The sequence below is a fragment of the Streptomyces albiflavescens genome, assembly GCF_014645835.1.
GTDB lineage: Bacteria > Actinomycetota > Actinomycetes > Streptomycetales > Streptomycetaceae > Streptomyces > Streptomyces albiflavescens.
This window is the reverse complement of sequence record NZ_BMMM01000006.1, coordinates 394,770-452,440: the sequence shown is the minus strand read 5'-3', so window position 1 is coordinate 452,440 and position 57,671 is coordinate 394,770. Positions and strand designations below refer to the sequence as shown.

At 69.2% G+C, this 57,671-nt stretch carries 48 protein-coding genes and 8 tRNA genes (1 of these 56 only partly in view); 31 read left to right on the top strand and 25 right to left on the bottom strand.

Going from position 1 to position 57,671, the window contains the following annotated elements; genetic code table 11:
• From IEY95_RS19655 to IEY95_RS19640, 4 genes are all read left to right on the top strand, one after another.
• On the top strand, positions 1–257 hold the end of the coding sequence (locus IEY95_RS19655; protein WP_189187324.1) for a conjugal transfer protein. It extends 976 nt beyond the left edge of the window; the window shows 257 of its 1,233 coding nt (coding positions 977–1,233); its start codon lies beyond the left edge, outside the window; its stop codon occupies positions 255–257.
• A gap of 166 nt (positions 258–423) precedes the next feature.
• Entirely contained in the window at positions 424–717 is a 294-nt protein-coding gene (locus IEY95_RS19650; RefSeq protein ID WP_189187323.1) for a TcpD family membrane protein, read from the top strand.
• Positions 718–790: 73 nt separating this feature from the next.
• Positions 791–1,342 carry a hypothetical protein gene (locus IEY95_RS19645; protein WP_189187322.1) on the top strand — a complete coding sequence of 184 codons (552 nt, stop codon included), beginning with the start codon at positions 791–793 and terminating at the stop codon, positions 1,340–1,342.
• A 3-nt stretch (positions 1,343–1,345) separates the two neighbouring features.
• Positions 1,346–4,045: an ATP-binding protein gene (locus tag IEY95_RS19640; protein ID WP_189187321.1), complete on the top strand. Its 2,700-nt coding sequence runs from the start codon at positions 1,346–1,348 to the stop codon at positions 4,043–4,045.
• Between the two features lie 287 nt (positions 4,046–4,332).
• Here IEY95_RS19640 and IEY95_RS19635 read toward each other — a convergent pair whose 3' ends face one another.
• Together IEY95_RS19635 and IEY95_RS19630 are read right to left on the bottom strand one after the other, a co-directional pair.
• Positions 4,333–4,920 (bottom strand): hypothetical protein, encoded by a 588-nt coding sequence (locus IEY95_RS19635; protein WP_189187320.1) that lies wholly within the window; start codon positions 4,918–4,920, stop codon positions 4,333–4,335.
• A gap of 48 nt (positions 4,921–4,968) precedes the next feature.
• Positions 4,969–5,658 (bottom strand): hypothetical protein, encoded by a 690-nt coding sequence (locus IEY95_RS19630; RefSeq protein ID WP_189187319.1) that lies wholly within the window; start codon positions 5,656–5,658, stop codon positions 4,969–4,971.
• A gap of 128 nt (positions 5,659–5,786) precedes the next feature.
• Here IEY95_RS19630 and IEY95_RS19625 point away from each other — a divergent pair, with 128 nt between their 5' ends.
• Genes IEY95_RS19625 through IEY95_RS19615 form a run of 3 tightly spaced genes read left to right on the top strand, consistent with a single transcriptional unit; the run spans position 5,787 to position 9,896 of the window.
• Positions 5,787–8,660: a hypothetical protein gene (locus tag IEY95_RS19625; RefSeq protein WP_189187318.1), complete on the top strand. Its 2,874-nt coding sequence runs from the start codon at positions 5,787–5,789 to the stop codon at positions 8,658–8,660.
• Positions 8,657–9,238, top strand: a complete 582-nt coding sequence (locus IEY95_RS19620; protein WP_189187317.1) for a hypothetical protein — start codon at positions 8,657–8,659, stop codon at positions 9,236–9,238. Before IEY95_RS19625 ends, IEY95_RS19620 begins: the two co-directional genes overlap by 4 nt.
• Positions 9,239–9,275: 37 nt before the next feature.
• Complete coding sequence (locus tag IEY95_RS19615; RefSeq protein ID WP_189187316.1) at positions 9,276–9,896, top strand: hypothetical protein; 621 nt, start codon at positions 9,276–9,278, stop codon at positions 9,894–9,896.
• 7 nt (positions 9,897–9,903) lie between these two features.
• Here IEY95_RS19615 and IEY95_RS19610 read toward each other — a convergent pair whose 3' ends face one another.
• On the bottom strand, positions 9,904–10,911 hold the full coding sequence (locus IEY95_RS19610; protein ID WP_189187315.1) for a hypothetical protein: 1,008 nt from the start codon (positions 10,909–10,911) through the stop codon (positions 9,904–9,906).
• A gap of 142 nt (positions 10,912–11,053) precedes the next feature.
• Between IEY95_RS19610 and IEY95_RS19605 the strand changes: the two genes are divergently transcribed.
• The 4 genes from IEY95_RS19605 to IEY95_RS19590 all read left to right on the top strand — a co-directional run bounded on the left by IEY95_RS19605 (position 11,054) and on the right by IEY95_RS19590 (position 14,719).
• Positions 11,054–11,917, top strand: a complete 864-nt coding sequence (locus tag IEY95_RS19605; RefSeq protein ID WP_189187314.1) for a hypothetical protein — start codon at positions 11,054–11,056, stop codon at positions 11,915–11,917.
• Between the two features lie 263 nt (positions 11,918–12,180).
• Positions 12,181–12,627 (top strand): hypothetical protein, encoded by a 447-nt coding sequence (locus tag IEY95_RS19600; protein WP_189187313.1) that lies wholly within the window; start codon positions 12,181–12,183, stop codon positions 12,625–12,627.
• A gap of 113 nt (positions 12,628–12,740) precedes the next feature.
• Entirely contained in the window at positions 12,741–13,208 is a 468-nt protein-coding gene (locus tag IEY95_RS19595; protein WP_189187312.1) for a hypothetical protein, read from the top strand.
• Between the two features lie 62 nt (positions 13,209–13,270).
• Positions 13,271–14,719: a MinD/ParA family ATP-binding protein gene (locus IEY95_RS19590; RefSeq protein ID WP_189187311.1), complete on the top strand. Its 1,449-nt coding sequence runs from the start codon at positions 13,271–13,273 to the stop codon at positions 14,717–14,719.
• Positions 14,720–14,766: 47 nt separating this feature from the next.
• Here the strand turns inward: IEY95_RS19590 and IEY95_RS19585 are convergent, their stop codons facing one another.
• Both IEY95_RS19585 and IEY95_RS19580 read right to left on the bottom strand, forming a co-directional pair.
• Positions 14,767–15,387, bottom strand: a complete 621-nt coding sequence (locus IEY95_RS19585; RefSeq protein ID WP_189187310.1) for a hypothetical protein — start codon at positions 15,385–15,387, stop codon at positions 14,767–14,769.
• A complete protein-coding gene (locus IEY95_RS19580) occupies positions 15,384–16,553 on the bottom strand; it encodes a C40 family peptidase (RefSeq protein ID WP_189187309.1) in 1,170 nt (389 codons plus the stop codon). The genes IEY95_RS19585 and IEY95_RS19580 overlap by 4 nt, the downstream gene beginning before the upstream one ends.
• Positions 16,554–16,670: 117 nt before the next feature.
• On the opposite strand from IEY95_RS19580, the gene IEY95_RS19575 reads away from it, so the two are divergent.
• A complete protein-coding gene (locus IEY95_RS19575; RefSeq protein WP_189187308.1) occupies positions 16,671–17,351 on the top strand; it encodes a hypothetical protein in 681 nt (226 codons plus the stop codon).
• 46 nt (positions 17,352–17,397) lie between these two features.
• On the opposite strand, the gene IEY95_RS19570 is transcribed toward IEY95_RS19575, so the two are convergent.
• The 7 genes from IEY95_RS19570 to IEY95_RS19540 all read right to left on the bottom strand — a co-directional run bounded on the left by IEY95_RS19570 (position 17,398) and on the right by IEY95_RS19540 (position 27,839).
• A tRNA-Lys gene (locus IEY95_RS19570) sits at positions 17,398–17,470 on the bottom strand.
• Positions 17,471–17,579: 109 nt separating this feature from the next.
• On the bottom strand, positions 17,580–19,115 hold the full coding sequence (locus IEY95_RS19565; RefSeq protein WP_189187307.1) for an amino acid permease: 1,536 nt from the start codon (positions 19,113–19,115) through the stop codon (positions 17,580–17,582).
• 49 nt (positions 19,116–19,164) lie between these two features.
• Positions 19,165–22,323, bottom strand: coding sequence for an FG-GAP-like repeat-containing protein (locus IEY95_RS19560; RefSeq protein ID WP_189187306.1), 3,159 nt, complete (start codon positions 22,321–22,323; stop codon positions 19,165–19,167).
• A complete protein-coding gene (locus tag IEY95_RS19555; protein ID WP_189187305.1) occupies positions 22,323–24,308 on the bottom strand; it encodes an FG-GAP repeat domain-containing protein in 1,986 nt (661 codons plus the stop codon). Before IEY95_RS19555 ends, IEY95_RS19560 begins: the two co-directional genes overlap by 1 nt.
• 92 nt (positions 24,309–24,400) lie before the next feature.
• Positions 24,401–26,575, bottom strand: coding sequence for a DEAD/DEAH box helicase (locus tag IEY95_RS19550; protein WP_189187304.1), 2,175 nt, complete (start codon positions 26,573–26,575; stop codon positions 24,401–24,403).
• Between the two features lie 296 nt (positions 26,576–26,871).
• A complete protein-coding gene (locus IEY95_RS19545; RefSeq protein WP_189187303.1) occupies positions 26,872–27,384 on the bottom strand; it encodes a hypothetical protein in 513 nt (170 codons plus the stop codon).
• 104 nt (positions 27,385–27,488) lie between these two features.
• On the bottom strand, positions 27,489–27,839 hold the full coding sequence (locus tag IEY95_RS19540) for a metallopeptidase family protein (protein ID WP_189187302.1): 351 nt from the start codon (positions 27,837–27,839) through the stop codon (positions 27,489–27,491).
• A 238-nt stretch (positions 27,840–28,077) separates the two neighbouring features.
• Here IEY95_RS19540 and IEY95_RS19535 point away from each other — a divergent pair, with 238 nt between their 5' ends.
• From IEY95_RS19535 to IEY95_RS19500, 8 genes are all read left to right on the top strand, one after another.
• Positions 28,078–29,661 (top strand): metallophosphoesterase family protein, encoded by a 1,584-nt coding sequence (locus tag IEY95_RS19535; protein ID WP_189187301.1) that lies wholly within the window; start codon positions 28,078–28,080, stop codon positions 29,659–29,661.
• Positions 29,662–29,741: 80 nt separating this feature from the next.
• Positions 29,742–29,814 (top strand) — tRNA-Glu (locus tag IEY95_RS19530).
• A gap of 49 nt (positions 29,815–29,863) precedes the next feature.
• Positions 29,864–29,938: transfer RNA gene (locus IEY95_RS19525), tRNA-Asp, on the top strand.
• Positions 29,939–29,961: 23 nt separating this feature from the next.
• Positions 29,962–30,035: transfer RNA gene (locus IEY95_RS19520), tRNA-Phe, on the top strand.
• Between the two features lie 153 nt (positions 30,036–30,188).
• Positions 30,189–30,542 carry a hypothetical protein gene (locus IEY95_RS19515; RefSeq protein ID WP_229703147.1) on the top strand — a complete coding sequence of 118 codons (354 nt, stop codon included), beginning with the start codon at positions 30,189–30,191 and terminating at the stop codon, positions 30,540–30,542.
• An 85-nt stretch (positions 30,543–30,627) separates the two neighbouring features.
• The gene (gene hrpA, locus IEY95_RS19510) at positions 30,628–34,596 is read left to right on the top strand and encodes an ATP-dependent RNA helicase HrpA (protein ID WP_189187300.1); all 3,969 of its coding nucleotides are present in this window, start codon (positions 30,628–30,630) and stop codon (positions 34,594–34,596) included.
• Positions 34,597–34,691: 95 nt separating this feature from the next.
• Positions 34,692–34,766 (top strand) — tRNA-Asp (locus IEY95_RS19505).
• Between the two features lie 370 nt (positions 34,767–35,136).
• On the top strand, positions 35,137–35,328 hold the full coding sequence (locus IEY95_RS19500) for a DUF6274 family protein (protein ID WP_189187299.1): 192 nt from the start codon (positions 35,137–35,139) through the stop codon (positions 35,326–35,328).
• A 468-nt stretch (positions 35,329–35,796) separates the two neighbouring features.
• On the opposite strand, the gene bldC is transcribed toward IEY95_RS19500, so the two are convergent.
• Complete coding sequence (gene bldC / locus IEY95_RS19495) at positions 35,797–36,003, bottom strand: developmental transcriptional regulator BldC (RefSeq protein ID WP_003949541.1); 207 nt, start codon at positions 36,001–36,003, stop codon at positions 35,797–35,799.
• A 557-nt stretch (positions 36,004–36,560) separates the two neighbouring features.
• On the bottom strand, positions 36,561–37,409 hold the full coding sequence (locus IEY95_RS19490) for a DUF8083 family protein (protein WP_189187298.1): 849 nt from the start codon (positions 37,407–37,409) through the stop codon (positions 36,561–36,563).
• A gap of 222 nt (positions 37,410–37,631) precedes the next feature.
• On the opposite strand from IEY95_RS19490, the gene IEY95_RS19485 reads away from it, so the two are divergent.
• Together IEY95_RS19485 and IEY95_RS19480 are read left to right on the top strand one after the other, a co-directional pair.
• Positions 37,632–38,717, top strand: a complete 1,086-nt coding sequence (locus IEY95_RS19485; RefSeq protein ID WP_189187297.1) for a Leu/Phe/Val dehydrogenase — start codon at positions 37,632–37,634, stop codon at positions 38,715–38,717.
• 281 nt (positions 38,718–38,998) lie between these two features.
• Positions 38,999–39,253, top strand: a complete 255-nt coding sequence (locus IEY95_RS19480) for a DUF3073 domain-containing protein (RefSeq protein WP_189187296.1) — start codon at positions 38,999–39,001, stop codon at positions 39,251–39,253.
• A gap of 114 nt (positions 39,254–39,367) precedes the next feature.
• On the opposite strand, the gene purM is transcribed toward IEY95_RS19480, so the two are convergent.
• From purM to IEY95_RS19455, 5 genes are all read right to left on the bottom strand, one after another.
• A complete protein-coding gene (gene purM, locus IEY95_RS19475) occupies positions 39,368–40,441 on the bottom strand; it encodes a phosphoribosylformylglycinamidine cyclo-ligase (protein ID WP_189187295.1) in 1,074 nt (357 codons plus the stop codon).
• A 43-nt stretch (positions 40,442–40,484) separates the two neighbouring features.
• A complete protein-coding gene (purF, locus tag IEY95_RS19470) occupies positions 40,485–42,011 on the bottom strand; it encodes an amidophosphoribosyltransferase (RefSeq protein ID WP_189187294.1) in 1,527 nt (508 codons plus the stop codon).
• 61 nt (positions 42,012–42,072) lie between these two features.
• Positions 42,073–42,867, bottom strand: a complete 795-nt coding sequence (locus IEY95_RS19465; protein ID WP_189187293.1) for an META domain-containing protein — start codon at positions 42,865–42,867, stop codon at positions 42,073–42,075.
• Between the two features lie 133 nt (positions 42,868–43,000).
• Positions 43,001–43,795 carry a maleylpyruvate isomerase family mycothiol-dependent enzyme gene (locus tag IEY95_RS19460; RefSeq protein ID WP_189187292.1) on the bottom strand — a complete coding sequence of 265 codons (795 nt, stop codon included), beginning with the start codon at positions 43,793–43,795 and terminating at the stop codon, positions 43,001–43,003.
• Between the two features lie 10 nt (positions 43,796–43,805).
• Complete coding sequence (locus IEY95_RS19455) at positions 43,806–44,444, bottom strand: TetR/AcrR family transcriptional regulator (RefSeq protein ID WP_189187291.1); 639 nt, start codon at positions 44,442–44,444, stop codon at positions 43,806–43,808.
• Between the two features lie 94 nt (positions 44,445–44,538).
• Here IEY95_RS19455 and IEY95_RS19450 point away from each other — a divergent pair, with 94 nt between their 5' ends.
• On the top strand, positions 44,539–46,029 hold the full coding sequence (locus IEY95_RS19450) for an MFS transporter (RefSeq protein ID WP_189187290.1): 1,491 nt from the start codon (positions 44,539–44,541) through the stop codon (positions 46,027–46,029).
• 86 nt (positions 46,030–46,115) lie between these two features.
• On the opposite strand, the gene purL is transcribed toward IEY95_RS19450, so the two are convergent.
• The 3 genes from purL to purS are packed head-to-tail and all read right to left on the bottom strand — an operon-like array spanning position 46,116 to position 49,311.
• On the bottom strand, positions 46,116–48,374 hold the full coding sequence (gene purL, locus IEY95_RS19445) for a phosphoribosylformylglycinamidine synthase subunit PurL (RefSeq protein WP_189187289.1): 2,259 nt from the start codon (positions 48,372–48,374) through the stop codon (positions 46,116–46,118).
• Entirely contained in the window at positions 48,371–49,051 is a 681-nt protein-coding gene (gene purQ / locus IEY95_RS19440) for a phosphoribosylformylglycinamidine synthase subunit PurQ (protein WP_189187288.1), read from the bottom strand. Before purQ ends, purL begins: the two co-directional genes overlap by 4 nt.
• Positions 49,048–49,311, bottom strand: coding sequence for a phosphoribosylformylglycinamidine synthase subunit PurS (gene purS / locus IEY95_RS19435; protein ID WP_005482678.1), 264 nt, complete (start codon positions 49,309–49,311; stop codon positions 49,048–49,050). The genes purQ and purS overlap by 4 nt, the downstream gene beginning before the upstream one ends.
• A 359-nt stretch (positions 49,312–49,670) precedes the next feature.
• Here purS and IEY95_RS19430 point away from each other — a divergent pair, with 359 nt between their 5' ends.
• The 3 genes from IEY95_RS19430 (at position 49,671) to IEY95_RS19420 (ending at position 50,358) form a co-directional block, all read left to right on the top strand.
• Positions 49,671–49,988, top strand: a complete 318-nt coding sequence (locus IEY95_RS19430) for a histone-like nucleoid-structuring protein Lsr2 (protein ID WP_189187287.1) — start codon at positions 49,671–49,673, stop codon at positions 49,986–49,988.
• A gap of 143 nt (positions 49,989–50,131) precedes the next feature.
• Positions 50,132–50,203, top strand: a tRNA-Gly gene (locus IEY95_RS19425).
• 79 nt (positions 50,204–50,282) lie between these two features.
• A tRNA-Gly gene (locus IEY95_RS19420) sits at positions 50,283–50,358 on the top strand.
• A 137-nt stretch (positions 50,359–50,495) separates the two neighbouring features.
• Here IEY95_RS19420 and IEY95_RS19415 read toward each other — a convergent pair.
• Complete coding sequence (locus IEY95_RS19415; protein WP_189187286.1) at positions 50,496–50,645, bottom strand: hypothetical protein; 150 nt, start codon at positions 50,643–50,645, stop codon at positions 50,496–50,498.
• An 80-nt stretch (positions 50,646–50,725) separates the two neighbouring features.
• Between IEY95_RS19415 and IEY95_RS19410 the strand changes: the two genes are divergently transcribed.
• The 5 genes from IEY95_RS19410 (at position 50,726) to IEY95_RS19390 (ending at position 54,685) form a co-directional block, all read left to right on the top strand.
• On the top strand, positions 50,726–51,694 hold the full coding sequence (locus IEY95_RS19410; RefSeq protein WP_189187285.1) for an ABC transporter ATP-binding protein: 969 nt from the start codon (positions 50,726–50,728) through the stop codon (positions 51,692–51,694).
• A complete protein-coding gene (locus IEY95_RS19405; RefSeq protein ID WP_189187284.1) occupies positions 51,691–52,506 on the top strand; it encodes an ABC transporter permease in 816 nt (271 codons plus the stop codon). Before IEY95_RS19410 ends, IEY95_RS19405 begins: the two co-directional genes overlap by 4 nt.
• Before the next feature lie 20 nt (positions 52,507–52,526).
• Entirely contained in the window at positions 52,527–53,927 is a 1,401-nt protein-coding gene (locus IEY95_RS19400) for a sensor histidine kinase (RefSeq protein ID WP_189187283.1), read from the top strand.
• Entirely contained in the window at positions 53,924–54,589 is a 666-nt protein-coding gene (locus IEY95_RS19395) for a response regulator transcription factor (protein WP_189187282.1), read from the top strand. Before IEY95_RS19400 ends, IEY95_RS19395 begins: the two co-directional genes overlap by 4 nt.
• A 23-nt stretch (positions 54,590–54,612) precedes the next feature.
• Positions 54,613–54,685, top strand: a tRNA-Gly gene (locus IEY95_RS19390).
• Positions 54,686–54,895: 210 nt separating this feature from the next.
• Here the strand turns inward: IEY95_RS19390 and IEY95_RS19385 are convergent.
• Together IEY95_RS19385 and IEY95_RS19380 are read right to left on the bottom strand one after the other, a co-directional pair.
• Positions 54,896–55,795 carry a phosphoribosylaminoimidazolesuccinocarboxamide synthase gene (locus IEY95_RS19385; protein ID WP_189187281.1) on the bottom strand — a complete coding sequence of 300 codons (900 nt, stop codon included), beginning with the start codon at positions 55,793–55,795 and terminating at the stop codon, positions 54,896–54,898.
• Positions 55,796–55,905: 110 nt separating this feature from the next.
• A complete protein-coding gene (locus IEY95_RS19380) occupies positions 55,906–57,456 on the bottom strand; it encodes a N,N-dimethylformamidase beta subunit family domain-containing protein (protein ID WP_189187280.1) in 1,551 nt (516 codons plus the stop codon).
• Positions 57,457–57,671: the final 215 nt, after the last annotated feature.

Sequence of the window (57,671 nt, the reverse complement as noted above, 5' to 3'; positions counted from 1 at the left end):
CCACGCTGCTGAGCACCGACGGCAAGGCCTCCCAGACGTCGATGTACCAAGTCGTCGTGGTGAAGAAGGACGGCCAGTGGTACTTCGCCTCGGACCCGACACCCGCGGTGGGCACCGTCGGCGGCGACCAACTGCCGGACGTCCAGCCCTCGAAGGGCACGGGCGGCATGTACTCGCAGAGTCCCGCTCCTTACCCCAGTGCAACAAGATCTACAGACGTGCAACAGCCGGGCTCCACAGCATCCGCTACCCCGTGATGACCGTCTATACATAGAGAGCGAGATCGCGGACGGCGGCCCACAGCAGGCCAACCGGCCCCAACTGGGCTTATTCGCATGCCGCATCCAGCTTGTGTATATACGATCAGTTCGCGCGAGTACGTCGACCCATACGCGCCCTGCAGACAGGAAACAGGACACTCACATGCTCAACCACGTGCTCCGGGCCATGCCCGCCGACGCTCACGTCTACCTCGCGGACGCCAACCAGATCACCACCAAGACGAGCACCATCGGCAAGTCCATCCTCGCCGCCACGGTCGTCTTCGCGGTCGTCGCCGCCTTCTTCACCCAGGCGCAGCGCAAGTGGATGGTCGTCGCCACCATCCTGCTGATAGGCAGCTTCACGTTCATGATCGTCGACAGCCCCGAGGCCCTGCTGACCCAGGGCGGCAAGTTCATCAAGGACAACGTCTGGAACCCGATCTTCAACTCGTGATCGGCCCACGTGTCACGACTCCTGATCCGGTCCACGGGGCCGGCTGAGCATCCGCCGGAGAGGGTGAGGGACGATGAGCGACGAGACCGTCACACTGCGGGACTACACCGAGGCGTTCAAGGTCAAGAAGGCGCTTCGCAAGATCGGCAAGGCGAACGTCCCACTGAAGGAAGGGCTGTTCGTCGATGACATCAAAGTCTTCGCCCTCACCCTCGTCCTGTGGATCACGGCCTACAACATGATCCTCGCCCCGCCCATCAAGGTGGTGGCGCACCTGTTCGGCACAAAGGCCCCGGTCGGTATCCCCTATCTCTTCATCCTGTTCGTGCCGCCGATCTTCGCGGTCGCTCTGTCCCGCCGCCCGGTGCGCCACAACCTCGGCATCTTCGGCCTGATCCGGGCGCTGATACGGGACTGGATGGACGATCCCGTGCACCGCAAGGGGGTTCCGGTCCGCAAGGGGCACGGGGCGGCGGCGTACCGCATCGTGGTGTGGCGGGCCCGTACCGACCTGCTGCCCGGACTGGCCCCCACGACACCCCTGCCCAACGGATTCGCTGCCGTGCCCGTACCGCCGCCCGCCGCGGAGCAGGACTCCCCGGCAACCAGCGCTAGGAAGGCCTGACCGGTGAAGAACGCCGTCTCCCGCCTCATACCGGACGGCTACCAGGCACCGTCCCGTATCGGCTACCGCTACCTCGACGACAAGATCCTGCTGGACGGGGACGGGGCCTACACCCTGGTGAGCGTGCCCACCCGCAGCTGGGAGCTGATGAGCCCGCTCGACAAGCGGGCCGGACTCGCCCAGGTGTACGCCTGTCTGTCCGGCCTGCCCCGCGGGGTGGCCCATCAGACCCGCCTGATCACGACGGAATTCCCGTTCAACGCCGACCTCTGGTCACAGCGACTGGACAAGCGGACGCAGAGCCACGGCATCCCGGCGCCCGGCTGGTCCTCCCTGCTCACCGACACCCGCAACCGGATCAACGACGCGGCCTGGCCCATCAAGCGGGTCTACCTCGCGGTGCGACTCGGCGACCGGGCCTCCTACAACGGCGCCTGGGGCCGCGTGCAGCGCATGTGGGAACAGGTCAGGAAGCCGCTCGACCTCGATGACGAGATGCCGCCGCTCGAAGAGATCGAGGTGTGGCACGACCAGGCCGGCGACATCCGCAACACCCTGGCCGGATCCCCGCTGCGCTGCCAGCCGGTGGGCCGGCAGGAGGCGGAGATGCTGCTGCTTCACCTCACTCATCCGGGCCTGCCGGCCCCCGACCCGGCCGCGACGACACCGCAGCGGTACGGGCCCGGGGAGCTGCAGGCGCTGTGCGGCGGAGAACTCACCCGGGAGCCGCTGGGCCGGATCGGCAAGTACGACTACAAGTGCCTGCGTCACGAGACGGTCACCGGCACCTCGTACCAGCTCTGGTACGCCTTCTCGCTCGGCCCCGAGGAGGTGAACTTCCCCGGCACGCTGTGGCTGCACAGTACGGACGCGCTGCCGTTCCCCGTCGTGCAGTCCATCGGCTTCGAGATCCAGGAGCTGGCCGACACCCGCAAGGACGCGGACAAGGCGCTGCGCAATGTCGAGGAGCAGTTCTTCAACGACAAGGAAGCGGGCGTCTCCACCGATCTGACTTACCATCAGAAGCGTGAACTGGCCACCCAGATGAAGTATCTGGTGGACCATCACCGCACTCCGTTCATCCGGATGCGCGCGCTGTTCGGCATCGCCGCCACCGACCGGGACGAACTCCGTGAGAACGCCCGCGATTTCGTGCGGACCATGCGCGAGGCCGGCTACACGGTGGACGCTCCGCCCACCCACCAGAAGTTCTTCTTCTACGAGTCGCTGCCCGGCGGCCGCCCTCTCGACAGCGACTACATCCGGCGCGTACCGCTGGACTATCTCGCCGCCGGCATGCCGCACATCTCGCCGTCGGTCGGCGACGGCGAGGGGCTGTACCAGGGCTACACGATCGGCGCCGGCGGACTGCCGGCAGAGCCCGTCTTCGTCGACCACATGCTCTACGCGACCCAGTCGCAGCTGGCTCCGACCGAGGGCGTGCCGGGCGACCCCGGCGGCGGCAAGACCGTCAGCCGCGGTCTCAAGCCGGTCTGGGAGGACGCCCTGCGCGGCATCACCCAGGTGGTGTGGGACCCGAAGGGCGACTATCTGGTCCTGAAGAAGTACGCCCAGGAACTGGGCCTCAACCCCGACAAGATCATCTGTGTCAACGTCTACGACGCCGACCCGGGCATGCTCGACCCCGCCGCCCAGGCGGAGACCCCGGAGGACGCCGCGCAGCTGATGCGCGAGACGCTGCTGCGGCTGGTTCCCGACCTGCTGGCGGGCCAGAACGGCAGCGACTTCGGCGACGTGATCCGCCAGGCTGTCGGTGCTGCCATCGCGGAGGGCCACGGCTCCACGTACCTCATGCGCGTGGTGGAGATCCTGGAGGCCTGGGAGAAACTGCCGCCCTCACCCACCAACATCAACCAGGAGCGCTGCCGGCAGTTCTCCGGCCCTCCCGGTCGCCGCTACCGCGAGGTGTCCCGCACCAAGCTCGGCCAGTTGGTCTTCGGCCGGGCCCCGCAGCCCTTCCGCATCCCCGTCGGCTACACGGTCATCTTCTGCACCCTCGGGCTCCAGATGCCGGACCCGGGCAAGCCGCCGGAGATGATGTCGGAGCGCGAGCTGCTCTCGGACGTGATCTCCGGTCTGATGGCGGACAACACCTGGAACATCATGGCCACCCTCGATCCCGCGATTCCCAAGGCGATCACCTGGGACGAGTGGCACACCAGCAAGGACAACCCCCGGGCCCGCACCCTGGTGGACCGCATCAAGCGCCTGGGCCGCTCCCGCAACACCTTCCTGCGGCTGATCTCGCAGTCCGCCGGCGACTTCGACTCCAGTTTCGTCACCGGCGTCTGGGCCTTCGGCACGACGTCGAAGGAGGAGGCCGAGAAGACCTGCGAGTTCCTCGGCGTCGAGGCCAACGGCTCGAACATCGGCACCATCCTGTCGCTGGGCGGCGGCCAGAAGGGCGTCTGCGTCTTCAAGGACCGCGGCGGCAAACTCGCCCGAGTCAAAGTCGAGTTCATCTACGACTTCGTCCTCGACATCTTCGACACGAACCCGGAGAAGGACCCGGAGAAGATGACCCGCATCATCGCCGAGATCTTCGGCGAGGAGGCCGCGGGCGCACGCCGGGAGATCGAGGCGAAGAAGGGCGGGGCCACGGGGGACTCCCCTGGCTCCGACGCCAACGGGGCGGGCGAGGACGACGATCCGGTGCCGCCGCAGGCATTGCTGGGGGTGTGAGGGTGCGCCGTCGCGGGCGCGGGGGCGCCTGCGACGGCGGTTCCGGCCGCGGGGGCCGGGGGCCGGCTGAGGGCTCGGGACGGTGGCTAGGGGGTTTCTGATGGATCTCCGTGGAAGAAGGAGCGGCGTTCGGTGCGTGCTCTCGGCGTGCCGGGCGGAAGTCCTCGATGGGGGTCCCCCCGCGCGAGCGAAGCCGAGCGTGGGGGAGGAGCTACTAGGGCTTTTGCCCGGTGCGGCGAGAGTGCGTGCCGGGCGTCGCGACGCCGCGGAGATCCATCAGAAGCCCCCTAGGACTTGGGGATGTCGTAGTTGAGGGCTTTGACCTGGCCGCCGGCGGACTCAAGTCCGCCGCTGCCGAAGGCGCGGCCGGTGAGCCACTTGCCGCCCGTGGTCTTCACCTTGAAGACGAACTTGTAGTCCTGCTTGTCCTCGCTCTGGGGGATCAGTTCGGCACGTGTGACCTTGAGGGTGGAGGCGATCACCGTGTCGTCCTGGGTGAGCGCCTTGAAGAAGGCGTTCTTCTCGGTCTTGCTGAGCTGGGACGGGTAGACCATGGCGGACCCTTCGTAATCCCGGTCGTCCCAGCCCGGCTCGCCCGCGCTGCGCGGGGTGTAGTCGAAGCTGCTCAACGAGTGTGCGGCGCTGTCCGACATCCAGGCGCGGTAGGTGCCGTCCTGCGGAGTCCGCAACGCGTCGAGCAGGTTGACGACCTGCATCCGCCAAGGCGCGTGCAGGTAAGGGTCCGCCTGGACGGTCGGCGAGGAGGACGCGCCGTTCTTCGAACCGGATCCGCCGTCGCTGTCGCTCCCGCAGCCGGCGAGCGCCAGCACCGCCGCCGCGGCGACCACCGCACCCTTGGTTCGCGTTGCCTTCAACACACCGTCTCCGTTCCGCATCCAGAATCTGTTCGTACGAGCACGGGGTCAGCCGCCGACACCCGGCTTCGCCTCCGAGTAGATGAGGCGGAGGATCACCGTGGCGCCGGACGGCTTGCTGTAGCCCTCCGCCTCGCCCTCCAGCCAGTCGCCGTCGCTCTTGCCCTTCGCCGACCGTGTCTTGACGACGAAGCTCAGCGTCCAGCTCTTGTCCGTGCCCGAGGACTTGGACACGGCCAGGCTGGACGGCACCACCTTTCCGTCGCGGGACACGGCGGCGAGGACGGCCTTGGCGTCGGCGGCGGGCAGGCCGCGGTACGACACGCGTGCCAGGCCGTCCGGCCGGTCCGCGCCCGGGTCGGCGGACGACAGCGGGGTGTAGGTGAGTCCGTCCGTCTCCGCGGCGGCTCCCGGGAACCAGCGGTCGGAACCGGCTTGCTCCGCCTCCGCGGCGTCGGTCAGGAACGCGACGAGCCGGTCCCGCCAAACATCGGCGCCACCGGAGGACGAGGACCCGGGGGACGGGGAGGCGCTCGCGGCGGCCCCGTCCTCGGAACCGGCGGGCGGTGTCGGCATGTTCTGCTTGACCACGACGAAGCCGCCGAGGGTGAAGAGCGCCATCACGCCGAACACGGCGGCGAAGAAGAACAGCACGGGCTTGGTGCCGCGCCGCAGATTGTCGAGGGCGGCGTCATGGATCGACCGCGCACCGCCGCGCCCACGGGAGTCGTGTCCCATCGCCCACCCGCCCTGTCGCCTCTGTCTCATGCGCCCCTGAAACACCGCCAGTTCAGTCAGACACGCGTGCTAACGTCTCTAGCGTATATACACATCAGGTGAAAGTCCTAGGAGTCCGGGGGATCCGAATGGCCATCGCCTCGACAGCTGAGGCCCGAACCAGGCTGACGTCCTTCCGCGACGTCCCGGCCTCGAAGCGAGCCCGGCGCACCGGGCGCGGGGCCCGTGACCGACGGCGTGTCATCAAGCGCCGAGTCGGTGCCGTCCTGCTGACGGTGCTGTCCACGTTCACCCTCTGGTTCACGATGGCCACGCCCTCCCAGGCGCTCGGCGACGACATCATCTCGATGTGCGGCCCGCTCAACGTCACCTTTCCGGAGAACCGCGGCTCTGGACTCGAAGCCTTCTTCGGCACGTACAAGCCGGACACGGCCATCCCTCCGTCGGAGTACGCCACCTACATCCCCAAGGCGAACAAGCCGTACGACGGCCCCAAACCCTCGTACCACCGATACGGGATGTCAGGGCTGACCTGGAACACCTTTGGCTGGACACCCGGTTGCTTCTCGATCAACCGGTTCATCAACTTCGTGCCGAACATGATCTTCAACCTCTCGAAGACGTTCGCCACCTTCACCATGGCGCTGATCGCCTGGTGCTTCGGCAAGGACCCGTTCAGCTTCCTGCAGACGCCCATCGCCAACGTGGCCGGGGCCATGTCGGACGTCGCCACCCCGTTCCTGGGGCTGGTGGGAGCACTCGGCGGCATCTATCTGGGCGTCAAGAACTGGGGCCCCCAAGGGCGGATCACCGCCGTCCTCAAGGGCTTCTCATGGATGCTGCTGATCACCGGACTGTTCTTCTGGTTCGACGCCAACCCGACCGCGGCCGGAAGCAAGATCAACAGCATCGTGGGCGATGTGACGTCCACCGGCTTCCAGTCCCTGTCCGAACTGCCCTCCACCGGCGGCGCAGACAACACCTCGCTGTGCAACAGCAAGACCGGCGCCAGCGCCGCCTCCTGCATCCAGGACGCGCTGTGGGTGCCCCTGGTGTACCAGCCATGGCTGTACGGCCAGGTCGGGAACAACGGCAAGGCGGCCAGCAAATGGGGCCCGGAGATGCTCAACGCCCAGTTCGTCGGCATCAAGGCGGACGGGTACATCGACGACGACGGCGCCAAGGTGGTCAACGGCATCACCGAGTGGAACGGGACGGACGACGAGGTCGGCCCGGACTCCAAGTCCGGCTCCAAGATCTGGGGCGGCGGGGACTTCGACGACAAGGTGCCGTACCTGAACCTGTGGGGCAACAACCTCTGTCATGAGTCCGGTGACCAGAACTTCCGCATGTGCTTCGGTGGCAAGGACACCGGCTGGTTCTCGGACGACAAGCGCAAGGTCAAGCCCGAGGACGAGAACGTCATCTCCATCGCGAGCGGAAACGACTTCACGGCACGGATCTCCGCCGCCGCCATGAGCGTCATGGGCGGCATCATCATCAACGCGTCGGTGTACTTCATCTGCGCGATGCTGCTGGCGGCCAAGCTCGGCGTGTTCACGCTGATGATCTTCGCGCCGTTCTATCTGCTCCTCGGCATCTTCCCCGGTCCCTCCCGGGTCGCGGCGATCAAACTGGGCGAGCTGTTCCTGACCAACCTGTTCCGGCAGGCCGGCTGGAGTCTCGGCCTGGTGATCGTCACCTATATGGACACCCTCATCCTGGCGCCCGGCGGAGACCAGAACTGGGTGCTGAAGATCCTCACCTGCGCGCTGATGACCGTCATGCTCGGCGTCTACGCCAAGCCTGCGATGCGCGCCCTCTCCGGTATGGCGATGGGCAACAAGGACGCCGGTGACGCCATCGTGGGTGTCGGCGCGGACTTCGCGAAGAAGACCCTGCAGACCACTGCCCAGGTGGGTGCCGCGGTCGCCACCGGCGGCGCCACCGCGGCGATGTCCGCCGGAGCTGCCGTCAAGGGCGCGTCCGCCGCGGCTTCGGCCTCCGGGAAGAGCCTGTCGGCCGCCGAGGGATTCAAGGCGGCCGGCATGGGCGTCCTCAAGAACGCGCCCAACCTGGGCCGGCGTACCCGTTCCGCGATCGGCAAGTTCGGCTCCGCGAAGGACGCGGGCAAGGAGGGCTACGAGAACGCCGAGAAGCGCAGGGACGAGCAGGCGTCCACCCGGGCCGTCCAGCAGAGCGCGGCGGCTCGCGAAGGCCTCTCTCTCCGGCGCGCCAAGAACGTCCAGAACGCGGCGCACGCACCGGCCCTCGACGCGATCGCGGAACGCCGCCGTCAGGGCGACATGGCCGGAGCGGCCGCCCTGGAACGCCAGCACTACGACTCATTGCGCGATCAGCGCACCGGCGCCCGGCACCCCGACGACCCGCTGCACCCGAGCAACCTGCGCCGCAGCGCGACCGGCGGTGTCGACGCCGTGCGCCGCGTCCGGCCGGTCGAGCGCGGCGAAGACCTGCTGAGCAGCAGCGGCATGTCCCAGCAGCAGGCCTCGGCCAACCTCGACCGGGTCCTGTCCCTGTACCAGAACGCCGCCAACATCGATCACAACCACTCGGCGGGCATCGCCCTGCGGAGCCTGTCGGTCCAGATCGAGTCCGGCGGTCCGCACACCGAGGCGGCCCGGTTCTCCGCCGCCCAGGCGGTCGCCCAGCACGGACTGCCCGACAAGATCGACGCCGTCGGCCTGCCCGCCAACTCACAGGTCACCGTCCAGGTGATCTCGCAGGTGGCCAACGAGCTGCCGGTCCAGCCCTCGGAGGAGGCGCTGACGCCCCGCGGGCGGGTGGAGTTCCTGCAACGTGTCGAGTCGCTGGCTCAGCAGATACCGGTCGCGACGTCGATGTCCACCGCGCTCAATGATCTCCGGGAGCGACTGGCCGACATGAAGTCGCCCGCCTCGCAGATCGAAATGGCACTGCAGGCCGTGCACCAGGCGGCAGGCCGTGAGCGGGCCGGCACGGGCGGCGGTGGCGGGGCATGAGTCATCGGGGCCGAAAAATCGCCGCCTTCTTCATCGCTCTGGTCGTCCTCGGTCTGGTCCTGAACAACATCTCCAGCAGGACGCGTTCATCGGCGACGCAGCCCGCCGCCGGCGAATCCGCGAAGCCGGCGGCCCGTCCGGTCGCGCCGCTCTACGTACCCCGCCCCGAGTCGATGATCTCGGGCGGGTACGGCGGGGCGCTGAGCACCGAGGCGGCGCCTCAGGATGTGGCGAAGGCGTTCGCCATGTCGTACTACAGGTTCGACCCGGACCGGACCACGCCCAAGGCGTTCGCCGCAGGGCTGCCGCGTCTCGCGCCGACCACCCGGGCGGAGCTGGTGAAGCAGCTTCCCGAAGACTGGGAGGCGTATCTGTCGAAGACCTCCGGCACGAAGACGCCCGAGGTGACCGTCGGCGACCCGAACCCCGACCCGGACACGGACAGCTCCGGCAAGACGGAGGTAACCGTGGACTTCGCCGCCGACTCGGAGTCCACGGGTGCGTTGCGGCTGTCGCTCGGCCTGGAAGACGGCGACGACGGATGGACTGTCACCTCGGTAACCCTGGACAAGGAGTGAGGCCACCGTGGCGCGTGTGACGAGGACGAGCCCTGGCATGTCACAGCAGGCTGCCAAGGGGCAGAAGAACACGGTCAGTTCGAACAAGGCCAGTTCCAGCAAGGCCAGACCGAGCAAGGCCAGACCGAGCAAGGCCAGTTCCAGCAAGGCCAGTTCCAGCAAGGCGAGCACAGGCAAGGCGAGCACAGGCAAAGCCGGTTCGGGCAAAGCCGGTTCGGGCAATACCGGTTCACATGAGACCAAGAAGCGGGTCCTTGCCGGGAGGCTCCCCGGCAAGCACGTCTCCCCGAGTGCCACAGCGGCGCTGGGACACCTCAAGGTCCTCTTCGCGTTCCTGGTCTGGATGGCCCTCGTCCGGCAGCAGGCGTCCGTGATCGTGAACTGGCAGCAGTACTACGCGCAGGCGCTGGTGGCCACGGCGGCGCTGGCCCTCGGCAGCGTGATGGTGGTGTACCTGTATCCGCCCCGGACGGCGCGCTGGCGCACCGTCGCCTGGACCTTCGTCGCGTCCTCGTTCGGCGGCGCCCTGGTGTACGCCGCACTCGGCGGGCGCGCGGGGCTGCTCGGGGCACTGCTCAGCGGCGCGCTGGTCCTGTGGGCCCGCGCCGAGGAGCACGGCCGCCGCGCTGTGCGCCGGTTGCGCGCGCGGCGGCCGTGAGACCTCGTCAGGCCGGGTAGCGGGCGGCGATGTCCTTGCCCCGCGGGGTGTCGGGGTCGGGAGACTGCTGAGCCAGGGTGATCAACTCGTCGAGGTTGAGTACGAGACCGCCGTCGTCCACGATCACCCGGTCCCGCAGCGCGAGCAGGCAGGACGTGCGGTACGCCTTGGACCAGCTGCGGTTGATGTTCCGCCACACCGCCAGCGAGCCCTCCTCCCAGGTGAGACCGTCCGCGGCCGGCGGGGCCGGAACCTCGGCGGACGGTGCCGAGAGCGGCGGGGGTGCGACCGCCAGGGCGGTGGCCCGCTGATGCTCCGGCGCGGCGATGGGAGCGGCCGGGGCCGGATCCGTGGAGATGGGGGCGACAGGGGCAGCGGCCGCCGAGGCGGCGGGAGTGGGCGCGGAGGCCGGCGCGAATGAACCGGCGGTGGCAGCCTGGACAGGGGCCACGGCCTGAACCGGACCCGGGGCTGCGACATGAGCCGGAGCCTGAGCCGCGACCTGGACCGGGGCCGGGGAAGGCGCCGCAACAGCACCGGCCCGATCGCTCCGCACCATGACGCTCCCGCGCTCCCGCTCACCGGAATCGCTGATGTGCAGCACGCGCGGGTTACCGGAACTGTCCGCCACCAACAGACGCACCCCCTGCCCGACCAGCGGCTGTGCCCGCTCCAGGACATCACGGGCCCTGCGCTGCACGAGTGCCTCGGTGTGGAACGTACGCTCCACGCTGCCGCCGCTCTCCCCGTCCGGCACGCGCACCACGAGCCGCGCGCTTCCCCGCTCGCCGTCGACGTGCGCGTGGGCCAGCACCCCGTCGATCGACGTGCATGAGGACAGGTCCGCGGCCAGCCGGGCGGTCGAACCTCCCGGCGCGGACATCAGCCAGAGATCCACAGCAACCCGCTCGACCTCTGCGAGCCATGCCTCGTACGGACGACTTCCGGCGGGTCCGACCGCCTGAACAGCCAGATTCACCCAGACCGTCATGCCCGCACCGCTGTCGTTACTCATCCGCTCCCCCTCGCGTGTGTCAATACACAGTGTACTGTCGGAGGGCGGCCCTATCATGGCCGGAAGCCGCCATCCGCGAACTCGTGCCGGACTGTGACACCCCGTGCGGCCGCCATCGAGGACGCGCCACGAAAGGGTGCTCATGACGGCCAACCCCGCTGCTGTCTACGGCCCTTCGGCCCGAACCCCCAAGCTGACGATCGTGCTGTACGCGAACGGGCAGGCGAGCGTGGGCGGGGTGCCCGTGGCCGCGCCCGACCCCCACGATCTGGCGGGAGTGCGAGCCGCGGCGATGCGGACCGCCATCGGGATGGCCGTGGACCGGGGGCAGTCCCTCCAGGCTCTGGCCTTCGAACCGGACGGTTCCATATGGCCGTTGGTCATCCACCCCGACGGGCGGGTCGAAGAGGACGCCGCACAGGAGCCGTACTCGGCCGCCGAGGAGTACCCCATCGGGGAATCGGAGAGCGGGAGTTCGTCCCCGTCATCGCCGCGCGGCCCCCGCACCGAGACCATCGTCCTCCATGCGGGCTGGACGGACGCCGTCCAGACACCGCCGCCGCCCGAAGCGTTGCGTGACCGGCTCGCGCGGATCGGGGAGGCGGGAGCCACCGGCCGCGTCGAAGTCGCCGTCATGCTGGCCGTGGACCTGGAGCGCGAGGCCGCCCTGCTCTACGGCGCGACGCACCCCCACGTCCTCCAGTCCCGAGCGGTTCGCGCACACGTCAGCACCCTCGCCCACGACTGGATCCGGGCCGCCGACCTCTACCTCGGTATCGCCGAGGACTGGCTGCACATGTCGGGAGACCGCAGCTTCCAGGTGCGGGAGAACGCCGCGAACGCGCACGCCTGTTGGCGCAGGATCACCCATCCGCAGGAGAGCGAACGGGTCGGGGAGGCCGTGGTCCGGATGTGGCTGAAGGTGCCCGGAGCCGAGCGCTATCTGCATGCCGCACGGCGCCGTCGCGACTGGTTGAGGCGACAACTGTCCCTCGGTCTCCTCTGACCGCTCCCGAGCCCCTCTCTTCCGACTCCGATCACCTTCCTTCGTTGGTGCACGGTCAAGATCTCGCTGTGCCCGAACGGTGACGTAGTGAGACCGGTTCGCTGCCATGATGTTCTCCTGAAACGGGAGTTGCGGCTGTAACTGCGGTGGCTCCTGGCGTTGTTACTCGGGGGAGTTGTGCTGTGAAGCGGAGAAATGCCGCACGTCGAAAAACTCGTGGATCTCTCACTCTCGATGTCCGGGAATGCGAGTGGTCCGCGCGGGTGTCCGGCGGACTGGATCCGACAGGCGCCACGCTGCTCCTGTCCCTGCCGCAGGACCTGTTCGTGTCCCACGACAGGGAGATGTGCCAAGCCGGCGCCTACCCGGACCCGGCGGTGGACAGCGACACGGAGTATCTGTCGAGCGTGTGGGGCTTCACCCGGCTCGACCGGGACGACGTCATCGAGGTCGGCGACGTATCCCTGGTCAGCCTTCGGGTGACGCAGGACGGGCTGGCCGTGGACCTGGCCGGGTACCCGTGGCTGCTCGTCAGGGAACCGATGCACATTCCCGACGAATGGGCCCGCACCGGAGGCGAGGCTTCCTGCCTGCTGGGGATCTGTTTCGACCTGGACCTGGAGGCCCCCGACGCCGATGAGCGCTTCCTCTCGGAACTCGCCCTCGGCAAAGCGACTTTGGGACAGGTGAATGTCGCGATGATCCGGTGAGGACACGATGACCTGTCTGTACTGAATGGTATGGGGTAACGTCTGTACACAGCGCGATGCGCTCGCGCGAAGTACAGAGCCGCCCGGGTCATCGATCGATAGCTGGAGAAGCCATGAGCACTTCGGAAATCCCTCAGCGAAGTCGATCACATCGCCGCCGGATGGTGACCGCCAAGGCGGCGATGACCCGGCGCCCCGAAGGGGTGGATGAGGCGCACGCGCTTCCCGGTGAGCTGGAGCCTCTCGAGTGGACACCGAATCGGGGTCCCATCACCGAGCAGGAGGCGCTGGGCGTCCTCCGCAGGCGACGGCGCAACGAACTGAACCAGGCCCCCAAGCGGGAGGGCGCCAAACGCCCCGAGGTCCCGTCCGAGTTGCCTGCCGAGGACTCCCGCAAGGTCCCGGTCGTCAACCGTTTCCCGGCCCGGTATCTGGCCATGGCCCACGCGCGTGCCGAGGTCGAAGGCACCAACCTGACGGCCATCCTGGAAGAAATGCTGGTCAAGTACGCAACAGGCAAGCCCACTCGGCCTCAGACCGTCAGTCGGCGACTGCTGTCCTTGTACACTCGCAAGGACTAGTCAGTTCGTTCGGTTGTCGGCCTGAGACCCGACCGGGCACTGAACGGTGGGGGAGAGCCCGAGTGTCCGACAACAACGGCTTCGGCATGTCGTCAGCCGCCGACAACGACGAGGACGAACTGCCTCCGGGCCACGCCCGACAGCTTCCGACACCGGCCGCTCCGACTTCGGCCGCTCCGGCTTCGGCCGCTCCGGCTTCGGCCGCTCCGGCTTCGGCCGCTCCGGCTTCGGCCGCTCCTGAGACGGCGCCCGCGTACCTGCCCGTAACCGGGCCGGCGCCGACACCCGGGCCCGCGCTGAGCTCCGGGCCGGCACCCGGGCCCACACACACCCAGAATCCCCTGCCCGCCCCGGCCCCCGCACCCGCGCTCGCCTGGGGACACGGCACCGTCCCCTACACCGGCCCCGCACCCGCGCAGACCGGCCCCGCACCCGCACCCGCACCGGCGCCCATGCCGGACTCCACCGCCGTCCCCACCCCCGCGCCCGCGCCCCTGCCGGACGGGGTGTCCGTGACGGCTCCCGCACTGCCGCAGTCGTCGCCCACCGGCCCTACCGGCACGTCCGCCAACCCGTACACGGGCCAGTACCAGCCCACCCCCTCGGGCGCCCCTGGCGACCGCGGGCCGGCCTCCCAACGGCCGCCGCTGCTCCGCCTGGTCGGCCGGGGCGCACGCTCGTCCGGCCCGGAGCAGCAGCGCCTCGCCCGGCTGCAGACACCGGTCCCCCGCGCCTACCGGATCAGTGTCACCAGCATCAAGGGCGGCGTCGGCAAGACCACGACCTCGGCGATGCTGGGCCTGACCTTCGCCCGCTACCGCGCGGACCGTACGGTCGTGATGGATGCCAACCCGCACGCGGGCACGCTCGCGGACCGGCTGATGGGCGAGCGGATCATGCCGACGGTCCGCGACCTGGTCACCGCGGAGCTGCGTCGCCGCGAGCAGAACGGCCAGGGCCTGACCGACCCGATGCACATCCACCAGTACCTCGGCCAGGCCGACCGCCTGATGGTGGCGGCGAGCGAACAGAGCCCGGACATCAGCGAGTTGTTCGACGAGGCTCAGTACAGGACCGCTCAGGACGTTCTGACCCGCGCCTTCGACATCGTCATCACCGACAGCGGCACCGGGATGAAGCACTCCGCCATGCGGGGCACGCTGGCCACCACCGACCGACTCGTGGTGGTGGCCGCTCCGCGCTACGACGCCGCGCGCCGCGCCGCCAAGACGCTGGACGAGGTGTACGCGCAGGGATATCCGCATCTGGTGCGCAACGCCGTGGTGGTGATCACCATGGACGCCCCGAAGGCCGTGGGGATCAACATGAACACACTGGTCGACTACTTCCAGCAGCTGTGCACCACTGTGGTCCGGATCCCGTACGACCAGCAGCTCTACGCGGGCGGGACGATCGACTACGACCGGGTGTCACCGGCCACCCGCGGCGCCTACATGGACCTCGCGGCGCTGCTCGCGGACGGCTTTCCCACGCTGCTGCCCGGGCAATGACCTCCCCGGGCCCGGGAAGGCCCACCCTCGGCCGCCGGGGCCCGTCCCTAACCGCCCTGCCGGCCGTCGACCAGCCACTTGCCGTCGGCCTTGGCCAGCACCACGACCATGCCCGCGCTGGCCGAATCGCCGCCACCGGCCCAACTGATGTGCTCCGTGTAGGAGACCTGCACCCAGACTTGGGCGGCGGTGCGCGGAGCCTCGTCCGGAATCACCGTCTGGATGTCGTCCGCGCCGACCACGAGATGCTTCTTCTGCTCCTGCCGGCACGCTGTGCCGCACTGGTCGCTGGTGGAGTCCCGGAGCTCCTTGAGGTATCTGGCCGTGCTGTACGGCTTGCTCCGGTCCAGGTAGCTGAGCTGGCTCGGATCCTGCCAGCTGTGCCGGGTGTAGGCATTCACGAAAGCGGCGGCCACCATCTCGGGGTCGGTGTAATCGATCTTCTCCGTCCTGCTGGGGCTCGGCGTCGCGGTCACGGAGGGCGAGTCGGCCCTGCCGCTGGCCCCCGGGGCGGCACTCACCTCGGCACCCGAGGACCGTACGGCCGATGGCTCCTTGGCGTTGGCGTTCTTCGTGCAACCGGTGGCCAGGGCGGCGGCCACCGCCGCCGCCAGGCACAGTGCTGTCGTACGACGCAGGGCCGCCCTGGGGCGCGGTACCTCGGTCACAGGGTCCTCCCGGCGAGAGCGAAGGGGTTGATCGGTCCGGCGGCCTTGGCAGTGCCCTTGTCGCCGCCCGAGTCCTTCAGCAGGCGCGACGCACCGGCCCACTGGTCCATCCAGTAGCTGTTCTTGCTGACGTTCTTGACGATCTCGACGTTCTTGCCGGTGCGCGGCGCGTGGATCATCTCGTCGTTGCCGATGTACATGCTCACATGGTGGATTCGGCCCGGCGAGCGGTCGGTCGACCAGAACATCAGGTCCCCCGGTTTCAGATCCTTGTAGTCGCTCACCCTGGTCCCCGCCTCGAACTGGTCGCCCGTGTAGTGGCCCAGAGTGATGCCCACCTTGGCGTAGGCGTAGAGCGTGAGTCCCGAGCAGTCGAAGCCCTTGGACACGCCGGACGGGCAGTACGAGGTGTGGGTCGGACCGTTGGCGTCTCCGCCGGCCCAGCAATAGGGCACGCCCAGCTGCTCCTTGGCCGCCTGGATGACCTTGCCGACATCCCCGCTGAGGCCCACGTCCTCGCACTTGATGTCCTTGGCGCGGCCGACGATCTGCCCCGCGATCCCCTCCCACCTCTTGTAGAGGGTGGGAAAAGCGGAGACCTGGACCTTCTGAGCGGCGGCTCCCTTGTCCAGCTGCTGCCAGTTGGGGACACCGAGCAGACCGCGGGGGTTCGGAGGGCTCGGATGGTTGGGACCGCCGTAGAAGGCCATGGAGGAGTAGTTCGGGTCCATGATCTCGTCGTGCGAGCCCCAGCCCGCCGCGGGCCGCTGCTGGAAGAGGCCGATGCTGTCCCGGTCTCCGTAGTCGATGTTCCGCAGCTTGCTTTCCTGAAGGGACGTCATGATGGCTATGACGAGGCCGTCGTCAGGAACCTTCGTCTTCTCGCCGACGTGGACGATGATGGCGGCGTTGCCCATCATCTCGCTGGTCACGGTGAATTGACCCTCACCGGGGACGTTCGCTTCAAGCGTCTCGCCGCCGGGGTCGCACACCGTCCCGCTCGGGGCACCACCCCCGCCATCCTCGTGCTCACCCCCGCCCACAATGGAGTTGAGCATCCCGCCGGCCCCCACGACCGCGCCCGCTCCCACAATGACGAACAGTCCACCGCCGCTGAAGAGAAACGCGCACACGAGAACGAGACCTATGACTGTCTTCTTGTCCACTGGTCGGCGCGCCCCCCGTCCGCGGCACCCTTCGAGGGTGCTCGTGTGTCTATACCTTACGAGTAAGTGTCTATACTTCCAATCGCCTTGGGCATTGACTGGGAAGGGACCAACCCTGTGACAGAGCAGCCGCCTCCGGCTCCCTCCGCTCATGCGCTCGCCGTCGTCATGCGCGACTACCTCTCCTACGGAGAGAGCGGCATGGCCGATCTCAAGGAGGCGGTGCACTCCCGCAAGCGCAAGCCCGTCCTCAACGCCTTCTGCCAGGAACTGCGGAAGATCCTCGCCGGCGAGACACCCGTGCCGGTCGACGTGATCAACAAGGAGTTCCAGCGCCGCGCCGAAGAGGACGCGGCGCTCGGCGACGGTGACGGGGGCGACGCGGTCCACTACGACGACCAGCAGGCCTACGAGGCCCTGGCCGACCTGTGGGAGTACCTGGACCTCACCCCCGACGGCGAACCCGAGGGTGCCGACACCTCCCTCAAGGCCGCGGCGCGGAAGGGCCGTTCACAACTGCTGTGGGTCGACGGGGACCCCGTGCACGCCCTGAAGACCTGGATGTCCTGGCGCTCGCTCGCCCTCTTCGTCGGCGGTTCCGTGGTCTGCACCGTGGCCTGGGCGGCGTACCGGCACGTCGACGTCGGATTCCTGCGCGGACTCCTCCTGCTGCTCACGATCGCGGGCTTCGCCACCGCGGGCATAGGCGGTGGCGCCCTGTGGCTGCGCCGCGTCCGGTACGTGAATCCGGACGCCTTCCTCCCCGCGGAGGAAAAGCCGAAGGAAGAACGCCGCTGACAGAAAAACCGCAGGTCAGCCACGCTGACCTGCGGTCTCTCCCCGGTAGACCCTGTGGGACTCGAACCCACAACCAATGGATTAAAAGTCCACTGCTCTGCCAATTGAGCTAAGGGTCCACGCACCGGCCCGTACCGATCTCGTGCCGGTGCACCCCCGAGCATAGCCGGACGTGGCCGGGACTCCGATCGGGTATCGGGGTCCCGGCCACGCCAAAAGGGCGCAAGATCATGGATCGACCGGTTCGGGGGCCCCCTTGCGGGCCGTCTCGCGGGCAATCGTGCGGGCATGGTCGGGGTTGAGGAACCAGTGCCGGGCCGAGGCCAGCCACCAGGCCGCCGCGAAGCCGAGGACGACCAGCACCGCGACCGGGGCGTAATTGAAGGTCTCCCAGGTGACCGGCGAGACCTGGGGCAGCATGAAGAGCACGGTGATCACACCCACCCAGGCGACCGCGACGACGCCCACGAGCCGGGACCAGCGGCCCAGGTGCCAGGGCCCGCGTTCGAAGGCATCACCCTTGCGCACCCGCAGCAGCGTCGGGATGACGTAGGCGACATAGAGCCCGATGACCGCGATCGAAGTTACCGCCGCGTAGGCCGTGTAGTTGATCAGGTACGGGAGGCCCAGCACCAGCGCTGCCAGCGCCGCCAGCCACACCGCCGCCACCGGTGTCCTGGTGCGCGGGCTGACGGTGTGCCACACATGCGAGAACGGCAGTGCGCCGTCGCGCGAAAAGGCGTAGATCATCCGGCTGTTTGCCGTGACCGATGCCATCCCGCAGAAGAGCTGCGCGCCGATCACGACCAGCAGCAGGAGCTTGCCCGCCGTGGCGCCCAGCGCGTCGAGCAGGATCTGCGCCGGGGGCGCTCCGGTCGCCGAGCCCAGCTCCTTGTCGTACGACTGGATCGCGAAGGTGAAGCCGAGGAGCAGAACGAATCCGGCTATCCACGAAGTCCAGATGGACTGCACGATGCCCTTCGGGCCGGCCGTGGACGCGTCGTGGGTCTCCTCCGTCATATGGGCGGAGGCGTCGTACCCGGTGAACGTGTACTGGGCCATCAGCAGACCGATGAGGACGACGTACACACCGCTGCCCCAGCCCGTGTTGTTGACGAACTTCGTGAACACGAAGGACGTCGACTGGTGGTGGTCCGGCACGAAGGCGAGCGCGCCCACGATGACCGCGACGCCCACCACGTGCCACCACACGCTGATGCTGTTGAGCAGGGCGACGATCCGGACGCCGAAGGTGTTCAGGAGGCCGTGCAGGACCAGGATCCCGGCGAAGAGGAGGACGGTGCGGCCCGGTGTCACCTCGAAGTCGAACTGGAGGTTCAGATAGGCGCCGAGGAAGGAGGCGGCGCCGAAGTCGATGCCCGCGGTCACGGCGACCTGTCCGAGGACGTTGAACCATCCCGTGAACCAGGCCCAGGCGGCGGCCGTACGGGACGGGGCAAGCCGGTGCGCCCAGAAGTACAGCCCGGCGGAGGTGGGATAGGCCGAACAGATCTCGGCCATGGACAGCCCGACGAACAGCGTCATCAGTCCGACCGCGACCCAGCCCCAGGTGATCACGGCGGGGCCGCCGGTGTTCATGCCGAACAGATACAGCGTCAGACAGCCCGACAGGACCGAGATGATCGTGAAGGAGACGGCGTAGTTGGAGAACGCCGACATGCGGCGGGCGAGAACCTGCGTGTAGCCGAGCTGGGCAAGCCGCTCTTCGTCCGACAGCCCACTCGCTTTGGCGTCATCTGTCATGCCCCCAGCGATTCCCTCGCCGAGGGCATGACATGCGCCAACTCATTGGCTAAAAAAGACCCTTGTAACCCTGCCAGCCGGTAGCGATCTTCACCCGCGAGCCGAACGACCCGTTCCCCTTGCCGTCGTTGCGATAGAGGTTGCCGCTCGTGTCCCGCACGACCAGGTCACTCTTCCCGTCGCCGGTGATGTCCCCCACCCCGACGATCGCGTTGTACGAGCCGCCCCAGTCCGAGAAGACCTTCACGCGGTCCTTCAGCTTCCCGTTCCCCAGCCCGTCGTAGCGGTAGAGCGTGCCCGACCTGTCCCGCGCCACCACATCCCCGTATCCGTCGCCGTTCAGGTCCCCGGCACCCACGATCTTCGTGTAACCGGTCCACGCCGAGCGGATCTTCACGCCCGCCCCCAGCGTCCCGTCGCTCTTCGCCGCGAACACGTAGATATCGCCGGTCGACGCCTTTCGCGCGAGCAGATCGGCCCGCATGTCGCCCGTGACATCGCCGGGCGAGGTGAGCACGTCGTACGCGCCCCAGCCCGTGCCGAACTTCATGTACGACGTCGAAGTCGTCAGCGCCGCCCCGCACTTGGGCTTGTAGCCGCGCAGCGAGCCGTCGCTCATCCGCACCAGGACGTCGTTGCAGCGGTCCCCGTTCAGGTCACCGAAGGGAACCGCCACGACGGACGTGGACCAGCCGCTCCCCGAGGTCTTCCCGGAGAACAGCCCCTTGCCGGTGCCTTGCTGGAAGGTAAGCGCACCCAAGGAGTTGAGGGTGAGCAGGTCGCCGAACCCGTCGTCTCCGACGTGGTCGTGGCGCACGGCGGCGCCGCCGGAGAGGGCGACCCTCCCGGTCGCGGCCAGCGGCGCGCCCTGCCCGTCGGCGGGCTGGGCGGTGAGCGTCCACGTGTACGTGCCGTTCGGCGCGTACACCCCCGCCGCGTCCTTGCCGTTCCACGTGGCGCTGACGGCCCCGCGGGCCTCGCCGCCGCTGAGGGTGCGCACGGTCGCACCGGTTGCCGTGGACTTCACCGTGAGCTTCCAGGAGGCGGCCGGCTTGGACAGCTGCCAGGACGCCTTCCAGGTGTCCGCCGCCTTGAACGCCCCCGGCGTGGTGGCCGAGGCCGCCGTCAGCGGCGAAGCGGGCACCCCGCTCGTGACGACGTGGACGACGTTCTCCTTGTCGGCGTACGCGATGGCGCCGCCGAAGCGGTCCACGGTCCACGTGCGGTGACGGGTCTCACTGCCGTCCGTGGACATGGGGATGCCCAGGTCCCGGGTGACGGCGGTGCCGCCGCTCTGGAACTCGGTCAGGCGCAGATTCGAGCCGGTGTAGCGCTGGTTGACGAAGTAGCCGTCGCCGAGGAGGCCGCCCCGTCCGGCGGGCAGCGCGATCTTCTCGCCGGTCGTCAGGTTGACCACGCCGTGCTTCCCGAACTGGTCGCACGTCCAGTACAGCCACGGCCCGGCACTCTGCAGCTCGACGGGGACGCAGGACGCGCCCGTGTCGACGGTCCCGGCGTCCTTGCCGGTGGCGAGGTCGGTCCTGGCGACCGTGCCCGCCGTCGACGTACCCGTGTAGAGCGTGCTGCCCCACACGGTCGCGGCCACCTGCCGGCTCTGCGTGACGACCGACCCGGTGCCGAGGTCGACGACGATCGTCCTGCCGTCCGGGACAAGCATTCCGGCCACGGTCGGACGGCCGCTCTGGTAGACGGCGTACCGGCCGAAGGAGTCCGTGAGCCGCCCGTCGAAGTCGCCGGTCAGCGCCCGATCAGCCTGGCCGGGGCCGCGCCTGCCGACGATCTCGACCTGCGCCGTGCTCGTCTGGTAGTTGCGGACCTGATAGACGCTGCGCCCGTCACCGCTGTTGTAAAGCTGAGTGCAGGCCGACTGGCCGCAGGCCGTGTAGTCGTACGACCGTCCGCTCTCCTTTCCGGCCCACACCGGGGCGGACGCGGAAGTGGGCGTCTGGGCGGGGGTGAGGGTGCGGTTGTAGAAGCCGGCGCCCTGCGGGCCCTCCTTCTCCACGGTGGATAGCGTGCCCGCGCTCAGCGCGATCGCGTCGATGCCGCCCGCGACCGGGGCTGTGCGCCGCAGCTTCTCCAGACGTGGCAGACCGTCGTCGCCGACCGTCGCCTTCTGCAGGTACCAGTCCGCCGACGAGGTCCCGCCGATCACCGCGACACCGCCGCCCGCGATCTGTACGGCCTCCTTGTCGGCCTTCTCCAGCAGGGTCAGCCGCTGCTGCCCGAACGACAGCGCGACCAGACTCCGCTTCAGCGCCGCGTCCGTGCCGTCGGCGTCGGTGAAGGCCAGCAGCCAGCCGTCGAGCAGCCCGATCTTCGAGATGTCCAGGTCGGCCGGGACCGGGAAGGTCCGCTCGGGTGCGTCCAGGTCGGTGCGCGACCGCACATGGGCCACCCGGTCGGTGTCGATCCAGAGCAGGTCGTCCCCGGCGAGCGTGACGTACGGGGTCCAGCCGGTGGCCGCGGCGAGCGTACGCAGCTGCCCGGTCTTCAGATCGATCAGGCCGAGCCGGTCATACCGGCCGGACTCCGCGTCGGCGGCCGAGGTGGCGAACCGTACGACGGCCTCCCGGGCGTCGCCCGCGACCAGCCGCACCTGCTTCAGGTCCGTGCCCTCGGGCCAGCCGGTGACGGTGACCTTGGCATCGGCCACCGGGTTGTCGGCGGGCAACAGGTACCAGCTGTCCACCGTCTGCAGGTCGTTGTCCGTGTAGTCCTGCACCAGGACCGTGGAGCCGAGCAGGCCCCTGAAGAGGTCGCCGGAGCCGTAGGGCACGGTGAACCGGTGCGTAGCGCCGTCCGCCATGTTCTGGATGTCGATCCAGCCCAGGTAGTGGTGGGCGACGTAGTCCGACTCGGCGCCGAACTCGGCGAAGGCGGCGTCATCGTTGTTTCCGTAGCCCAGCAGGGTCGTCGTCTCCCCGGTGTCGAACCGGGTCCACTCGAACTCCTGGCTGAAGCTCGGGTCCGCGTCTTCGGGCGAGTGCACGAACCCGGTCGCGCCGAAGGAACCCAGCGAGTCCTCCCGGGGCACGGCACGCCAGTTGGGCGTGACGTCCAGCTGGGCCGGGGTACCGGCGGCGACGGCCGGTGAGCTGCCGACGGGGGCGAGTCCCAAAGCCAGCGCCAGGACGCCGGCGGCGGCCGCCATACGACGCCCGCGCGCCATGAACGAGTACCGCATCAGAAGAGCCCCTTGTAGATCTGCCAGCCGGTAGCGATCTTCACCCGCGAGCCGAACGACCCGTTCCCCTTGCCGTCGTTGCGATAGAGGTTGCCGCTCGTGTCCCGCACGACCAGGTCACTCTTCCCGTCGCCGGTGATGTCCCCCACCCCGACGATCGCGTTGTACGAGCCGCCCCAGTCGGAGAAGACCTTCACGCGGTCCTTCAGCTTCCCGTTCCCCAGCCCGTCGTAGCGGTAGAGCGTGCCCGACCTGTCCCGCGCCAGCACATCCCCGTATCCGTCGCCGTTCAGGTCCCCGGCGCCCACGATCTTCGTGTAACCGGTCCACGCCGAGCGGATCTTCACGCCCGCCTTCAGCTTGCCCGCGCCGTCGTTGGCGAACAGATAGATGTCGCCGGTCGACGCCTTGCGGGCCAGCAGGTCGGTACGGCCGTCGCCGGTCAGGTCGCCGGGCGCGGTGAGGACGTTGTACGCGTTCCAGCCGGTGCCGAGGGAGGTGTGGCTGTTCGACGGACTGTACGGCTCACCGCACCGCCCCGCGTAGCGCCGCAGTTCGCCGTCCGGCATGCGGACCAGCATCTCGGCGCACCGGTCCGCGCCCATGTCGCCGAAGGGCACGGCCACCGTCCCGGCGGGCCAGCCGGAGCCGGAGTACTTGAAGTCGAAGGTGCCCTTGCCCTTGGTGTAGTGCAGGGTCAGAGCGCCCGAGGAGTTGAGCGTGACCAGCTCGCCGTAGCTGTAGTACCCCTGGTCGTGGAAGCCCTGGAGGCCGCCGTTGTACCCCAGCGAACCGCCCGTGGTGTACGTGCCGCCGCCGTCCTCGGCGGTGGCCTTCAGGCTCCAGGTCTTGGGGCCGTTGTAGGGGAAGGTGCCCGAGTCCGTCTTCAGGTCCCAGTTCACCTCGACGTGCGCCCCGCTGCCCGTGATGGTGCGCTCGGTGCGCCCCTGCGCGTCCTTCACGGTGAAGGTCCAGTCCGCCGGCTTGTTCAACTGCCAGATGCTGTCCCAGTAGTCGACGCCGTTGCGGCCCTTCACGTCCACCGCGTCGCCGGCCACGTCCGACTCGATCTTCGCCAGCGACTGCGTCGGCACCCCGCTCTGCACGATCCGGATCGCCTTGTCCGCGCCGACGTACGCGATGTCGCCGCCGAACTTGTCCACCGTCCAGGTCAGCCGCCGCTGGTCGACGGTGTTCCCGGCCGGCAGGTCGGCGATCGCGCGCGCGGCGGCGGCCGTCCCGGAATGGTAGTCCGTCAGCATCAGCTTTCCGGCCGTCCGGTCGTGCTGGACGAGGTAGCCGTCACCGACGAGCGCGGGACCGGACGGGACCTTGATGTTCTTCTTCGCCGTACGGTCGTACACGCCCGCGGCGCCCGTCGGCCCACAGTTCCAGTAGATCCAACGGCCGATGACCTGAAGCTCCTTGACCGTGCAGGGAGCACCGGTGGAGACGGTATGGACCGTCTTCTTCCCCTCCAGGTCGTACGCGGTGACGACGCCGTTGCCCGTGCCCGGCGTCCACAGCGCCGAACCCCACACGGAGGCGGCCGTGACGGACCGGGTCAGCCGCACGTCGTCGTAGCGGTAGGAGTTCACCGCGTCGACGTACTGCTTGCCGGTCGAGGTGGCCTGGTAGACGTAGTAGCGGCCGGTGGCGTCGACGAAGCGGCCGCCAGTGACCGTCGGCTCGTCCGTGCCGCTCCGCGAGTTCTCGGTCAGATGGATCTGGGCCGTCTGCTTGCCGGTGCCGTCGTCCATGAAGTAGCCGACATACGTATTGCCGAAGGAGCGCATCGGCACGCAGCCCTCCGCGCCGGCGTCGCAGGACACTCGCTGTACATGGCTGCCGTCCGCGTAGGTCGCCGCGTACCCGCGGGACGTCTTGTCCAGCACCGTGGAACCGTCGGCCGAGATCTGCCGCCCGATCACCCACTGGTAGACACACAGCTTTCGGTAGTGAATTCCCGGCACGGGCGAAGCCATCTCTACGCCGTCGTCACTTCGCTGCGGACATGCCGGAAGGGCCCGTGCGACCGAAGTCGTACGGGCCCTTCCGGGAACAGAGTCAGTCAGCGTCAGCCGTTGCGCTTCCAGCGCGGCTTCTCGTCGCGGCGGCCGAAGGAGCCGGTGCCTCGGTGGTCGTCACGACGGCCGTACGGGCGGTCGTGGCTGCCGGAACGGAATCCGCTGGAGGGGCGGTTGTCCTGGCGGTCGCGGTTGAAGGGACGGTCGCTGCCACGGTGGCCGCCACGGTCGTCGCGGCGCTCGAAGGAGCGCCCGCCACGGTCGTTGTCACGACGGAACCCACCACGGTCGTTGTCACGACGCTCGTCACGGCGGAAGCCGCCACGGTCGTTGTCGCGGCGCTCGAAGGAGCGGCCGCCACGGTCGTCACGGTTGAAGCCACCGCGGTCGTCGCGGTTGAAGCCGCCACGGTCGCCCCGGTTGTCGTCGCGGCGCTCGAAGGAACGGCCGCCACGGTCGTCACGGCGGTCGCGGTTGAAGCCGCCGCGGTCGCCCCGGTTGTCGTCGCGGCGCTCGAAGGAACGGCCACCACGGTCGTCACGGCGCTCGTCACGGCGGAAGCCGCCACGGTCGTTGTCACGACGGTCGCGGTTGAAGCCACCGCGGTCGTCACGACGCTCGAAGGAACGGCCACCACGGTCGTCACGGCGCTCGTAGTTGCCCCGCTCGTCGCGGCGCTGACGCGGCTGCTCGTACGCCGGACGCTCGGCGGGCTGCTCGGACACGGCGGGCACCTCGGCGGGAACCTCGGTCACGGCCTGCTCGACGACGGCCTCCGCGGCGGCGGCGACCGCGGCCTCGGGGTCCTCGCCCCGCTCGCGCGCGGCACGGGCGATCAGCCGGTCGGCCTCCCCACGCAGCTCGGCCGCACGACGCTGCGCGCGCTCCAGCTCCTTGGTGAGCTGCGAGACCTCGCGCTCGGCCTGCTGCGCGGCGTTGCCCGCGGACTCGGCCTGGACCTCGGTCATCGAGCGGGCGCCGGTGATGTCGGCGACCTCGGGCTCGAAGGCCGTGCCGGAGTTGATGATGTGACGCGAGGCGTCGACGCCCGCGTCCTCCATCAGCCGGAAGATCTGGCGGCGCTGGTGCGGCAGCGACAGCGACACGACGGTGCCGGAGCGGCCGGCACGGGCGGTACGCCCGGAACGGTGCAGGTAGTCCTTGTGGTCACCGGCGGGGTCCACGTTCAGCACCAGGTCGATGCCGTCGACGTGGATACCGCGGGCGGCGACGTCGGTCGCGACGAGCGCGTTGACGTAGCCGTCCTTGAAGTCGGCCAGCGTCCGGGTCCGCGCGCCCTGGGTCATGCCGCCGTGCAGCGCGTCGGCCTTCACACCGGCGTCGCGCAGCTGCTCGGCGATGCGGTCGGCGCCCAGCTGGGTGCGGACGAAGATGATCGTGCGGCCCTTGCGGGAGGCGATCGCGGCGGTGACCGGCGCCTTGTCCTTGGGCTTCACGATGAGGATGTGGTGCGACATGGTCGTGACGGCGCCCTGGGCGGCGTCGACCTCGTGCGTCACGGGGTTGCTCAGGTAGCGCTTGACCAGCGTGGAGATCTCGTTCTCCATGGTGGCCGAGAAGAGCATGCGCTGGCCGCCGGCCGGGACCTGGTCGAGCAGCTCGGTGACCTCGGGCAGGAAGCCCAGGTCGGACATCTGGTCGGCCTCGTCGAGGACGGCGATCTGGGTGTTCTCCAGCGAGCAGGCGCCGCGGTTGATGATGTCGCGCAGTCGGCCCGGGGTGGCGACGAGGATGTCGACGCCGCGCTCCAGGGCGTAGATCTGGTTGCCCATCGACGTACCGCCGCAGACGACCTTCATCTTCAGGCCGAGGACGTCGCCGTACGGCTGAAGGGCGTCCGCGACCTGCATCGCGAGCTCACGGGTCGGGGTGAGGATGACGGCGCGCGGCTTCTTCTTCTCGGTGTGGCCGCCGGCGAGCTGCGCCAGGGTCGGCAGACCGAAGGAGAGCGTCTTGCCGGAGCCGGTGCGGCCGCGGCCGAGGATGTCCTTGCCGGCCAGGGCGTCCGGGATGGTCGCGGCCTGGATCGGGAAGGGGGTGGTCACGCCGTTCTGCGCGAGCTTGCGGACGACGCCCTCGGGCAGACCGAGGTCCGCGAAGGTGACCTCGGGAGCGGCCTCGACGGTGTCGACGATCTCGACGGCCTCGTTGCCCTCGTTGTTGTTCTCGGGCACGACGACGTGATCAGTACTGGAAACAGACATGCGAAATGCGAACCTTCCGGAGTTCTTCGGCACGCGCCCAAACTCCGTGAAGTCGCAATCGACCGCCTCTATGCGGTCCGGCCACGGCAAGGGAGAGTACGCGCCACACGCGGCGCTCTCTGCGTTGGCGCCGGGCAAATGGGATCAAACGATCTACCATCATACGCACCCCCCACCCCCGAAGGCAAACTGAGCCCCAACGCCGCAGGTCAGAACCGAAACGCCCCGCCGGGGCCGGGGGACGGAGCCCCTCCGGATACGGGAATGGGGGTAGGGGCGGCGGGGGCGGAAACCCCCTAGACCGGCGACCCCGCCTCGGGCGCCGGCTCCCGCTCCCCCAGCTGGGTCGCCTGGTCGTGCGCCGACGACGACGGCTCCGCCGTGGCCGGATCGGACGCGGGCGGCGACGACGCGGGCGGAGGCGGCGGCGTCGGCTCCGCGGTCGGCGTGGGACTCGGCTCCCCCTGCGGCGGCGCGGGCGGCTCCGTCTGCCCCTTCCCACCCTTGCTCGGAGCCTTGGCGGACGGCTTCGCACGCCCGGAGGGCGACGCCGACGGTGAAGCGTCCCCGGACGCGGACTCACCGGGCTTCGCCGAGGCGGAACCCCCCTTCGCGTCCTTCCCCCCACGCGACCCGGCGCGGCCCCCGCTCACCGCGGACCCGCCGTCGGGCGCATCCCCACCCCGCTGCCCCGCCGAGTGCGAGGGCTCGGGCCGCTTCCCCTCGTCACCCACGCTCATGCAGCCGGCGGCCGCGACGACGACCATGACCGTGGCGGCCAGACGGACGGGTACGTTCAAGGCGCGCACGGGCAGCCACCTCCGAGGGCGGAACGGGAGTCCCCCTGCCCAACTCCCGCCGCCCACAAGAAGACACGCGCCCCGACGGGCCAACCAAGCGGAACGGGCGGATGTCAGCCGTACCCGAGCGCGTGCAACCGCTCGTCGTCGATCCCGAAGTGATGGGCGATCTCATGAACCACGGTCACTTCGGTCTCCGCGACCACGTCCTCGTGCGTGTCGCACATCCGCAGCGTCGGCCCCCGGTAGATCGTGATCCGGTCGGGCAGCACCCCCGCGTACCACTCCCCACGGTCCGTCAGCGGAGTCCCCTCGTACAGCCCGAGCAGCTCGGGGTCCTCGGCGGGCGGTTCGTCCTCGACGAACACCGCCACGTTGTCCATCAGCCGCGTCAACTCCGGCGGAATCCGGTCCAGGGCTTCGGCGACCAGTTCCTCGAACTCCTCGCGCGTCATCTCCAGCACACGGCCATTGTCCGGCACGACACCGCCGCGGGAGAGTCGGCGACAGCGCCGTACGGAAATCACGACGACCGCGTACGAGACGCGTGACGACCCCGTACGAGAGTCACGGCGACCGCGTACGAGGCTCCTGGCGACGCCGCACGAGAATCACCGGGTCGGCGTACAGGAGTCACATGGCCCGTCCGAAGCCGGCGACGCGCGCCGCATACCCACCCGCGCACTTGGGCATACGGGACCAATGGCCCGCGTCCCCGCTGCCGCAACCGCCGCCGCGCACCGCATAGGAAGCCGCGCCCGTACGGCGAGTCGTGCCCTGACCCGCCGCTACCGCGACCGCCGCGCGCTCCCCGAGGTCGAGCTCGTCCCCCAGCCGCACCCTTTCCCCCGCGCGCTCGGCCTGCTCTGCGTCGTCCTCCTCGGCGCCTGGCTGGGACTGCTGATCGTGGGGAACGTACGCGTCCCGGTCGGCCCCATGAACACCACGATGACCCTGCGCCCCTCCCTTGCCGGCGGCACGAAGATCAACGTCTCCCCGCTCGGCGCACTGGAGCTGCGCAGCCACGAGGCCCCGCTCCGCCTCGACGTGGACGTCGACCAGCTCGACCCGGTGCGCGCTCAGGCGCTGGTCGACCACCCGGAGCGGTTGTCCGGGCTCCAGGACGAGGTCGCGCACGACGTCGAACACGGCACCCTCGACCTGGCCGTACGCTCCTGCATCGCGGTCGTCTCCGGCGCCACCGCACTCGGTCTCGCGGTCTACCGTCGCCCGCGCCGCGCCCTCGCCGCGGGCGGCCTGGCTCTCACCCTGCTGGCCGCGTCCGGAGCGACGGCGTTCGCCACCTGGAACCCGAACTCGGTCCTGGAGCCGAAATTCTCCGGACTCCTCTCCTCGGCACCCTCCCTGGTCGGCAACGCCCGCAGCATCGTCAGTGAATTCGACGTCTACCAGAAGGAGTTGGCTCGCCTGGTGACGAACGTGACGAAGCTGTACGACGTCACGTCCACGCTCCCGACGTATCAGCCCGACCCGTCCACGATCCGGGTCCTGCACGTCTCGGACATCCACCTCAACCCGGCGAGCTGGAAGATCATCGCCTCGCTCGTGGAGCAGTACGACATCAACGTGATCGTCGACTCCGGCGACACGATGGACCACGGCACCGCGGCCGAGAACGGCTTCCTGGACCCGATCGCGGACCTCGGAGCCCCGTACGTCTGGGTCCGGGGCAACCACGACTCCCTCCTCACCCAGCGCTACCTGGAGCACATGAAGAACGTGCACGTCCTGGACGGCGGCCGGGCGGTCACGGTCGCGGGACTGCGCTTCGCCGGCATCGGCGACCCGCAGTTCACCCCCGACCGCGCGGTCACACCGGGCGGCGGCCCGGCGGAGGAGCTCGCGGGCGCCCGGCTGGCGTCGGCGCTGCAGGACCAACAGGCGGCGGGCACTCCCGTGGACATCGCCATCGCCCACGAGCCGTCGGCGGCGCGCGAGACGGACGGCGAGGTGCCGATGGTGCTGGCCGGCCACCTCCACCACGAGGAGATGGAGGTCATGAAGTACGGCACCCGTCTGCGCGTCGAAGGCTCGACGGGCGGCAGCGGCCTGCGCGCCGTGGAAGGCAAGTATCCGGACCCCATCGAGGCCTCGATCCTCTACCTGGACCGTGACACCCGCCGTCTCCAGGCCTGGGACGAGATCAAGCTGGGCGGCCTGGGCCTGACAACGGCCGAGGTCAGCCGCCACCTGCCGAAGGAGAACCAGCCGGGCGCCGGCCTGCCCGCGACCCAGTCCCCCACCCCCTCCGGAACCGCCCCGTAAACCGTTTTGGCGATACCTCCTGCCATCCCATATGCTTCTCACGTCCCCGACGCGCTGAGAAGCGCCCAGGCGGGCCGATAGCCCTCATCGTCTAGCGGCCTAGGACGCCGCCCTTTCAAGGCGGTAGCACGGGTTCGAATCCCGTTGGGGGCACGCAGAACGGTGTGCGACACTGGTGTCGCTTGTTCGCACACAACAGCTTGGTCCTGTGGAGCAGTTTGGAGTGCTCGCCACCCTGTCAAGGTGGAGGCCGCGGGTTCAAATCCCGTCAGGACCGCTGAGGTTTCATTGAAGCCTCGTGGCTGGGTAGCTCAGTTGGTACGAGCGATCGCCTGAAAAGCGATAGGTCGCCGGTTCGACCCCGGCCCCAGCCACAACCCGAAGGCCCCGTCCGTCCGGACGGGGCCTTCGTCGTGCCCGGAACCCGGTGGGCGCCACCACGGCACCACCTCCGGCCCGACTTGGCATGTTCCCGGCACGGCGCTACGTTCGGCCTGGCCGAAGCAGCGCTTACTGGTGGGGGGACCATGACGACGAGCCCTGACGGGTCGGAGACCGCGTCGCAAGGCGGGTCGGAAGCCGGAGCGGGAGCCGTGGCGCCGGCCGCGGGTGAGTCGAAGGTCACGGGCGAGCTGAAGCTGGAGCGGGACCGTGCCCTCTTCGGGCTGATAGCCGTCGGGCTGAGCAATGTCGTGATCGCGGCGATCGCCGGGGTCGCCGTGTGGCAGCTGAACGGCGACAAGTCGGTCGCCCTCGGTGTCATCAGCGCCGCTTTCACCGCTGTCTCCACGATGACCACCGCGTATCTCGGGATCAAGGCCGTTTCCAACACCGCGAAAGCCATGTCGCAGCGCGACACACCACCTCGCGGCCAGGCCTGACCGAGGCAGGCGCACTCCGAGCCGGAGCCGCCGGGCGCAAAAGCGTTCGCCAGGAATTTCGGCGAGATGAGATCCTGGACCGCGTATGTCTACGCATCCTGCCCCCGCCCTCGGCGATCTCGCCCCCCGTCTGGCCGAGCTGTCCCTGCGCGACGCGCACCGGCTCGGGCGCAGGCTCGAAGGCGCGCGCAAGATCCGCAAGCCCGAGGCCCGCTCCGCCGTGCTCGCCGAGATCGAGGCGGAGGTCGCCAAGGGCGAACTCCGCATGGCCGAGCGCCGTACCCGCGTACCCGCCGTCACGTATCCCGAGCAGCTCCCGGTCAGCCAGAAGAAGGCCGAGATCGCGGAGGCCATACGCGATCACCAGGTCGTCATCGTCGCCGGTGAGACCGGGTCCGGCAAGACCACCCAGATTCCGAAGATCTGTATGGAACTCGGGCGCGGGGTCCGCGGCATGATCGGGCACACGCAGCCCCGTCGTATCGCGGCCCGTACCGTCGCCGAGCGCGTCGCCGACGAGCTGGACACGCCGCTCGGCGAGGCCGTCGGCTGGAAGGTGCGGTTCACCGACCAGGTGAACCCCGACGCCACCTTCGTCAAGCTCATGACGGACGGCATCCTGCTCGCCGAGATCCAGACCGACCGCGAGCTGCGCGCGTACGACACGATCATCATCGACGAGGCCCACGAGCGGTCCCTCAACATCGACTTCCTGCTGGGCTACCTCGCCCAGCTCCTCCCCAAGCGCCCGGATCTCAAGGTCGTCATCACCTCCGCGACCATCGACCCCGAGCGCTTCTCCCGGCACTTCGGCGACGCTCCGATCGTCGAGGTCAGCGGGCGTACGTACCCCGTCGAGGTCCGCTATCGCCCCCTCCTCGAAGAGGACGGCGACGACGCCGACCGCGACCAGATCACCGCGATCTGCGATGCCGTCGAGGAACTGCAGGGGGAAGGCAAGGGCGACATCCTGGTCTTCCTCTCCGGCGAGCGCGAGATCCGCGACACCGCGGACGCGCTGACGAAGAAGAACTACCGGTTCACCGAGGTCCTCCCCCTCTACGCCCGCCTCTCGCACGCCGAGCAGCACCGCGTCTTCCAGCCGCACACCGGACGCAGGATCGTTCTGGCGACCAACGTCGCCGAGACCTCGCTGACGGTGCCCGGCATCAAGTACGTCATCGACCCGGGCACCGCCCGCATCTCCCGCTACAGCCACCGCACCAAGGTCCAGCGGCTGCCCATCGAGCCGGTCTCGCAGGCCAGCGCCAACCAGCGCAAGGGCCGCTGCGGCCGTACGTCCGACGGCATCTGCATCCGGCTGTACTCCGAGGACGACTTCCTCGCCCGTCCGGAGTTCACGGACGCGGAGATCCTCCGCACGAACCTGGCGAGCGTCATCCTGCAGATGACGGCGGCCGGCCTCGGCGACATCGAGAAGTTCCCGTTCATCGACCCGCCGGACCACCGCAACATCCGCGACGGTGTCCAACTCCTCCAGGAACTGGGCGCGCTGGACCCGACGGAGAAGGACCCGCGCAAGCGGCTCACACAGACCGGCCGCAAGCTGGCCCAGCTGCCCGTGGACCCGCGGCTGGCCCGGATGGTCCTGGAGGCCGACAAGAACGGCTGTGTGCGCGAGGTCATGGTGATCGCGGCCGCGCTCTCCATCCAGGACCCGCGCGAGCGCCCGGCCGACAAGCAGACGCAGGCGGACCAGCAGCACGCCCGCTTCAAGGACGAGACGTCCGACTTCCTCGCCTTCCTGAACCTGTGGCGGTACGTCCGCGAGCAGCAGAAGGAGCGGGGCTCGTCCGCGTTCCGCCGTATGTGCAAGCAGGAGTACCTGAACTTCCTGCGCATTCGCGAATGGCAGGACATCTACTCCCAGCTCCGCACGGTCGCCAAACAGATGGGCATCCATCTGAACGAGGAGGACGCGGCCGACCAGAGCGTCCACGTCTCCCTGCTCGCCGGTCTGCTCTCCCACGTCGGCATGAAGGACGTGAAGGAGGCCGGGGGGGAGGGCGGGAGAAACACAGCGAAGAACGAGTACCTGGGCGCGCGGAACGCGAAGTTCGCGATCTTCCCGGGCTCCGCCCTCTTCAAGAAGCCCCCGCGCTTCGTGATGTCCGCCGAGCTCGTCGAGACCTCCCGTCTCTGGGCCCGCGTCAACGCCAAGATCGAGCCCGAGTGGGTCGAGCCCCTGGCCGGACATCTGCTGAAGCGCACCTACAGCGAACCGCACTGGGAGAAGGACCAGGCCGCGGTGATGGCGTACGAGAAGGTCACGCTGTACGGCGTACCGATCGTCGCCCAGCGGAAGGTCAACTACGGCCGGATCGATCCCGAGACCTCCCGCGAGCTGTTCATCCGCAACGCGCTCGTCGAGGGTGACTGGCGCACGCACCACAAGTTCTTCGCCGACAACCGCAGACTTCTCACCGAGGTCGAGGAGTTGGAGCACCGCGCGCGGCGCCGGGACATCCTGGTCGACGACGAGACGCTCTTCGACTTCTACGACCAGCGGGTGCCCGCACACGTCGTGTCCGGCGCGCACTTCGACTCCTGGTGGAAACACAAGCGCCACGAGGAGCCCGAACTCCTCGACTTCGAGCGCTCGATGCTCATCAACGAGAAGGCCGGGGCGGTCACGAAGGACGACTACCCCGACTCCTGGCGCCAGGGCCGGCTCAAGTTCCGCGTGACCTACCAGTTCGAGCCGGGCGCGGACGCGGACGGCGTGACCGTCCACGTCCCGCTCCAGGTCCTCAACCAGGTCACGGACGAGGGCTTCGACTGGCAGATCCCGGGCCTGCGGGAAGAGGTCGTCACCGAGCTCATCCGGTCCCTGCCGAAGCCCATCCGCCGGAACTACGTCCCCGCCCCGAACTTCGCGCAGAGGTTCCTGGAGCGGGCCGTACCCCTCCAGGAGCCGCTGACCACGACGATGGCGCGCGAGCTGAAGCGCATGGTCGGCGTCCCCCTCACGGCCGACGACTTCGACTGGTCCCGGGTCCCCGACCACCTGAAGATCACCTTCAGGATCGTCGACGAGCGGCGCCGCAAGCTCGCCGAGGACAAGGACCTGGAGGCGCTGAAGCTCCGGCTGAAGCCGAAGGCGCGCAAGGCGATCTCGCAGGCCGCGGCGGCTACGGCGGAGCGCGCGGGCGGCGAGTCCTTGGAGCGTACGGGGCTGACGGACTGGACGATCGGTTCGCTGACCCGCGTCTTCGAGACCCGACGCGCCGGCCAGCCGGTGAAGGCGTACCCGGCGCTGGTCGACGACGGCGACACCGTCTCCGTACGGCTCTTCGACACGGAGGCCGAGCAGGCGCAGGCCATGTGGAAGGGCACGCGGCGGCTGATTCTGCGCAACATCCCGGTGAACCCGGGCAAGTTCGCCTCGGACAAGCTCACCAACGCCCAGAAGCTCGCCCTGTCCGCCAACCCGCACGGCTCGATCCAGGCCCTCTTCGACGACTGCGCGATGGCGGCCGCGGACCGGCTGATCGGGGACTTCGGGGGCCCGGCCTGGGACGAGGAGTCGTACCGGAAGCTGTACGACAAGGTGCGCGCCGAGATCGTCGACACGACGGTGCGGACCGTGGGCCAGGTACAGCAGGTGCTTGCCGCCTGGCAGGCCTGTGAGCGCCGTCTGAAGGCCGTCAAGAGCCCGACACTGCTGGCGAACCTCACGGACGTGCGGACGCAGCTGGACGCCCTCGTGAAGCCCGGCTTCGTCACGTCGACCGGGCTGCGCCGGCTTCCGGACCTGATGCGCTACCTGGTCGCCGCCGACCGCCGGCTGCAGCAGATGCCGACCAGCGTCCAGCGGGACACCACGCGCATGGAGAAGGTCCACGAGATGCAGGACGAGTACGCCTGGCTCCTGGAGCAGCTGCCGCAGGGGCGGCCGGTCCCCTCGTCGGTCCTGGACATCCGCTGGATGATCGAGGAACTCCGGGTCAGCTATTTCGCGCACGCACTCGGTACGGCGTATCCCGTCTCGGACAAGCGCATCGTGAAGGCGATCGACGCGGCTGTCCCGTAACCGCTCCTGTACGTTGGGTGAGTTCGACCCGGGGGCCACCCTCCTGTACAGTCTCTTTTCGCAGCACAGCGCAGAAATGAAGTGCTGCGAAACCTGGTCCTGTGGAGCAGTTTGGAGTGCTCGCCACCCTGTCAAGGTGGAGGCCGCGGGTTCAAATCCCGTCAGGACCGCAGTGAGCAAGGGCCCCGCATCCGTCCCGGATGCGGGGCCCTTGTCGTGCGTGCCGCCGGGTCCGACGCCTCGGGGGTTTCTTCGCCCCCTCCACCCTCGCCCTCCCCCAAGCTCCCGGCTTCGCTCGAGCAGGGGAACCCATCGCACCTGGGGGCTTCGCCCCCAGACCCCCTGGGTTGTTTCTTGGGTGCGGGTCGGTGAGGGCTTGTCGCGCAGCTCCCCGCGCCCCTGAAGGGGCGCGGCCCGCGGGGATGGGACAGGTAGGGGGCGGCAGGGCGAAACAGCGCCTCCCCGGCTCCCAGCGCCTTGACGGCGCCACATTCCGCCGGTACCCAGAAACCAGGGCTCCTCGACCCCTCGGAGGTGCGTATGGCGGCGACCACTAGGCACGAGACGCGAGCCCTGCTCCGCGCCCACCTGTCGGCCGCCTCCGGATACCGCCATCTGACGCGGCACTGCCCGATCTGCCACCAACTCCTGCGGCTGGCCATGGAGCCCGCCCCGTGGGGTGAGGAAGAGCCCGAGAGCGCCGCCGAGGACGAAAGCCCCTCCAAGGCGTGACCAGCGGCGGCGAACCCGCTCGGCGGACGGTGGGAGTCCGGGCGTCCATCCGCCTGCGCGTGGCCTCAACTCCCTTAGCGCAGAAGCCCCGTGGGCAACAAGGACTGTGTCGTGTGACGGGTGTCACCGCATAAGTTTTCAGAAGTGCGGAACTTACACCCCACCTACAACTGGTCAATTTAATATGTGCAATTGCACCCCCTTCCGGGGGCGCCCACAGGAGATCCGACACCCCTCCCCAGGCTCCGACAAGGCCGCTCACAGGCCGGCCGTCCAGGCGCGAACAGGGCACAAAAAAGATCGCGCTGGACCCGGCGGAGTCCAGCGCGATCTACGACGCACCCTTGTCACGTACCAAAGAAGCTTGGGCGTGGGTTCTGTTGGGGCAGGACCCGCGTCGCTTGGAGCTGTGGTGCGGACACCTCGGCGGGTTGGGGGACCTACCGAATTGCCCGGTTATGGAGTTGTTCAGGCCTCGCTGCGCTGCTGCGGGATACCCGCGAGCAGTGCGCGCACCTCAGCCTCGCGGTAGCGGCGGTGCCCGCCGAGCGTGCGGATGGACGTAAGCTTGCCGGCCTTCGCCCACCGCGTGACCGTCTTGGGGTCGACGCGGAACATCGTGGCGACCTCAGCCGGGGTCAGCAGCGGCTCGGCATCAGGGGTGCGAGCGGTCATGAGCGGCCTCCTCGGGAGAACCGAACCTTCTCGGTTCTTTCCTCTAAATTCTGCACCTTGACCCGCGTTGCCCGAAATGGCGGACGCGAGTCGAGTCGGTTATAGGACGAACGGCTTGTCCTCGGCACTACAACTACACCATCCGTCCAGCCGCGTCGGCCAAACCGATGGAATTGCCCTCCCAGGTGTTCATCAGCGACGGAAGCCGATGGACCATGCCATAGCGGACAGTCACGCCACTGTGACGATCAGTCACAGGACGATCAGGAGTCACCAGACCCCCCATAGCGTGCAATGCTGAGATTCCACCCATAAGTGGATGGACGGAACCTTCCCCCGGGCTCCTTGTCCTATTTTGGCATGGGGAGGGGCAAGCGGCGCAAGAGCCAGGTAAGTGCCGTCCGTCACGCTTGACACCGCCTTGATGCCGCTTGAGCCGAAAGCCCGGATCAGGACCTACGTCCCGGAGTGAGGGCTCTTCAGCGTGGGAGGACCATACGCCAGTTCGACGCGAACCGGTGAGAAGCAGATCACACGACCCGCGCGCCCCAGAAGTCTCAGTTCGCCGAGCGCCGGTCCCTGACCGAGCGCCACCGCTCCACGAGTCGCCCGTAGGCCTCGCCCGCCGCGGCGCCGTCCCCGCCGCGCAGCGCCTCGATGCCCTCGGCGATGTCCGCGGCCGAATGGTCCCCCTCGATGTGCCCGGCCGGCAGCACGTGCACGAGCCCTCCGTAGTCCAGCTCGACCAGCGAGCGCGGATGGAACTCCTCCAGCCAGCGCCCCACGTCCACCAGGCCGTCGATGAGCGGCCCCTCGTCGAGGGTGTCCCTCAGCGTCTTCAGGGCCCGCGCCGTGCGCCGTCGGGCCTGCACCATCGGCGTCCGGTAGCGCAGCACCGGCTCGGCACCGCCGGGCCCCGCCCCCTTCTCGTACTCCCGCTCCTCGTCGGAGACGAGCACGAACCAGTTCAGGGGCACCTGCCAGGTCGAGGTGCGGATCCACGGGCGGGCGTCGGGGTTGCGGACCATCCAGCGCTCGTAGTCCAGGGCGGCCTGACGGCGTACCAACGGCGGCAGCACCGCATCGAGGACGGGCGCCGGCAGCTCCTCGGCCAGCTCGCCCAGGGCCTGCCAGCCACGCAGCCGGGTGCGCCAGGGGCAGACGCAGAGCACCCCGTCGACCTCCACCACGAAGGCGTCGCTGCTCTCGTGCACCGGCACCGGGATCGGCGGGGTGGGCAGCAAGTCGGCAAGGGAGCGGCGCAGTTCATCCTGGTAGGTGGGACGCTCCGCGCGGCGGGCATAGCGCGCCCAGTGGCCCCGTTCCGGCTCCGGGAAGGCGGCCAGCGGTTCATACACGCGCAGATACGACGCGTACGGGACGATCACCGAGGACACCTTGGGCACGCCTGCTCCCTCCCCCGTTGGCCACCAGGAAAACCAGCGGAAACCGCTCACAACCTCACGAGAAATCTATGCAAATCGAACCACGGCTGTACTCCGCCAGTAGGTGATCCTGAACACTGCACCGAAGGCGGGTGGGCGCAGGCTCTAGTCTCATGCCCACGGAGCCCGCCATCCGCACGGGCCCCGCCCCCAACCGCCGCTTATTACCTGGGAGTCACCACAGTGACCGACGTAACCGACGGCGTCCTGCACACCCTGTTCCATTCGGACCAGGGGGGTCATGAGCAAGTCGTGCTCTGCCAGGACCGCGCCAGCGGCCTCAAGGCCGTCATCGCCATCCACTCCACCGCACTGGGCCCGGCCCTCGGCGGTACGCGCTTCTACCCGTACACGAGCGAGGAGGAGGCCGTCGCCGACGCCCTGAACCTCTCGCGCGGCATGTCGTACAAGAACGCCATGGCCGGTCTCGACCACGGCGGCGGCAAGGCCGTGATCATCGGCGACCCGGAGCTGATCAAGTCCGAGGCGCTGCTCCTCGCGTACGGCCGGTTCGTGGCCTCGCTCGGTGGCCGGTATGTCACCGCGTGCGACGTCGGCACGTATGTGGCCGACATGGACGTCGTGGCACGCGAGTGCCGCTGGACCACGGGCCGCTCGCCCGAGAACGGCGGCGCCGGGGACTCCTCCGTCCTCACCGCCTTCGGTGTCTTCCAGGGCATGCGGGCCTCCGCCCAGCACCAGTGGGGCGACCCGACGCTGCGCGGCCGCAAGGTCGGCATCGCGGGCGTCGGCAAGGTGGGCCACCACCTGGTGCAGCACCTGCTGGAGGACGGCGCCGAGGTCGTGATCACGGACGTGCGCGAGGAGTCGGTGCGCCGGATCCTCGACAGGCACCCGGCCGGTGTCACCGCCGTCGCGGACACCGAGGCACTCATCCGCACCGAAGGCCTCGACATCTACGCCCCGTGTGCGCTGGGCGGGGCGCTGAACGACGACTCCGTGCCCGTCCTCACCGCGAAGATCGTGTGCGGCGCCGCCAACAACCAGCTCGCGCATCCGGGCGTCGAGAAGGACCTCGCGGACCGCGGGATTCTGTACGCCCCCGACTACGTGGTGAACGCGGGCGGTGTCATCCAGGTCGCCGACGAGTTGCACGGCTTCGACTTCGACCGGTGCAAGGCGAAGGCCGCGAAGATCTTCGACACCACGTTGGCCATCTTCGCACGCGCAAAGGAAGACGGCATTCCGCCGGCCGCCGCGGCCGACCGGATCGCCGAGCAGCGGATGGCGGAGGCCCGGCGCCGCTGACCGTGTGACGGGTACCCGTCGGCGGCAGTTAGAGAGAACTCTCACGTCCGTCGGCGGGTCGTCGGCCAAGAAGAGGTTAAAATCGCGGTTGACCAGCGAGGACGGGGCTCCTCGAGGGTTCTGCGCACACGCGCGTCCTGCGGGCGACGTACCGTATGGGCGTGGGCTCAGGTACCGTGGAAGCCCTACGGACCGGTCTCTCCATGGAGAGCCCGTTCCAGATCATGAACGCGTGTCAAGACTCTGGGGCCGTCGAGCCCCGTCACCGAGGGGGTCGAGCCATGGGGCGCGGCCGGGCCAAGGCCAAGCAGACGAAGGTCGCCCGCCAGCTGAAGTACAACAGCGGCGGGACTGACCTGTCGCGTCTGGCCAACGAGCTGGGCGCTTCGACTTCGAACCAGCCGCCGAATGGCGAGCCGTTCGAGGACGACGACGAGGAAGATGACCCGTACGCCCAGTACGCGGATCTGTACAACGACGACGAGGACGAGGACGACGAGTCCGGTCCGTCGTCACAGCAGCGTCGCGGCGCTTGACTGTCCAGCAATGCTTCACCCGGTCCGGGGCGGATTCGCGCCGGACCGGGTTTTGCGCTGCCGTCGGGTGACGTCAGCTGCCGCCCGGGGCACCACCCCGGACGGGCTCACTGACTAGCCGGCGTAGTCCCCGATGAGGGCCGCGCCCGTCTCGTGCTCGCCGCGCTCGGTGATCTCACCGGCGATCCAGGCATCCACCCCGCGGTCCGCGAGGGTGGCCAGTGCCACGTCCGCGGACTCCTCGGGGACGATCGCGATCATGCCGACGCCCATGTTCAGCGTCTTCTCCAGCTCCAGGCGCTCGACGTCGCCGGTCCTGCCGACGAGGTCGAAGACCGGGGCCGGGGTCCAGGTCTCGCGGTCGACGACGGCGTGCAGCTCGTCCGGGATGACGCGGGCCAGGTTGGCCGCGAGCCCACCGCCGGTGACGTGGCTGAAGGCGTGCACCTCGGTGGTCCGGGTCAGCGCCAGGCAGTCCAGCGAGTAGATCTTGGTCGGCTCCAGGAGCTCCTCGCCGAGCGAGCGGCCGAACTCCTCGACGTGCTGGTCCAGGCTCAGGTTCGCCCGGTCGAACAGGACGTGCCGGACGAGCGAGTACCCGTTCGAGTGAAGACCGGAGGCCGCCATGGCGATCACCGCGTCACCCTTACGGATACGATCCGGGCCGAGCAGCTGGTCGGCCTCGACCACACCGGTGCCCGCACCCGCGACATCGAAGTCGTCCGGGCCGAGCAGACCCGGGTGCTCCGCCGTCTCGCCGCCCACCAGGGCGCATCCCGCGAGCACGCACCCCTCGGCGATGCCCTTCACGATGGCCGCGACGCGCTCCGGGTGGACCTTGCCGACACAGATGTAGTCGGTCATGAAGAGCGGCTCGGCGCCGCAGACCACGATGTCGTCCATGACCATCGCGACCAGGTCGTGGCCGATCGTGTCGTACACGCCGAGCTGCCGGGCGAGGTCGACCTTGGTGCCCACGCCGTCGGTCGCGGAGGCGAGCAGCGGGCGCTCGAAGCGCTTGAGGGCAGAGGCGTCGAAGAGGCCGGCGAAGCCGCCGAGGCCGCCGAGGACCTCGGGGCGCTGCGTCTTCTTCACCCACTCCTTCATCAGCTCTACGGCGCGGTCGCCCGCCTCGATGTCGACGCCGGCAGCCGCGTAGGAAGCACCGGAAGGACTGGTCTCAGACATTGCCTGGGATCTTTCGGGTTGGTGAAACGGGGCTCTGCGGCGCTTACGGGCGACGGATGGCGTCAGCCGCGGCCGTGGCTGCGGGACCCGCGGCCAGCTCGGTCTCCAGGAGCTGCTTGCCGAGCAGCTCGGGGTCCGGGAGCTCCATCGGGTACTCGCCGTCGAAGCAGGCGCGGCACAGGTTCGGCTTGGCGATGGTGGTCGCCTCGATCATGCCGTCGATGGAGATGTACGAGAGGGAGTCGGCGCCCAGCGAGGTGCCGATCTCCTCGATGCTCATGCCGTTGGCGATCAGCTCGGCGCGGGTCGCGAAGTCGATGCCGAAGAAGCAGGGCCACTTCACGGGGGGCGAGGAGATCCGGATGTGGACCTCGGCCGCGCCCGCTTCCCGCAGCATGCGCACGAGCGCGCGCTGGGTGTTGCCGCGCACGATCGAGTCGTCGACGACGACCAGGCGCTTGCCCTTGATGACTTCCTTGAGCGGGTTCAGCTTCAGACGGATGCCGAGCTGGCGGATCGTCTGCGAGGGCTGGATGAAGGTCCGGCCGACGTAGGCGTTCTTGACCAGACCCGCGCCGAAGGGAATGCCGGAGGCTTCCGCGTAACCGATCGCGGCGGGCGTCCCGGACTCCGGGGTCGCTATCACCAGATCGGCCTCCACAGGGGCTTCCTTGGCGAGCCTGCGGCCCATCTCGACGCGCGAGAGGTACACGTTCCGGCCGGCGATGTCCGTGTCCGGGCGGGCCAGATAGACGTACTCGAAGACACAGCCCTTGGGCTTCGCTTCCGCGAATCGCGATGTACGGAGGCCGTTCTCGTCGATGGCGACGAACTCGCCCGGCTCGATCTCGCGGACGTAGGCGGCGCCGCAGATGTCCAGGGCGGCGGACTCGGAGGCGACGACCCAGCCGCGCTCCAGGCGGCCGAGGACCAGCGGGCGGATGCCCTGCGGGTCGCGGGCGGCGTAGAGGGTGTGCTCGTCCATGAAGACGAGGCTGAAGGCGCCCTTGACCTGCGGGAGGACCGTGTGGGCGGCCTCTTCGATGGTCAGCGGCTTGCCGTCGTCGTCGACCTGGGCGGCGAGCAGCGCCGTGAGCAGGTCGGTGTCGTTGGTGGCCGCCACGCGTGTGGTGCGGCCTTCCTGCTTGGGCAGGTCGGCGACCATCTCGGCGAGCTGCGCCGTGTTGACGAGGTTGCCGTTGTGGCCGAGCGCGATGGAGCCGTGCGCGGTGGCGCGGAACGTCGGCTGGGCGTTCTCCCAGACGGAAGCGCCGGTGGTCGAGTAGCGGGCGTGACCGACCGCGATATGACCCTGGAGCGAACCGAGGGAGGTCTCGTCGAAGACCTGGGACACGAGGCCCATGTCCTTGAAGACGAGGATCTGGGAGCCGTTGCTGACCGCGATTCCCGCGGATTCCTGGCCCCGATGCTGGAGGGCGTAGAGCCCGAAGTAAGTGAGCTTGGCGACCTCTTCGCCCGGAGCCCAGACACCGAAGACGCCACAAGCGTCCTGGGGGCCTTTCTCACCGGGGAGCAGATCATGATTGAGTCGACCGTCACCACGTGGCACGCAACCGAGTGTAGGCGAGATCGACCACTGGTCCGAATTGGGGATACGGAGCCTTGATGGATCACTCGTCGGCGACAGCGCTGACGACGGTGCCGTTTGCGCTGGTCAGCGTGAGGGTGCGGTGATCCAACTCGTATCGGACCGTGCCGCCGAAGAGGCTGAGCAGAGTCTTCTCGGTGTCCATGAGTGAGCGGTCGCACATCATGCGTGTGGTCCTGGCGGTGCCGAGGGTGACATTCCCGTCGCGGACGGTGGCCTGTGCGGACACGTGGTTGCAGCCGAGGCTGCCGCGGATCGTGCCCTGCTTCTTGTCGAGGACGAGGTACGCCTTGGCTCCGGCGGGGAGGGACTGGGCCACGTCGGCGTCGCCGAGGGCCGTGACCTTCCACTTGGTGCCGTAGAGGGGGGCGTCCTGCTCCTTGACGAGGTTGACGCGGTCGCCGTCCTCCGTGGTGAGCGTCAGTTCGTCGCCGTTGACCTTGCTGGTGAACGCGCCGCCGGCGAAGGCGCGGCTCAGGCTCTCCTCGAAGGTCATCGGGGCCTTCGGGCAGCCCATGTCGGTCATCTGGATCTCCCCGAAGTCGACACGGTCGCCCTTGAGGGTGGCGGTCGAGCCGAAGCTGTTGCAGCCGGCGTTGCCGCTGACCCGGCCGTCCTCGCCGATCCGCAGATACGCGCTCTCGGGTGCCTGCCTGGTCCTGCCGTCCACCGTGAGGCTGTCGACGGCCCAGTGGACTCCGGTGACGGGTGATGAGCCCGCCCCCACGGAGCTGCTGCCGCCGCCCGGCTGGGTGCCACAGGCCACCGCGAGCGGTAGCAGGGTCAGGGCGGTGAGCGTCAGTCGCTGCTTGTCCATGCCGATGTGACGGGAGGGGTGGGGTGGTCGGTTCCCGGTTTTTTCGCCCCCTCCGCCCCTACCCGACCCGTACCAGCCTTTCGGCTGCGGCTGTGTGGGGGCTTGTCGCCTTACGCGGGCGGCGGTCGGTGGCTCAGCCCATCAAGGGAAGGAGCCCTCCGAGGTCAGCCCGCTCCCCGCTCGCGCTGACCTTGGCATCCTCCAGCGCCGCCTGCCAGGCCGTACGCCCCGTGGCCAGCCGGATCCACGTCAGCGGATCGGTCTCCACGACGTTCGGCGGAGTCCCTCGGGTGTGCCGCGGCCCTTCCACACACTGCACGACGGCATACGGCGGAATCCGCACCTCCGTCGACGCCCCGGGCGCCTTCACGGCCAGCGCGTCGGCGAGCAGCCGAGTGCAGGCGGCGAGCGCCTGCCGGTCGAAGGGGATCTCGGTGCCCGCGGCGCGATTCAGGTCGTCCGTGTGGACGACGAGTTCCACGGTGCGGGTGACGAGGTAGTCGGCGAGGGTCATCGCACCGGTGCGCGCCGCGAGCAGCCGGTCGTCCGGCGCCGTGGCCAGACGCTCGGCGATCCGCCGCTCGGTGCTGTCGTAGAGCGCGTCGAGGTCGGGGTTCTGTTCGGCGAGCTCGCGGCTGCCGTCGGCGATGTCCCCGGCTCGGGCGGCGGTGGCGAACGGCCAGTCGAGCAGGCCGAGTGCGGCCTTCGTCGGCTCGTCCCGGTCGAGGTTCCGGCTCACGGTCTCGACGGCCGCCGTGATGTGCGCGGCCAACTCCCGCACACTCCAGTCCCCGAGGTGCGTGGGCCGCGCCAGCTGCTCCTCGGTGAGGGCGCGTACGCCGTCTCGTACGTTCCCGAACTGCGCGAGCACCGCCGCGCGGATCTTGGCGGAGTCGTACGCACGGGCGCGTCTCTTGGCCGGGGGCATGGTCATCAGCCTAGAGCTTGACGGCGTACCCGCTCAGGCCCTTTTCGATCAGGTCGAAGGCGTGCCGGGCGCGCTCGGCGGCGTCGGCGGCGACCGCGTCCGGGGTCTCACCGGCCCCAATACGGTTGTGGTGCTCCTCGATGAGGGCGTTGCGGGCGGCGCTCAGTGTGGCGGCGACGACCGTGGCGAGCATCGCGTCGCCGGTCTCCTCGGCGAGGATGGCTGCCAGGTCTCGCGTCCCCTTCTGGGCGGCGAGGAAGGCGCGTTCCATCAGGGCCGGGGTCTCCATGACGAGTCGGCGCACCTGGCGGGCGAAGGGCTCGCTGTGCAGGCCGACCGAGGGATCGCGGGCCTCGACCATCTCCAGGAACTGCCGGCGCACGGCATCCACCGCGGATTCGCCCGGCTCCCGCTCGCGCACGGCGCGGGCCACGTCACCGAAGTGCTCCTCCATGGGACGAAAGACCAGGTCTTCCTTGGTGCCGAAGTAGTTGAAAACGGTCATCTTCGACACCTCGGCCGCTTCGGCGACCTCCTGCACCGAGACGTTGTCGAAGCCCCGCTCGACGAAGAGGGCGATCGCCGTCCGGTAGATCCGCATCGCCGTCTGCAGCTTCTTGCGCTCGCGCAGCCCCATCGCCTCAGCCATGGGACCACTGTACCAATGGCCGATGTACCCGGATTAACTTTGAGCCCGACATAAACATTGACTCGGTACACACTTCTCGGGCAGGGTGATGCTCATGACCGAGACCCAGCGCAAAATCGGCTTCCTCGTCTGCCTCGTCACGATCGTCCTGGCCATCCTGGACCTGCAGATCGTGTCCGCCGCCACCGTCCCGATCGTCCGGGACCTCGATCCCGACCACGGCATCGACAAGATCCCGTGGCTGGTCAGCGCGTTCGCGCTGGCGTCGGCCGCGATGCTGCCGCTGTACGGAAAGCTGTGCGACGTCCTCGGCCCGAAGCGCGTCTTCACCGGCGCGATCGCCACCTTCCTGCTCGGCTCCACGCTGTGCGGCGCCGCCCAGTCGATGGACCAGCTCATCGCGGCCCGCGCCCTGCAGGGCCTGGGCGGCGGCGGACTGATGAGCGTGACGATGGTGGTGATCGCCCATCTCAAGGGCCCGGAGGAGAAGGGCGCCGGCAAGGGCACCAACATCGGCGGGGTGATGGCCGGCGGCGCCATGGCGGTCGGTCCCTGGATCGGCGGTCTGCTCGCCGACCACGCGAGCTGGCGCTGGATCTTCTACATCAACCTGCCGGTCGGCCTCGCGGTCCTCGCCGCCTCCGCCTTCGCCCTGAAGCTCCCCGAGCGGCATGTGCGTCGCCCGCTCGACTACGCCGGGGCCGCGCTCGCCGCCGCCTTCTCCAGCGCGCTGCTCCTGGTCACCGACTGGGGCGGCAAGAAGTACGCCTGGTCGTCACCGGTCGTCCTCGGGCTGGCCGTCGCGTCCGGCGTCGCACTCGCCCTGTTCCTGTGGCGGCAACTGCGGGCGGCCGAACCGGTCCTCCCCATGTCCCTGTTCCGGATCCCCGAACTGCGCCTCGGCTTCGCCATCCAGGCGATCATGGGTGCCGCGATGATGGGCGCCATCTACTACGTGCTCATCTATCTGCAGGTCGTCCGAGGCATCACCAGCTCCTCCGCGGGCCTCTACCTGATCCCGATGGCGGTCGGCCTCTCGGCGACCGGGCTGCTCTCCGGCCCGCTCACCACGCGCGGCTGGACGACACGGACCTTCACGATCAGCGGTACGGCCACCACCGCCCTCGCGTTCGTGCTCCTCGCCACGACAACCGGCCCCGACACCTCGCTCTGGCTGATCCGCGCCGAACTCCTGCTGGCCGGTGCCGGGTTCGGGCAGCTGCTCGGCCAGCTGATCCTGCTCGTCCAGGACGCGGCCCCGCGCCACCGGCTCGGCGTCGCCACCACGTCCATCCGCTACTTCCAGTCCCTCGGCAACGCCCTGGGCACCGCCCTCTTCGGCACGGTCCTGGCCCGTCTGTACGCCGCCGACGGCCCCGGCGGCGACGTCGGCACCCTCGCGCACCTGACCGGATCCGCCCGCGCCGAGGGTGTGCACGCCTTCGTCTCCGCGACCTCCGTGGTGTTCTGGAGCGGTGCCGCGCTGATGACGCTCGCCGCTGTGCTGGCGGTGCGGCTGCCCAGGCCGGGTCGGCCCGAGGACACCGAGCAGCCCGAGCGGCAGACCGAGCCGCTCCCGGCGTGACGGTCAGGTCCTGGCGTGACGGACACACGGCGAAGGCCCCGCCCGTTCCCCGGGCGGGGCCTTCGCCGTCGTACGACTGCCGAGTGCTACGCGAGCAGCGCCGGGATCGTGCCCTCGTGCGCCGTCCGGAGCTCGTCCAGCGGGAGCGCGAACTCGCCCTGGACGTCGACCGTGTCACCGTCCACGACACCGATGCGGGTGACGGGCAGACCCCGCGCGCCGCACATGTCGTTGAAGCGGAGCTCCTCCGAACGCGGGACGGCGACGACCGCGCGGCCCGCCGACTCCGAGAAGAGGAAGGTGAAGGCGTCGAGACCGTCGGGGACGATCAACCGCGCACCCTTGCCGCCGAGCAGCGCCGACTCGACAACGGCCTGGATCAGACCGCCGTCGGACAGGTCGTGCGCGGAGTCGATCATGCCGTCACGGGAGGCCGAGATGAGGATCTCGGCGAGCAGCCGCTCGCGCTCCAGGTCGACCTGCGGCGGCAGACCGCCCAGGTGGTCGTGGACGACCTGCGACCAGGCCGAACCGCCGAACTCCTCATGGGTGTCGCCGAGGAGGTAGAGCAGCTGCCCGTCCTCCTGGAAGGCGACGGGCGTGCGACGGGCGACGTCGTCGATGACGCCCAGCACGGCCACGACCGGGGTCGGGTGGATGGCGGCCTCGCCCGTCTGGTTGTAGAGCGAGACATTGCCGCCGGTCACCGGGGTGCCCAGCTGCTGACAGGCGTCGGCGAGACCGCGGATGGCCTCGGCGAACTGCCACATGACGGCCGGGTCCTCGGGCGAGCCGAAGTTCAGGCAGTCGGAGACGGCGAGCGGCTTGGCACCGGTCGTCGCCACGTTGCGGTACGCCTCGGCGAGCGCGAGCTGCGCACCCGCGTACGGGTCGAGCTTGGCGTAGCGGCCATTGCCGTCGGTGGCGATGGCGACGCCGAGTCCGGTCTCCTCGTCGATGCGGATCATGCCCGAGTCCTCGGGCTGCGCCAGCACCGTGTTGCCCTGCACGAAGTGGTCGTACTGGGAGGTGATCCACTTCTTGGAGGCCTGGTTGGGAGAGGCCACCAGCTTCAGGACCTGGTCCTTCAGCTGGTCCGAGGTCTCGGGCCGCGGAAGCTTGTTGGCGTCGTCGGCCTGGAGCTCGTCCTGCCAGGACGGGCGGGCGTACGGACGCTCGTAGACCGGGCCCTCGTGGGCGACGGTCCGCGGGTCGACGTCGACGATCTTGCCGCCGTGCCAGTAGATCTCCAGGCGGTCGCCGTCCGTCACCTCACCGATGACGGTGGCGATCACGTCCCACTTCTCGCAGATCTCCAGGAACCGGTCGACCTTCTCCGGCTCGACGACCGCGCACATGCGCTCCTGCGACTCGCTCATGAGGATTTCCTCGGGCGAGAGCGTGGAGTCGCGCAGCGGTACGTCGTCGAGGGTGACGCGCATGCCGCCGGAACCGTTGGAGGCGAGCTCGGAGGTGGCGCAGGAGAGACCGGCCGCGCCGAGGTCCTGGATCCCGACGACCAGCTTCTCCTTGAAGGCCTCCAGGGTGCACTCGATGAGGAGCTTCTCCTGGAAGGGGTCGCCGACCTGGACCGCGGGACGCTTCGACGGCTTGGCGTCGTCGAAGGTCTCGGAGGCCAGGATGGAGGCGCCGCCGATGCCGTCGCCGCCCGTGCGGGCCCCGTACAGAATGACCTTGTTGCCGGTGCCGGACGCCTTCGCGAGGTGGATGTCCTCGTGCCGCATCACGCCGATGGCACCGGCGTTGACCAGCGGGTTGCCCTGGTAGCAGGAGTCGAAGACGACCTCGCCGCCGATGTTGGGCAGGCCCAGGCAGTTGCCGTAGCCGCCGATGCCGGCGACGACGCCGGGCAGCACGCGCTTGGTGTCGGGGTGGTCGGCCGCACCGAAGCGCAGCGGGTCCACGACCGCGACCGGGCGGGCGCCCATCGCGATGATGTCGCGCACGATGCCGCCCACGCCGGTGGCCGCGCCCTGGTAGGGCTCGACGTATGACGGGTGGTTGTGCGACTCGACCTTGAAGGTGACGGCGTAGCCCTGGCCGACGTCGACGACGCCGGCGTTCTCACCGATGCCGACGAGGAGGGCGTCGGACTGCGGGGCCTTCTCGCCGAACTGGCGGAGGTGGACCTTCGAGGACTTGTACGAGCAGTGCTCGGACCACATGACGGAGTACATGGCGAGTTCGGCGCCGGTCGGACGGCGGCCGAGGATCTCGACGACCCGCTCGTACTCGTCCTTCTTCATGCCCAGTTCGGCCCAGGGCAGCTCGACGTCGGGGGTCGCGGCCGCGTTCTCGACCGTGTCCAGAGGCGTGCGGCTCATGCGTTGACCAGCTTCTTGAGGATCGAGGTGAAGAAGGGGAGGCCGTCGGTGCGGCCGGTCCCGACGAGGGGCTCGACGGCGTGCTCCGGGTGCGGCATCAGACCGACGACGTTGCCCGCCTCGTTCGTGATGCCGGCGATGTCGCGCAGCGAGCCGTTGGGGTTGAAGTCCACGTACCGGAAGGCGACCCGGCCCTCCGCCTCCAGCATGTCGAGGGTGTGCTCGTCGGCGACGTACCGCCCGTCCATGTTCTTCAGCGGGATGTGGATCTCCTGGCCGGCCTCGTAGTCGGTCGTCCAGGCGGTGTCCGCGTTCTCCACCCGCAGCTTCTGGTCGCGGCAGATGAAGTGGAGGTGGTTGTTGCCGAGCATCGCGCCGGGGAGGAGGTGCGCCTCGGTGAGGATCTGGAAGCCGTTGCAGATACCGAGGACCGGCATTCCGGACTTCGCCTGCTCGATGACGGTCTCCATCACGGGCGAGAAGCGCGAGATGGCACCGGCACGGAGATAGTCGCCGTACGAGAAACCGCCGGGGAGCACCACGGCGTCGACCTGCTTGAGGTCCTTGTCCTTGTGCCAGAGAGCGACGGGTTCGGCACCGGCGAGCTTGATCGCGCGCTGAGTGTCGCGGTCGTCGAGGCTGCCGGGAAAGGTGACGACTCCAATACGAGCGGTCACTTTCCTGCCTCCGCGACTTCCTCGACCTTGACGGTGAAGTCCTCGATCACGGTGTTGGCGAGGAAGGATTCCGCGAGTTCATGGATGCGGGCGAGCGCGGCGTCGTCGACCGGTCCGTCCACTTCCAGTTCGAATCGCTTTCCCTGACGTACGTCGGAGACACCTTCGAAACCGAGGCGCGGCAGTGCACGCTGCACCGCCTGGCCCTGGGGGTCGAGGATCTCCGGCTTGAGCATGACGTCGACTACGACGCGTGCCACTGGCACTCCCGGTGTGTGGTGCTGAGCAGGTCCCTTCAGACTACCTGCACAAAATTTCTACTCGCGTAGATTCGTAGAATCCTACGTGAGCCCGATCACGATCCCGCATCGACGCGGGGGCCTGCACGGAAAATCCTGGGAAAAACCGCAGAAGAGCGGCAGGACCCCATTGCCTTCGGACACGCGGAAGGATTTAGTCGGGCTTCACAATGCATTGCCGGGCACTGTACAAAGGAATTGGCAATAGCCGATACTTTGCCCAATAACAGCCGGACAGTCGACATCTCCCGGACAACTCCGTGACGTCTGCGCACGTCATGACTTGATCGCAGAGGTGTCGCACGAAGGGACCGATATTCGTGGCGCAGCGTGTCGTGGTCACTCTCTTTGACGACATCGACGGCTCAGAAGCGGCGGAGACGATCGCCTTCGGACTGGACGGCAAGTCGTACGAGATCGACCTCAATCCAGCCAATGCCAAGAAACTGCGTAAGGTGCTCGCGCCCTACGTCGAGGCCGGCCGTAAGCAGTCGAAGTCCGGGAAGGCGTACACGCACACCGCGCTGACCCCCGACCCGGCCGCCGTCCGTGCCTGGGCCCGCTCCAACAAGATGGACGTGCCGCCGCGCGGCCGCATCCCCAAGAAGGTGTACGAGGCGTTCGCCGAGTCGCACTGAGCCCCCGGGTCCTCCGGGGACGCCCGCGAGGACCCGTCATCGGGCCCTGGGAACAACCGACTTGCGCTGACCCCCCGCTGATCAGCTAGAGTCTGGAGCACGCCGAGGGGCAAGGCCGAAAAAGCCGGAGCTCACGGAGTCGTGCGGGTGTAGTTCAGTAGCAGAACATCCCCCTTCCAGGGGGAAGGCGCAGTGTGCAATTCCTGTCACCCGCTCTGCATCGCTTACCGACCACTGTTGTGGATCAGGTAGGCTGGTGCTCGCGCCGATCGGTGAGAGCCGGTCGGAGGCAATGCGGACGTAGCTCAGTTGGTAGAGCGCAACCTTGCCAAGGTTGAGGTCGCGAGTTCGAGCCTCGTCGTCCGCTCCAGCACGAAGGCCCCAGTCAGTGACTGGGGCTTTTTGCTGTGCTCTTCTGCGTACCTCCTCTGCCTTCTGCGTACCTCCTCTGCCGATCTCGGTACGTCTTCCGTCCCTGTGCGGGCGTCTTCCGCCGATCTCCACGGGTCACTCGTCCCTCTGCATGCGTCTTCCGCCGATCTCCGCGCGCCACTCGTCGGTCTCCGCGCGTGTCTCGTCGGTCTCCGCACGTGTCTCGTCGATCTCCGCACGTGTCTCGTCGATCTCCGCGCGTCTCTCGTCGATCTCCGTACGCATCCCGCCCATCTGACATTTGTCATGCGGAGTGATGACACCGCGCACTGCTGCGGGGGCCTGTCCGCGGGGACGCTGATTTCATGAACACGAACGAGCACGATGACGTGATTGAGGTCACTGATCTGCGGCGTGTGTACGGGGGAGATTTCGAGGCGGTCCGCGGAGTCACCTTCTCCGTGGGCCGCGGTGAGCTCTTCGCCCTGCTGGGCACGAACGGCGCCGGTAAGACCTCCACGGTCGAACTCCTCGAGGGCCACGCGCCCCCGGCCGGCGGACGGGTGCGGGTCCTCGGGCGCGATCCCTACGCGGAGCGGGCGGCCGTGCGGCCCCGGATCGGCGTGATGCTTCAGGAAGGCGGCTTCCCCTCCGAGCTGACGGTCGCGGAGACCATACGGATGTGGGCGGGCTGCACGAGCGGGGCGCGCCCCACGGCAGAGGCCCTGGACCTGGTGGGCCTCGCGCGACGGTCCGAGGTACGGGTGAAGCAGTTGTCCGGTGGCGAGAAGCGGCGCCTGGACCTGGCACTCGCGCTGCTCGGCCGCCCCGAAGTCCTCTTCCTCGACGAACCGACGACCGGGCTCGACGCCGAAGGACGCCGGAGCACCTGGGAGTTGGTGCGCGAGCTGCGCGACGGCGGTACGACGGTGCTGCTGACCACCCACTACCTCGAAGAGGCGGAGGAGTTGGCGGACCGGCTCGCGATCCTCCACGAAGGGCACATCGCGGCCTCCGGCACCCCCGCCGAGGTGACCGCCTCCCAGCCGTCCCGGATCTCCTTCGAACTGCCCGACGGCTACTTCCTCGGAGACCTGCCGCCGCTCGCCGAACTCGGCGTGATGGACCACGAGACGACGGGCCGCGTCATCAAACTGCGCACCGGTGAGCTGCAGCGGACGGCCACCGCACTGCTGCTGTGGGCCGAGCGGGCGCGGGTCGAGCTGCGGGGGCTCGATGTGCGGTCGGCCTCGCTGGAGGAGGCGTTCCTGCGAATAGCCCGGGGGGCGGCGGCGCACGGCGTGGGGGCACGGGAAAGGGAGACGGCGGCATGAGCGGAACGACCGTCACAACAGGCCTGGGTACGGGCACGAGTGGGAGTACGACCACAACCGCGGGGCGCATGGCCGCCCTGGCACGCGCCGAACTGACCCTGCTGGGGCGCACGAAGGCGACGCTCGCCGCCGCCGTGTTCGTACCGCTGACCTTGCCGTTCAGCCTCCGCTCGACGGTCGACCAGATGGACCTGAAGGGCACCGGGCTCTCGGTCGGCTCGGTCGTCCTGCCGTCCGCCGTCGGCCTCTCGCTCCTCTTCGCGGTCTACAGCACGCTGGTGAGCGTCTACGCGGCGCGCCGTGAGGAGCTCGTCCTCAAGCGGCTGCGCACCGGGGAGCTGCGGGACGCCGAGATCCTGGCCGGCGCGGCCCTGCCGTCGGTCGTGATCGGCCTGGTTCAGTGCCTGGTCCTGACGGTCGCCTGCGCCGCACTCCTGGACGTCGGGGCGCCCCAAGCTCCCCACTTCGCCGTCCTGGGGCTGCTGTTGGGCCTGGCGATGTGGCCCCCGCTCGCCGCGGTCACCGCGAACTTCAGCAAGAGCGTGGAGGGCGCCCAGGTCGCCGCCATGCCCCTGATGCTGCTCTCCCTGCTCGGCTCCGGGACGTTCTTCCCCCTCGAGGTGATGCCCGACGGGCTGGCCTCGGCCTGCGAACTGCTGCCCCTCACCCCGGTGATCACCCTGATACGCGGCGGCTGGACCGGCGACCTCGGCGCGCATGACGCTTTCGGTGCCCTCGCGACGGCGGTGGCCTGGATCGTGGTCGCGGTGTTTGCTGTACGGCGGTGGTTCCGCTGGGAGCCGCGGCGGTGACCAGGGATGCGGGGGTGGGCATGAGCAGGCCGGGGGGCTGGTGGCGGGGCAAGAGCACACCGGCGAAGGTCGAGACGTACACGCGGTGGTCGTTCCACTTCTTCGCAGTGATCGAGGTCGCGTCGATCGGACTGCCTGTTTTCGGGAACGTCGGGAACGTGTCGCCGGCCCTGTCCTGGATGCTGTTCCTGCTGGTGTGCGGGCACGCCGTGCTGTGCGCGGTGACCGCCTCGCGGGCGCTGGACTGGGCGCGCGGCACCCGGGAGCAGCCCGGGCGCATGCTGATCGCACTGGCCGTGGGCACGGCTGTGGTCGCCGTCGTGGCGCTCGCCCTCTCGGGCACCGATTGGCGCCCGGCGAGCGATGCCGAGGTCCGCGTGGCCGCCTCGCTGTTCGTCGGCGTCATAGCGTTCGGCACGGGCACACTCGCGCTCGGAACGCGCAATGTTCGAAGGATGACGCACGCGGTGGTCGGTGCGGCCGCGGGTGCCGGAGCGGTGTCGTTTCCGCTGGGCTTCCCGGGTCCCTCCGCGCTGATCACAGCCGGTGTCGTCATGCTGGCCGCCGGGTTCGTCACCTTCACCGCAGCCTTCTCCGTCTGGCTGCTCAACGCCGTCTACGAACTCGACGAGGCCCGCGAGACCCGTGCCCGCCTCGCCGTCGCCGAGGAACGGCTGCGCTTCGGGCGCGATCTGCACGACGTGATGGGCCGCAATCTGGCGGTGATCGCCCTCAAGAGCGAACTCGCCGTGCAGCTGGCCCGGCGCGGGCGGCCGGAGGCCGTGGAGCAGATGATCGAGGTTCAGCGGATAGCGCGGGAGTCGCAGCGGGAGGTGCGCGAGGTCGTACGCGGCTATCGCGAGGCCGACCTCGGCAGCGAACTCGCGGGCGCCCAGAGCGTGTTGACGGCTGCCGGTATCGACTGCGAGGTCACCGGCTCGGCGACCGGGCTGCCCGCCCAGGTCCAGTCGGCGCTCGGCTGGGTCGTCCGGGAGGCGACGACGAACGTGCTGAGGCACGGGGACGCGGGGAGGTGTGCGGTGTCCTTGCGAGTGACGGAGGGCCGGGTGACCCTCACGGTCGAGAACGACGGGGCGCCCGGTTCGGGGTCCGACGTCGAGCCGGGGAGGGGGTCGGGGCTCGCGGGGCTGCGGGAGCGGCTCACGGAGGTTGACGGCATGCTGCGGACCGGGCCCGCCGGGGAGGGTGTGTTCCGCTTGACGGCCGAGGTGCCTCTGCCGATGCCGATGCGGCTGGTGTCGGGGGCGGGGTCGGATTCGGGCTCGGGTTCGGGTTCCCATTCGGATTCGGGTACGGGGTCGGGCTCGGGTGAAGGCTCGGGTGAGGGTGAGGATCCGGTTTCGGGAGCGGGGCTGCTTCCGCCGCCCGGCGCGTATTCAGTGAGCGAGGTCACCCCATGACGTCCGTACCGTCCGACTCTCCCCTCACGTCCGTACCGGACGCCCCTTCCGCCCCACCCGTCCGTCTGCTGCTCGCCGATGACGAGCATCTGATTCGGGGGGCGCTCGCCGCGCTGCTCGCCCTGGAGGACGACTTGGTCGTAGTGGCCGAGGCGGCGACCGGGCCCGAGGCGCTGGCGATGGCGCGGGCGCACGAGCCCGATGTCGCCGTCCTGGATCTGCAGATGCCGGGGGCGGACGGTGTGAGGGTAGCCACATCGCTGCGGGCCGAACTGCCGGACTGTCAGGTGCTGATCGTGACCAGTCATGGGCGGCCGGGGCACCTGAAGCGGGCGCTTGCGGCAGGTGTGCGCGGGTTCGTCCCGAAGACGGTGAGCGCGCAGCGGCTCGCGGAGATCATTCGTACGGTGCATGCGGGAAACCGTTATGTGGACCCGGAGTTGGCCGCCGACGCGATCTCCGCCGGTGACTCGCCGCTGACGGCGCGCGAGGCCGAGGTGCTCGAATTCGCCGCGGACGGGGCGCCCGTCGCGGAGATCGCCGAGCGGGCGGCGCTGTCCCAGGGGACCGTACGGAACTATCTCTCGTCGGCCGCGTCCAAGCTCGGGGCGGAGAACCGTCACGCGGCGGTGCGTCTCGCGCGTGAGCGAGGTTGGGTATAGTTGCTCTCGCGCCACGGCGCAGTGCGGACGTAGCTCAGTTGGTAGAGCGCAACCTTGCCAAGGTTGAGGTCGCGAGTTCGAGCCTCGTCGTCCGCTCCGGAGAAGAAGCCCCCGACCTCAGGTCGGGGGCTTCTTCGTGTTCGGGCCCCTTCGTGTGTGCGGGGCCCTTTCGCGCGCTCGGGGCTTCTTTCCGCCCGTGGGGATTCAGCCTGCGCTCGGGCATCCTGCGGGCGCTCGGGGATTCAGCCTGCGCTCGGGGATCCTGCGGGCGCTTCGGGCCCGGCTGGTCGCCGGGCCCGGGCGGGGTTACGACCAGCTCGTGCCCGTCAGGCGCTCGTACGCCTCGATGTACTTGGCGCGGGTCGCCTCCACGACGTGCGGGGGCAGCGCGGGCGGAGGCTGCTCGCTCTTGCGGTCCCAGCCGGACTCGGGGGAGGTCAGCCAGTCGCGGACGTACTGCTTGTCGAAGGACGGCTGGGGGCGGCCCGGCTCCCACTCGTCGGCGGGCCAGAAGCGGGAGGAGTCCGGGGTCAGCACCTCGTCGGCGAGCACGAGCGTCTCGCCCTCGTAGCCGAACTCGAACTTGGTGTCCGCGAGGATGATCCCCCGGTCGCGCGCGATGTCGCGGGCGCGGCTGTAGACGGCGAGGGTCGTCTGGCGCAGCTGGGCCGCGGTCTCGGCGCCGACCTGGCGGGCGACCTCCTCGTACGACACGTTCTCGTCGTGCTCACCGACGGCAGCCTTGGTGGCGGGGGTGAAGATCGGCGCGGGGATTTCCGAGCCGTCGACGAGGCCTTCGGGGAGGGCGAGGCCGCAGACCGTACGGGACTCGTTGTACTCGACCAGACCGGAACCGGTGAGGTAGCCGCGCGCGACGCACTCGACCGGGACCATCCGCAGGGACTTGCAGATGAGGGTGCGGCCGGCCCAGTCGTCGGGGGCGCCCGGCGGGAGCTCGGCGCTCAGGACGTGGTTGGGGACCAGGTCGGCGAGCTTGTCGAACCACCACAGCGAGAGCTGGGTGAGTGTGCGGCCCTTGTCGGGGATCTCGGTGGGGAGTACCCAGTCGAAGGCTGAGATGCGGTCACTGGCGACCATCACGAGGTCGCCCGCCTCGTTCTGGTACAGGTCGCGCACCTTGCCGGTGTGCAGATGCACCAGACCCGGAACCTCCAGAGGCTCGGGCTTTTCGACGAATCCGGACACGGTTCCTCCCCGTGGTTCTGTCCAATTGGCTCGATTCTCCCGTATGCGGGGAGCGGCTTTGGCCAGGGGGTGTGTGGGGGCGTTCCGGACGCCCTTCGTGCGGTGCTCGGTCAGTCACGTTTGCAGATGCGGTCGAGGAGGTTGGCTGTGGCCCGCTGGATACGGGTGTCGACGTGGCCGGGGCGGTCGAGGGCCGGGGACCACGCGAACGTTCCGGATGCGAAGACCAGGGCGCCGGACGGCGCTCGGTAGAGGGATGTCTCCTGGTGGCGGATGATGCCCTCGCTGTCCCGGTACGGGGAGTGGGCGAGCAAGATACGGCCCTGGTGCTCGGGGAGCGGGGTGCGCGGGAAGTAGCGGTCGGCCTCTCCCGCGACCATGCCCTCCAGCTCGTCGCCCTCGTGCGCGCCGGTCGACTCCCACAGCCAGTGGTCGGCGTTGCGGACCACTAGGGGGTGGGGTTCGGGGACGCGTCCCGCGTACTGGATGCCGATGAGTTGCTGCTCGGGGCGGTCGATTTCACGCCACAGAGCGGGTTTCCCAGGGCCCTTGCGTTTGCGACAGGTCAGCAGGCGGTCGGCGACGCCGGATGGCGACGGGCCCAACTCCACCTGCCAGTACATGGTGTTGGCGGAAAGGAAGACGAGCGATGTGCCGTTCTCGCGGGCGAGCTCCGTGGTGCGGCGCATCTGCGTCGACCAGTACTCGTCGTGGCCCGGGAAGACGAGGCCGCGGTAGCGGGTGGGGTCGACGCGGCCGGCATGCAGGTCGCGGGCGTCGGCGTAGGCGAGGTCGTAGCCGTAGCGCTCGGCCCAGCGGATGAAGTCGTAGGCGTGGCCCACATGGAGCGGGAGGCCCGCGCCCGCGTACGGCCGGTCGAAGGAGACCGTCGTCGCGGCGTCCGCCTCGCCGAGCAGGCGGCCGCCCTCGTCCCACGCGTGGTACAGGCTGGCGCCGGTGTGACCGTCCTCCGGATACAGGTTGTACGCCTGCCAGGTGACGTCCGGGAGCAGGAGGAGCAGGTCGGCGGGGTGGTTGTCGCGGATCGTGAACGGGACGTGGGAGCGGTAGCCGTCGACGGTGGTGAGGACGGCGACGTACGCGCCGATGCTCCAGTGGGTGGGGATCTGGAGACGCCAGGAGAGCCACCAGTGGTGACAGGAGACGGTTCGGTCTGCGGTGAGGGGCGGCGGCTGGACGATGCCGGAGAGCCGGGGGCTGGTGGTGATCTTGCTGGCGCCATCGCCTCCGTAGTGGCCGATCCGGTAGATGTCGACGCTGAATTCCTGGGGCGGGTCGACGGTGATGCGGAAGTCGATGGCCTCGCCGGGGGCGGCCGCGCCGGTGGAGGTGAAACCTTTGATCTGGCGGTGGACGTCGTCGGCGGAGCGGGGGCCTCCGGCCCGGGGGTGGGGGATGGGGCGCTTGGCCAACCTGGCCCTCGTGTCGCGGCCGTCGCGGTCGTCGCGGTCGTCTCGTACGAGGGTGGTGCCCCCCTGGATGGGGTCGAGGTGGTCGATGTACCAGGGGACGACGTGGCCGGTGTCGTCGAAGTAGTGCTCGTCGCCGCGGAGCCAGGGGACGGGGCCCTGGCCGAAGGGGTCCGTCACGGCGTGCGCGAGTGCGCCCGACTCCCAGCGGCGAATCTGCTCCGACCCCATGCCTGCTCCCCTCCCTCGTGCCCCCGTCGTCCTTGTAAGCCCTTGCCGTGTGCGCGATCGGTCCCAGCACATCACATTACGCACGCACTCCGTCACCGTTCGTCGCGAATTGACGTGACTGGAACGGGTGGTTCCGTCTTTCTGGCGGTGGGTGGGGCGGGTTTGCGCTGGTGGGTGGGGCGGCGTCTGCCGGTGGGTGGGGCGGGTTTGCGCTG

Coding starts and splice junctions, on each gene's coding strand:
- IEY95_RS19460 (WP_189187292.1), bottom strand. CDS start 43,795: ATGCCCCCGGCCAAGAGACGCGCCCGTGCGTACGACTCCGCCAAGATC.
- IEY95_RS19480 (WP_189187296.1), top strand. CDS start 38,999: ATGGGGCGCGGCCGGGCCAAGGCCAAGCAGACGAAGGTCGCCCGCCAG.
- IEY95_RS19605 (WP_189187314.1), top strand. CDS start 11,054: ATGACGGCCAACCCCGCTGCTGTCTACGGCCCTTCGGCCCGAACCCCC.
- purL (WP_189187289.1), bottom strand. CDS start 48,374: ATGAGCCGCACGCCTCTGGACACGGTCGAGAACGCGGCCGCGACCCCC.
- hrpA (WP_189187300.1), top strand. CDS start 30,628: ATGTCTACGCATCCTGCCCCCGCCCTCGGCGATCTCGCCCCCCGTCTG.
- IEY95_RS19535 (WP_189187301.1), top strand. CDS start 28,078: ATGGCCCGCGTCCCCGCTGCCGCAACCGCCGCCGCGCACCGCATAGGA.
- IEY95_RS19465 (WP_189187293.1), bottom strand. CDS start 42,867: ATGGACAAGCAGCGACTGACGCTCACCGCCCTGACCCTGCTACCGCTC.
- IEY95_RS19615 (WP_189187316.1), top strand. CDS start 9,276: ATGTCACAGCAGGCTGCCAAGGGGCAGAAGAACACGGTCAGTTCGAAC.
- IEY95_RS19610 (WP_189187315.1), bottom strand. CDS start 10,911: ATGAGTAACGACAGCGGTGCGGGCATGACGGTCTGGGTGAATCTGGCT.
- IEY95_RS19400 (WP_189187283.1), top strand. CDS start 52,527: ATGAGCAGGCCGGGGGGCTGGTGGCGGGGCAAGAGCACACCGGCGAAG.
- IEY95_RS19560 (WP_189187306.1), bottom strand. CDS start 22,323: ATGCGGTACTCGTTCATGGCGCGCGGGCGTCGTATGGCGGCCGCCGCC.
- IEY95_RS19395 (WP_189187282.1), top strand. CDS start 53,924: ATGACGTCCGTACCGTCCGACTCTCCCCTCACGTCCGTACCGGACGCC.
- IEY95_RS19500 (WP_189187299.1), top strand. CDS start 35,137: ATGGCGGCGACCACTAGGCACGAGACGCGAGCCCTGCTCCGCGCCCAC.
- IEY95_RS19410 (WP_189187285.1), top strand. CDS start 50,726: ATGAACACGAACGAGCACGATGACGTGATTGAGGTCACTGATCTGCGG.
- bldC (WP_003949541.1), bottom strand. CDS start 36,003: ATGACCGCTCGCACCCCTGATGCCGAGCCGCTGCTGACCCCGGCTGAG.
- purM (WP_189187295.1), bottom strand. CDS start 40,441: ATGTCTGAGACCAGTCCTTCCGGTGCTTCCTACGCGGCTGCCGGCGTC.
- IEY95_RS19650 (WP_189187323.1), top strand. CDS start 424: ATGCTCAACCACGTGCTCCGGGCCATGCCCGCCGACGCTCACGTCTAC.
- IEY95_RS19625 (WP_189187318.1), top strand. CDS start 5,787: ATGGCCATCGCCTCGACAGCTGAGGCCCGAACCAGGCTGACGTCCTTC.
- IEY95_RS19620 (WP_189187317.1), top strand. CDS start 8,657: ATGAGTCATCGGGGCCGAAAAATCGCCGCCTTCTTCATCGCTCTGGTC.
- IEY95_RS19455 (WP_189187291.1), bottom strand. CDS start 44,444: ATGGCTGAGGCGATGGGGCTGCGCGAGCGCAAGAAGCTGCAGACGGCG.
- IEY95_RS19415 (WP_189187286.1), bottom strand. CDS start 50,645: ATGCGTACGGAGATCGACGAGAGACGCGCGGAGATCGACGAGACACGT.
- IEY95_RS19515 (WP_229703147.1), top strand. CDS start 30,189: ATGACGACGAGCCCTGACGGGTCGGAGACCGCGTCGCAAGGCGGGTCG.
- IEY95_RS19555 (WP_189187305.1), bottom strand. CDS start 24,308: ATGGCTTCGCCCGTGCCGGGAATTCACTACCGAAAGCTGTGTGTCTAC.
- IEY95_RS19645 (WP_189187322.1), top strand. CDS start 791: ATGAGCGACGAGACCGTCACACTGCGGGACTACACCGAGGCGTTCAAG.
- IEY95_RS19595 (WP_189187312.1), top strand. CDS start 12,741: ATGAGCACTTCGGAAATCCCTCAGCGAAGTCGATCACATCGCCGCCGG.
- IEY95_RS19450 (WP_189187290.1), top strand. CDS start 44,539: ATGACCGAGACCCAGCGCAAAATCGGCTTCCTCGTCTGCCTCGTCACG.
- IEY95_RS19565 (WP_189187307.1), bottom strand. CDS start 19,115: ATGACAGATGACGCCAAAGCGAGTGGGCTGTCGGACGAAGAGCGGCTT.
- IEY95_RS19405 (WP_189187284.1), top strand. CDS start 51,691: ATGAGCGGAACGACCGTCACAACAGGCCTGGGTACGGGCACGAGTGGG.
- IEY95_RS19630 (WP_189187319.1), bottom strand. CDS start 5,658: ATGGGACACGACTCCCGTGGGCGCGGCGGTGCGCGGTCGATCCATGAC.
- IEY95_RS19380 (WP_189187280.1), bottom strand. CDS start 57,456: ATGGGGTCGGAGCAGATTCGCCGCTGGGAGTCGGGCGCACTCGCGCAC.
- IEY95_RS19550 (WP_189187304.1), bottom strand. CDS start 26,575: ATGTCTGTTTCCAGTACTGATCACGTCGTCGTGCCCGAGAACAACAAC.